Source organism: Clostridium sp. UBA7503 (genome assembly GCF_002477055.1).
Lineage (GTDB): Bacteria > Bacillota > Clostridia > Clostridiales > Clostridiaceae > Clostridium_J > Clostridium_J sulfidigenes.
In genome coordinates this window covers 230,687-277,576 of record NZ_DLNT01000021.1, presented here as the reverse complement: position 1 = coordinate 277,576, position 46,890 = coordinate 230,687, and the positions used below count along the sequence as shown (strand labels likewise).

Here is a 46,890-nt window from a genome sequence, read left to right as displayed (position 1 = left end):
TTTAATTTTCAAAGACCATTTAATTTATCGCTTACTATTAACGACTTTTTTAGTTTACTACATAAACTTTATATTGTCAACAACTTTTCAAAAACTTTTAATTTTGATTTGATGTTTAACTGTCATTGTATCGCTCAGCGACAAAACATATCTTATCATGATTATTTAGTAAATTATTTATAATTAAATATCATTAATTAAATTTATAACTATTTTTCTTTAAAATTCATTATTTTCCTTAACTATTCATGTATTGATACACTTGGATATGTGTTTGTATTATTTGAATAGATAATAATATACATATGATATCTTACCTATATTTAAATTAACAATATATATGAATTTACATATTGCAAAACAAAATAAAAGAAAAGGACTTTCTTAAAATAGATAATTCCATTTTAAGAAAATCCTTTTCTATTTGATAATAAATTAATCAATTTACTCTAAAGTCTTATCATTACTTTCTTCAAGTTCATCACTCTCTTCTAAGTCATCACTTTCATCTAAGTTTTCTGATAAGTTATTTTCATTGTCTACAATTCCATCTATAGACATTTGTTTATCCTCATTCTTTTCTTCTTCACTATTATAGTTAATTTTTGCAACAGCTACTATATTTACATCTTCTCCGGTTTTCATAAGAGTAACTCCCATAGCATTTCTACTAGTTGTAGATATATCACTAACGTTAATTCTTATTATTATACCATTACTGTTAATTAACATAATTTCATCTACATCTCTAACTACCCTAGCACTAACCACGTTACCTGTCTTTTCTGATATCTTATAAGTCTTGATTCCTTTTCCACCTCTTCTTTGAAGTGTGTAGTTTTCTATAGCTGTTCGTTTACCAAATCCTTTTTCGCTAATTACAAGAAGTTCTTCGTCTGGTTTTGCTATTATCATTGATACAGCTATATCATCATCTCTTAATGTTATAGCCTTAACCCCTGTAGTAGTTCTTCCCATGTTTCTAACTTCTTTTTCACTAAATCTTATAGAGTATCCATACTTAGTGACAAATAATACTTCATCATCACCTTTAGTTATTCTAACTCCAACAATTTCGTCATCTTCTTTTAAGTTAATAGCATTAAGTCCATTCTTCCTAATGTTTTCAAACTTATCTAATGATGTCTTTTTAACCATTCCTGATTTAGTACCCATTAAGAGATAATTATCACTATCAAAGGTTCTTATAGACATAACTGCTTGTATATTTTCATCTGGATCTAGAGGTAGCATATTAACAATATTGGTTCCCTTAGCAGTTCTGCCACCTTCAGGGATTTCATATCCCTTTAATTTATATACCTTTCCTTTGTTTGTAAAGAATAGTATATTATTTAAAGTTGGTGTTATTAAAATATGCTCTACAAAATCATCTTCCTTAGTAGTAATCCCTTGGATACCTCTTCCACCTCTTTTTTGAGCATTATAGGTATCAGCTGGTAGACGCTTGATATATCCTCCATGGGTTAATGTTATTACTATATCATCATCATCAATTAAATCTTCATCCTCAAAGCTATAAGGATTTTTTTCTATAAGAGTTCTTCTATCATCGCCATACTTTGTCTTTATTTCAACTAATTCATCTTTTATGATGTTAAGTAGAATCTCTTCACTATTAAGTATTGATTGTAGATAAGCTATTGTTTTCATTAATTCATTATACTCATCTTCAATCTTATCTCTCTCCAGACCTGTTAATCTTTGCAATTTTAAATCTAAAATAGCTTGTGCTTGCTTTTCTGAAAGATTAAACTTCTCAATTAATCCATCTTTAGCTTCTTGTGTTGTTTTAGATGCTCTAATTAGAGATATAACTGCATCAATATTATCAAGTGCAATTTTTAATCCTTCAAGTATATGGTCTCTCGCATTAGCTTTATCTAAATCAAAGATAGTCCTTCTTTTTACTACATCCTTTTGATGATTCAAGTAATGAGTTAAAATTTGTTTTAAATTAAGTACTTTAGGTTCATTATTAACCAATGCAATCATGATAACTCCAAAAGTATCTTGCATTTTTGTATGCTTATAAAGTCTATTTAAAACAACATTTGCATTTGCATCTCTTTTTAATTCTATAACAATTCTCATACCATCTCTATCTGATTCATCTCTTAAATCAGATATACCATCTATTTTCTTTTCCTTAACTAGATTTGCTATAGATTCTATAAGGTTTGCTTTGTTAACCATATATGGTATCTCTGAAACTATTATTCTATTTCTACCATTATGTTCTTCTATTTCAGCTTTTGATCTAACTAGAATCCTTCCTCTACCAGTTTCATAAGCACTTCTAATACCACTTCTACCTAAAATTATTCCACCTGTTGGGAAGTCTGGTCCTTTAATCTCAGTCATGAAATCCTCAGTTGTAGCTTCTGAATTATCTATAAGCATGATTACAGCATTTATGACTTCTGTAAGATTGTGTGGTGGTATGTTAGTTGCCATACCAACTGCTATCCCTGAAGATCCATTTACTAGTAGCGTTGGAAATCTTGCTGGTAAAACTACAGGTTCTCTTTCTTCACCATCAAAGTTTGGAGTAAAATCTACAGTTTCTTTGTTAATATCTCGAAGCATTTGACTAGTAATCTTACTCATCTTAGCTTCTGTATATCTCATAGCTGCAGCTCCATCCCCGTCAACGGATCCAAAGTTTCCATGACCATCTACTAGCATATATCTTATTGAAAAATCCTGTGCCATTCTAACTAGTGCATCATATACTGAACTGTCACCATGTGGGTGATATTTACCTAGTACATCTCCAACTATTCTGGCACATTTTCTATAACCTTTTTCGTAAGTCATCCCTAATTCATGCATAGAGTATAAAATTCTTCTATGAACTGGTTTTAATCCATCCCTCACATCGGGTAACGCTCTTCCAACAATAACAATCATAGCGTAGTCTATATAGGATTTTTTCATTTCTTTTTCTATATCTATTGGTATTATTTTATCCATAGTGTCCATATTTACACCTACCTTCACTATAGCATAAAGCTATATATCTAAGTTGCTAACTTTTTTAGCATTCTCTTGTATAAATTCTCTACGTGGCTCTACCTTGTCACCCATTAAAATAGTAAATATCTCATCTGCTGCCATCGCATCTTCAACAGTTAATTGTAATAGAGTTCTATTTGATGGATCCATTGTAGTACTCCATAATTGCTCTGGATTCATCTCTCCAAGACCTTTATATCTTTGAATGTCTGTACTATTGTCTTTTCCACCTAATTCTTCTATTACCATATCTAATTCATTATCACTATATGTGTATTTCTCAAATTTACCCTTTTTAATTTTATAAAGAGGAGGTTGAGCAATAAATACATGCCCATTATCTACTAGCTCTCTCATGTATCTATAGAAGAATGTAAGTAGAAGCGTTCTTATATGTGCTCCATCTACATCAGCATCTGTCATTATTATTATTTTATTATATCTAATCTTAGATACATCAAAATCTTTACCAACTCCAGCTCCAAAAGCTGTTATCATAGATCTTATAGAATCTGATGCCAATATTTTATCAAGTCTTTGCTTTTCTATATTCATTATTTTCCCTCTAAGGGGAAGTATGGCTTGGAATCGCCTATCTCTTCCTTGCTTAGCAGAACCACCCGCAGAATCTCCCTCAACTATATAAATTTCACATTCAGATGGATCTTTAGAAGAACAATCAGCAAGTTTTCCTGGCAAAGTTGTACTCTCAAGCACTGATTTTCTTCTAGTAAGTTCACGCGCCTTTTTAGCTGCTTCCCTAGCTCTAGCTGCATTTAAACCCTTTTCTATAATACTTTTACCTACAGTAGGATTTTCTTCTAAAAATGAACCTACAACATCTCCTACTATCGATTCTACTATTCCTCTTACTTCACTATTACCAAGCTTAGTCTTAGTTTGACCTTCAAACTGAGGATCTGTAAGCTTAACAGATATAACTGCAGTTAACCCTTCTCTAACATCTTCTCCACTTAGATTTTTATCATTTTCTTTTAAAAGTCCAAACTTTTTAGCATAATCATTAAGAACTCTAGTTAATGCTGTCTTAAATCCAACTAAGTGAGTTCCACCTTCAACTGTATCTATATTATTTGCAAAGGAAAATAAATTCTCGTTATATGTGTCATTGTACTGAAATGCTAATTCTACTGAAGTTGTATTTTTTATTCCTTCTATATAGACTGGTTCATTATGAATTTTTCCTTTATTTCTATTTAAGTATTCTACAAAGGATTTTATCCCACCTTCATAATGAAACTTATTTTCTTTCTCATATCTTTCATCTGTAATTTTGATATTTATACCTTTATTCAGAAATGCTAACTCTCTTAACCTTTGAGACAATGTATCATATTCGAATTCAATACTTTCAAATATTTCTTCGTCCGGCATAAAGTGAATTATTGTTCCATGATCATCAGTATTTCCTATTTTATCAAAAGGTGTAACAGTCTTACCTCTTGAAAAACTTTGATACCATATATGTCCATCTCTTTTTACTGTAACTTCGCAAATCTCTGATAATGCATTAACAACAGAAGCTCCAACCCCGTGAAGTCCTCCTGATACCTTGTATCCTCCGCCACCAAATTTTCCACCAGCGTGAAGTACTGTCATTATAACTTCAATTGTAGGTATATGCATTTTGGGGTGTATGCCTACTGGCATTCCTCTTCCATCATCTATTACTGTAACTGAGTTATCTTTATGAATAATAACTTGTATACTTTCACAAAAGCCCGCTAATGCTTCATCTATACTATTATCAACAATCTCATAAACTAAATGGTGTAGGCCTCTGATGCTAGTACTTCCAATATACATTCCAGGCCTTTTTCTAACTGCCTCAAGTCCTTCAAGGACTTGTATCTGATTTTCATCATATTTTTCATTATTAACCATAGCTATCCTCCTAACTTAACCTAAAGTTCACAGTATGACATATTAGTCCTTTTACACAAAGTAGATGATGATATAGGTGACAAATAAATCTTACTCTTCTTGTTTACTTCAGCTATAATAAATGATTTAGGTTTGTCACTAGTTATACGTTCTACAAACCCATCTTCTTCTGCTAACCTTATGAACTGGCTAGTGTCTGGACTATACATAGTAGATTCTATGTCAAAAATACCTATTATATCTTTAATTGGCACAACTATACTTTCTCCTAAGTGTAAAAACATAGTATTTCCCCCTAACTCCATCACATTATTTCTTGTACGCTTCCTTTTTCAACATTGAATATTTTCATGTTATTACCTTTTAAATATTTTTTTATTCCTGTAATTCCTGTACATGTTATTAAGGTTTGAATTCCATTTATAGATCTCAATATATATTCTTGCCTTTTTGTATCTAGTTCAGACAATACGTCATCAAGTAATAACAATGGATATTCTCCTATTAATTCTTTTATTATTCGCAATGATGCAAATTTTATCGTCAGAACAGAAGTTCTTTGCTGACCTTGCGATCCAAATATCTTCACGTCTATATCATTTATAAATATAGAAAAATCATCTCTATGTGGTCCTACAGATGTAATTTTTTTCTCTAGGTCTTTTTTTCTATTACTTTTAAGTAGGTTATATAACTCTTCTTGCAGATTATCAACACCCTTAAGCTGCATTATATAATTAAATTTAATAAACTCACTTCCCTGAGTTATATCGCTGTGAATTTTTTTAGAGAATTCATTTAATTTTTCTATATACTTAATTCTTTGAGCTATTATGTAACTCCCAAATTCAGCTAATTTAATATCATATATGTCTATCATATCTATGTCAGAGCTAAATTTCTTTAATATAATGTTTCTTTCATTTAAAACTTTTTTATATGAAGATAGATAATGATAGTATTTTTTGTCCAGTTTGCAAAGTTCAATATCTAAAAATCGCCTTCTGAATGATGGCGAATTCTTAACAACATCTAAATCTTCTGGCGAAAATATAACTACATTAACAACACCTACCATATCTTGTAACTTAGTTATTTTTATTGAGTTTATATTTATAGCTTTTTTCCCATCTTTAAAAAGTTTTATATTGATTTTTTTATCTAAACGTTCTTTTACCACATAAGCACTAATATAAGCCTCGTTACTGTTCCAATATATAAGTTCTTTGTCTTTATTTGTTCTATGTGATTTTCCAACACTCGAATAGTATAGCGACTCAAGTATATTAGTTTTTCCTTGAGCATTATCACCTTGAAAAACATTAGTTCCATCACATAATTCTAAGGTCACATTTTTATAATTTCTAAAATTTATTAAATTCAAATATCTAACATACATAAAAACACCCACCTAAAATTATATCATAATATACATTCTAAGTGTGAAAATTACTGTAAAAATATAAATATAGCTAAATCTCTTAATTATAATAACTATAAAACTCAAAAGGCTGAAATACTTATCAGCCTAATGTTTTATACAATAATATATTCTTCTTCTTGAAATTTTATTTTATCCCCTCTATATAGCTTTTTTCCTCTTCTTACTTCCACTTCACCATTAACCTTAACATCTTCATTTTGTATATAAAATTTAGCCTCTGACCCTAAGGTAGTAGCTCCAGTAAACTTCAAAAATGAGTCTAGCTTTATAAATTCTGTATCTATTTTTATTTCTACCATATATTTCTCACATCCTAATTATTATTGGCAACTCTTACTGGAAGTAATAAATAAACACTGTTATCGTTATCTTGATTTCTTATTACACAAGGAGAAACCGTAGATGTAAATTCCATAATTATATTTTCATCTTCCATTATTTTAAATACATCAATTAAATATTTAGAGTTAAATGCAATTTTTATCCCCTCTCCTTGCAATATTATTTGAACTTCCTCTCTAGCCTTTCCCAATTGAGAATTCGATGTTACAACTAGGGTATCATCAGAAATATCAAATTTTACAAGATTAGTGTTTCCATCCTTTGCCATAAGTGAAGCTCTTTCTATACAACCTAAAATTTCATTTCTGTTAACCGTAACTTTTAAATTATGCTCCTTAGGAATGATAGATTCATATTTAATAAAATCCCCCTCTAATAATCTAGAGATGACTTTAGTATTTCCAAAATTAAATAATATGTGATTCTTTGTAAATGTAATTTGTACAACATCATCAGTATCTTTAAGAATTTTAGAAACTTCATTAAGTGTTTTTCCTGGTATAACTGATTCCTTATTAGATTTACAATCCATGGATTCACTCTTTAAGGCTACTCTAAATCCATCTAATGCAACCATATTTAGTTTATTTTCTTTAACTTGAAGTAATATCCCTGTCAATATAGGTCTTGTATCATCTTGAGCAATAGCAAAAATAGTTGATTTTATCATGTTTTTTAAAGTTTTTTGAGATACAGATAGCACCACATCTTCTTCTATGCTCGGTACCGTTGGATATTCTCTTGGATTTAAGTATACTAATTGAACATTAGATTTTTGGCACTTTAGTTCTACCTCATTACTATTGATTTCAGTTATTTCAACTATATCATTAGGTAGTTTCCTTATAATCTCGCCAAATATTTTAGAGTCAAGAACCACTTCACCTTCTTCTATAATATTTGCTGGTATTTTTGTTTCTATGCTAACTTCTATATCAGATCCAATTAAGGTTAGTAATCCATCTTTTGCAGAGAGATAAATACCTTGAAGTATAGGCAATGTTGATTTACCTGTAATAGCTTTTTGAACATCTGAAATTGCTTCTTGTAATAAGCTTTTTTCTATTAAGAATTTCATATAAAAATCCTCCTCCTTATACACATATAAAATTACTATAAATAGCTTAGATAATTAAATAATATTTAGTAGTAGTAGTAGTAGGGGCTGTTGATTTGTTGATAAGTACTTCTAGGCTAATGATATCAACAATTTCTGTGTAAAATAAATTGTGGATAAACTAATTTTGAAATTAAGTAGTTATCCACAGTATTAAGAATATATTTTTTTTGAAAAGTAATCCACAATAAATCTTTTAATTATTAATAACAAATGTTATTAATTACTTCTGATTAATTCTTTTACTTAATTCAGCTATAGCTGATTGAAGGCTTTCATCTTTCTTTAGGTTCTGAGAAATTTTTTCATATGCATGAATTACTGTAGTATGATCTCTACCGCCAAATTCTTCACCTATCTTGGGAAGAGAAGTATCTGTAAGCTTTCTTGAAAGGTACATAGCAATTTGTCTTGGAAAAGCAACATTTCTAGTTCTTCTTGCAGATTTGAAGTCATCTACCTTTAAGTTATAGTAACTAGAAACTATATCTTGAATTAACTCAATAGTAACTTGCCTTGAATTCCTGTTTGATATTATATCTTTTAGAGCTTCAGATGCTAAATCTACACTTATATCTTTATTTGTTAAAGAAGAATAGGCAACTATTCTTATAAGAGCACCCTCTAGTTCTCTTATGTTAGACTTAATTTGTGTAGCTATATATACCATAACTTCATTAGGAATATTTAAATTTTCTACATCAGCCTTCTTTTTTAGTATAGCAATTCTAGTTTCAAAGTCAGGCGGTTGTATATCAGCTATAAGTCCCCATTCAAATCTAGATCTTAACCTGTCTTCTAATGTAGGAATTTCCTTAGGAGGTCTATCACTTGATAGTATTATTTGTTTATTAGCATCATGCAGAGCATTAAAGGTATGAAAGAACTCTTCTTGAGTAGATTCCTTACCTGCTATAAATTGAATATCGTCAATAAGAAGTACATCTACATTTCTGTATTTATTCCTAAATTCAACATTTTTATCATCTTTGATAGAATTAATAAGCTCATTTGTAAATTTTTCTGATGAAACATAAACCACTTTAGACTTTGAATTAACTGTCTGTATGTAACTCCCAATAGCATGCATTAAGTGTGTTTTTCCAAGTCCAACTCCTCCATAAATAAATAGTGGGTTATAAGCCTTAGCTGGAGACTCTGCTACAGCTAAAGAAGCTGCATGAGCAAACCTATTACTATTTCCTATGACGAAAGAATCAAAGGTATATTTAGGATTCAGGATTGCTGACATTTCATCATTTACAATTAAATTATGTTTATTATTTGTATGCTTAGAGGTTGATGTATCCAAATCAGAAGCTTCCTCAGAGCTTATAACAAAGTTTATTGAATATGATTTATTGCATGCTGCTTGAATAGAATTTTTTATTAGGTCTTTATACCTATTCTCTAGGATATCCTTAGTGAAGTCATTACGAACACCAAGAGTTATAGTTGAATCAGTCATTTTTAGTGGGTCAATACTTTTTATCCAAGTATTAAAACTTACTTCGGTCAGTTCAGCTTTAAGTATTTCTAAGGCTTTTTCCCAAATTTCATTTACATAGGTGTTCATTTTATATCCTCCTCTTAAAATAGTTATATCTATAAGTTAATAATAGAAAAGAGATAAAAATCCACAAGAGTATCAACAGAATAATAGATACATATAAAGTTGTTTACCATTGTCAAAATTTTTATTCACATGTTTATAATTTGTGTTTTAATAAATAGTAAATTATACTTACTAACAATATATAATTATAAGTTATACACAGGCAAAAGTGTTGAAAAACATTAAAATTTCATGTAAAAACACAAAAAAAAGAGAAAAAATAAGAGTTATTCACAGAATAATCAACAGATTGTGTATAACTTGTTCGAAAAATAACTTATCAACATCCATACATAATGATATCAAAAGATTGCATGCTATTCAATAAGTTATCCACAAAAAAAATAGTTTTGTGGAATTTTTATTAACAAGGGTGTTTAAAAACACAAAAAAATGACATATTAATAATGTTAAAAAATGTTCTAAATAGTTATCTTGACATAAGAGATACTTACATTTATAATCTAATAGTGAAACTTATAAAGTAGTGATAATTTAATTACTATAAATGACATATAAGATGAAGGGGGTGCAAGCACATGTTCATGACTTACCAACCTAAAAAAAGACACAGAAAGAAAGAGCATGGATTCAGAAAAAGAATGAGTACTGCTTCTGGAAGAAATGTTCTTAAGAGAAGAAGACAAAAAGGAAGAAAAAAATTGACAGCATAAGGGCCGCTAATGTGGCCTTTTTCTGTAATTAAGAAAGAGAGCAACATAGAACTATGAAAGAAGAAAGGCTAAGAAAAAATCCTGAGTTTAGATTAGTATATAGAAGAGGGAAATCTTTATCTACATCTTTATTGGTATTATACGTATTCAAAAACAATAAAGGAATTAATAGGGTAGGAATATCTGTAAGTAAAAAAGTAGGAAAGAGTGTAGTTCGTAGCAGAGTAAAGAGACTTATAAGTGAAAGTGTTAGATTAAATAAACAAGGATTAAAGCAGGGGCATGATCTAGTCTTTGTTGCAAGAAGTGCTTCAAAGGATAAGAGTTATAAAGAAATTGAAAACTCGGTTAAATATTTATTTAAGAAATCAGGGCTTAATAATGTTGAAAAAAATATTACTATTAGTAATTAAATGTTATAGAAAATATATATCTCCTATGAAAGCGCCATGTTGCATATTTGAACCAAGCTGTTCCTTATATGCAATTCAAGCTATCGAAAAATATGGCGCAATCAAAGGAGGTTTTATGGCTATTAAGAGAATTTTACGGTGTCATCCTTATCATAAGGGAGGATATGATCCTGTTAAATAGAAAGTATTAGGAGGGGTTAATTTGAATTACTTATCTGGTATATTTGTAGAAGTATTTGAATCGGTTCATAAATTTGTTCAGTTAATTACAACAAATCCAGACATATCATTCGGTATTGCAATAATAATATTTACATTGATTGCAAGAATATGTTTATTACCATTATCGCTAAAACAAACTAAATCTACGGCTAAAATGAGTGCAATTCAGCCTGAAATTAAAAAGGTTCAAGAAAAGTATAAAAACGATCCTCAAAGACAACAGACTGAAATAATGAAAGTATATAAAGAAAATAATGTGTCCATGTTTGGTGGATGTTTACCAATGCTTATTCAGTTTCCAATTATGATAGCATTGTTTTATGTGTTTAAATCAATAGATTATCAAGGAGCTGGATTTTTATGGATGCCAGATTTAGCGCAAAAAGATCCAACAATGATATTACCAATAGTTTCAGGTTTAACAACATATTTTTCTAGTAAGGCTATGCAACCTGCTACTGGAGATGCAGCTAAGCAAACTAATATGATGAATATTGGTATGTCAATTTTCTTTGGATTTATGTCATTACAATTTCCTGGAGCATTAGTACTTTACTGGACAGTAGGAAACTTAATCCAAATGGCACAATCTTTAATATTAAATAAAATTTATAAAAAGCCTAGTACTAAATCGGCATAATAAAATCATTTTATTATTGGAAGGGCGGTATCTAAAGCATGAAAAGTATTGAAATAATTGGTAGGACTGCTGAAGAAGCTATACAGAATGCCTTAAAAGAATTAAATGTTACAGAAGAAAAAGTTACTATAGAAGTATTAGAAGAAGGTAGTAAAGGATTTTTAAATATAATAGGGGTTAAGCCAGCAAAAGTTAAGGTGAGACTAAAGAGAGATTATATAGGTGATGCTAAAAAGTTTTTAAGAGAGATTCTTAATGCTATGAATGTAAAAGCTGAGATTCATATAAAAGAAGAAAATAATGAAATAAATATTAATTTAGTAGGGCATAATATGGGAGTATTAATAGGGTATAGAGGAGAAACTTTAGACTCTCTTCAATACTTACTGAGCTTAGTAGTTAATAAGAATCATGATGAAACATACAAGAGAGTAATTCTTGATACTGTTAATTATAGACAAAACAGACAGGAAACACTTAAAAAATTGGCACTTAAAATGGGAGATAAGGTAAGAATTAATGGAAAGACTTTAAAATTAGAACCTATGAACCCATATGAAAGAAGAGTTATTCATTCAACTTTGCAAAACAATGCATATGTAACTACCCATAGTGAGGGTGATGAGCCTTATAGAAGAGTAGTTATTGAATTAAAGAAAGCCTAGCGGCTTTCTTTTTATATTTTCAAGTAGTGTGATACAATAGTGATTTGTGGATACAATTTATATTAAGTTATGTTGTAATATAAAAAAGGAGGGACTAACATGAAGGATTTTGATACAATAGGTGCTATATCAACAAGTATAGGAGAAGGAGGCATTGCCATTGTAAGAATTTCTGGAGACAGTGCTAAAGATATTGTTGAGAAAATATTTCAAGCTAAAAATGGTCAATCAATTAAAGATATGAAAAGTTATACCATGAAATATGGGTATATAATAGATGAAAATAATAATCACATTGATGAGGTTATAGTTTCTTTTATGAAGGGACCTAGAAGTTTTACATCAGAGGATACTATAGAAATAAATTGTCATGGTGGGGTAGTTGCTACAAACAAGGTTTTAGAACAGGTTATAAAGCAAGGGGTTAGGATTGCTGAACCAGGAGAATTTACTAAAAGAGCTTTTTTAAATGGGAGAATAGATTTATCGCAGGCTGAAGCTGTGATTGATATAATTAATGCTAAAACTGATTTAAGTATGAAGTCAGCATTAATGCAAAGTGAAGGATTAATTTCCAAGGAAATCCGAGGATTAAGAGAAAAGTTATTATCAACAATTGCACATATAGAGGCTACTGTAGATTATCCAGAAGATGATTTAGAAGAAGTAACATCTGAAATGGCCATAAGGGATTTAGATATAATAAAAAAAGAAGTAAAAGAGTTTATAGAAACTGCTGAAGAAGGAAAAATATTAAGAGAAGGATTAAGTACCGTAATTGTAGGTAAGCCTAATGTAGGAAAATCATCGCTTTTAAATGCATTAACTAAAGAAAATAGAGCTATAGTTACAGATATACCTGGCACTACAAGAGATGTTATAGAGGAATATATAAATATTTCTGGAATTCCAATAAAGATTATTGATACTGCAGGAATAAGAGAAACAGATGATGTAGTAGAGAAAATAGGTGTAGAAAGATCAAGAGCTAAAATTAATGATGCGGATTTAATTATTCTTATATTAGATTCTAGCAATGAGTTAACTGAGGAAGATAAGGAAATTATTAATCATATAAGTAATAAAAAATATATGATATTATTAAACAAAAGTGATTTAGATAGCAAAATTACTCAAAAGGATTTAGAAAATATTAATTGTACCAATATATATAGTATTTCAGCTAAAACAGGTAAAGGTATAGATGAGGTTAGGACAGCTATTAAAGATATGTTCTTCAAAGGAGAAATTAGTACTAACAATGTTATAATAACTAATACAAGGCATAAAGAAGCTCTTTTAAGAGCTTATGAATGCATTGAGAGTGCTATAAATACTTTAAATTATACTTTTGCTATTGACCTTGCATCTATTGATATTAGAAATGCTTGGACATTTTTAGGTGAGATTACAGGAGATTCATTAGAAGAAAATATTATAGATAAAATATTTAAAGATTTTTGTCTAGGTAAATAGAGGTGAAATAATGAAATACTTAGCAGGAGATTATGATGTAGTTGTAGTAGGAGCTGGTCATGCTGGTTGTGAGGCCGCTTTAGCTACGGCTAGAATGGGATTAAAAACTTTAATGTGTACACTTAATCTTGATAGTTTAGCGCTTATGCCATGCAACCCTAATATTGGGGGTACCGCAAAGGGTCATTTAGTTAGAGAGGTTGATGCATTAGGTGGAGAGATGGGAAGAAATATAGATGATACTTACATTCAGTCTAGAATGCTTAACATATCTAAAGGTCCAGCAGTTCATTCACTTAGAGCTCAAGCAGATAAAAAGAGATACTCTGAAAGAATGAAACATGTGATAGAAACAGAGCCTAATTTAGATTTAAAACAACTTGAGGTTGTAAGTATTGATGCACCAAACAACGTAGTTAAAGGTATTCTAACTAAGTATGGAGCTTACTTTAATTGTAAATCAGTTATTTTAACAAGCGGTACTTATTTGAAATCGCAGGTAATAATAGGTGAAGTAGTGGTAAATGAAGGACCTAGTGGATTATTTCCGGCTAATGAGTTATCTAAATCATTAATAGATTTAGGGATTACATTAAGAAGGTTTAAGACAGGAACACCAGCAAGAATTAATGCTAGATCAGTAGATTTTTCTAAAATGGAAGAGCAAAAGGGTGATAAAGATATAGTTCCATTTTCATTTATGAGTGGAAATATACAAAGATCACAGGTATCTTGTTATCTAACTTATACCAATAGTAAAACCCATGATGTAATATTAAAAAATATAGATAGATCACCACTTTATAATGGATCGATAAAAAGTACAGGACCAAGATATTGTCCATCCATTGAAGATAAAGTAATGAGATTTAGAGATAAAGAAAGACATCAATTGTTTATAGAGCCAGAAGGAGAAAGTACTGAAGAAATGTATGTTCAAGGAATGAGTAGTTCTCTTCCGGAAGATGTACAATTAGAGTTTTTAAGAACAATAGAAGGACTTGAAAATGTAGAGGTAATGAGAACTGGATATGCAATAGAATATGATTGCATAGATCCTACACAATTGAAATTATCATTAGAGTTTAAGAATATAGATGGATTATTTTCAGCAGGACAGGTAAATGGAAGTTCTGGTTATGAAGAAGCAGCAGGGCAAGGAATTCTTGCAGGAATAAATGCATCTCTTAAAATTAAAGGAAAGGAGCCTTTAATTTTAAAAAGATCTGATGCTTATATAGGAGTTTTAGTAGATGATTTAGTTACAAAAGGAACCAATGAACCTTATAGAATGATGACTTCAAGGTCTGAATATAGACTTTTACTAAGACAAGATAATGCTGATTTAAGATTAACGGAAATTGGTTATCAAGTTGGGTTAGTTAAAGGTGAAAGATATAAGGAATTCATTAAGAAAAAAGAAGATATAGATGCAGAAATAAAAAGATTGAAAAATCTTCAAATAACGGGTAAAAAAGAAGTAAATGAATTTTTATTAAAAATGGGTTCTGCAGAACTTAAAAAACCAACTTCATTATATGAATTAATTAAACGTTCAGAATTAGATTATTATAATATTAAGGACCTAGATCCGGAAAGAAAAGAACTTAGTAGACAAGTTACGGAGCAAGTTAATATAGTATCTAAATATGAAGGCTATATAATAAAACAATTAGAACAAATTAGTCAATTTACTAAATATGAAAATAAATTTATACCAGAAGATTTAGACTATACTAAAATTAAAGGATTAAGGACAGAGGCTATTCAAAAATTAGATTCAATAAAACCAGTAAATATAGGTCAAGCATCTAGAATTTCTGGAGTATCTCCAGCAGATATAAATGTTCTATTAATATTTCTTGAGCAAAGAAGAAGAAGTTTAAAAATATACAATTAATATATACAATATTTAAGAATAAAAGAAATAAGTATTTATTAATACCTACTAATTATTTAGGTTTATAATTAGTAGGTATTAGTTTAAAATAGAAATATATACATAAAAGTTTATTAAAACATATAAAAATTAATTAATTATACGGAGGATTAAAATGGAGTATTTTGATATATTGAAAGAAGCTTGTGAGAATGAAGGATTAATCTTTGATGAAACAATGTATAATAACTTTATTCAATATAAGGCATTAATTAAAGAGTGGAATGAAAAAATTAATTTAACAGCAATAACAGAAGATGAGGAAATTATAAAAAAGCACTTTATTGATTCTATTAAAATATTTGAATATCCATATGTAAGAAAAGCTAAGAAAATTATAGATATAGGAACAGGAGGAGGATTTCCAGGAATTCCTATGAAAATAGTAAAGTCCGAGTCTTCTATGGTGCTTTTAGATTCTTTAAATAAAAGAATAAATTTTTTAAATGAAGTTATTGATAAATTAGAGTTAAAAGATATAAAAACCATTCATGGTAGAGCAGAGGACTTTGCACAAAAGGCAGAGTACAGAGAAGAATTCGATTTAGCTGTATCTAGAGCTGTTGCAAATTTAACGGTTTTATTAGAGCTGTGTTTACCATTCGTAAAGGTTGGTGGATATTTTGTAGCATTAAAAGGACCAGCTATAGAAGATGAAATAAAAGATTCTAAAGTAGCACTTAAAGTATTAGGTGGGCATATTCAAGAAATAATAGAGGTTAATATTGCAGGTAGCGATCTTAAACATAATTTGTTAGTTATAAAAAAGATTAAAGATACACCTAAAAAGTATCCAAGAAAAGCTGGAACAGCAAATAAAAATCCTATAAAATAAATTTCTAGAAATATTTATATTAATTGTTAAATATAAAGAGGAATTTTGAGATTAATATAGAATTTTAATTAAAGATAAGGAATTTCACAAAAGGATGGTATAAAATGGAAAATACTATTAATTATATAGCGGTTGATTCAATAAGTCCTAACCTTTATCAGCCAAGAAAAGTATTTGATGAAGAATCAATACAAGAGCTTGCACAATCAATAAAGGTTTATGGAATAATTCAACCTTTATCAGTTAGGAAAATAGATGAGAATAATTATGAGCTAATCGCAGGTGAAAGAAGATTAAGAGCAGCTAAAGAAGCTGGATTATCAAAAGTCCCAGCTATAATAGCTAATATTAATGATAAGGATTCTGCTGCGATTGCATTATTAGAAAATTTACAAAGAGAAGATTTAAATTTCTATGAAGAAGCGTTAGCATATCATAATTTAATTAAAGTACATTCTTACACTCAGGAGCAATTATCTGAAGTTATAGGTAAGAAACAATCTACAATAGCAAATAAGCTTAGAATTTTAAAGTTAGATGAAAAAATAATTAGTACAATAATCGACAATAAATTGACAGAGAGACATGCTAGAGCATTATTAAAAATACCAACTAATGAGTTGCGTAATGAAGTATTAGAAATTGTAATAAAAAATGGGCTAAATGTAAAAAAAACAGAAGAACTTATAGATAGGGAATTACTTAAATTAGCTCATACTGAAGTTGCATCAGATGGTAAAAAGAGAATAAAAGGATCATTTAGTCCAGCTATATATATTAACACTGTAAAGCAAGTTTTTGATAAATATGGGGTAGAAGCTAAATATAGATCCAAGGAATTAGATGATAGTATACAAGTTACTATAACAATAAAAAAGAAATAATACTTTTATAAAAGACTACAAAATGTTTCACGTGAAACATTTTGTAGTCTTTTATTGAACAATTAATTTTACATAATCAAAGTTAGTTTAAATAGATAAAATTTCAATAAATATATGAATTAAAGTATTTATATAAAAATTGCACAATAAATTTATACAATATTATTATTAATAGTATCTAAAATAGTAAATTTATCTAAATATGTTGAAAAAAAAATAAATACTTATTAATTTATGTAATAATTACTTTAAATAAAATCTGTATCAATATATAATATAAATACATAAGTAAATTAATTTATAATGATTAAAATTATTAGTAATATAAAGTTTCTAATATAAAGTAATTTAAAACTAAATCTACTATAGATAAGGGGGGAGAATATGAAGGTAATATGTATTTTCAATCAAAAAGGGGGAGTTGGAAAAACAACTACTAATATAAATTTATGTTCGTACTTAGCTATGAATGGATATAAAGTTCTGTCTATAGACATAGATCCTCAAGGAAATACAACTAGTGGTATAGGATTAGATAAAAGAAAAATACATTGTTCTATGTATGACGTTTTAACAAGTAATGTTTCATTAAAAGAAATTATCAAAAAAAGTGAAATAGTAGATAATTTCTATATTGCACCTTCAACTATGACTCTAGCAGCAGCTGAAGTTGAAGTTATAAGTCAGGATCAAAGAGAAAAAGTTTTAAAAAATAAAATTGATGAAATAAAAGATGACTATGACTATATATTTATAGACTGTCCACCATCGTTAGGTGTATTAACTATTAATGCGTTAACGGCATCTGACTCAGTTTTAATACCAATCCAATGTGAGTTTTATGCTCTTGAAGGTGTAGGACAATTGATGAGCACTATACAATTAATTAAGAGATATTTAAATACTGGTCTTGAAATTGAAGGTGTAATCATGAGTATGTATGATAGTAGAACTAGATTATGTAATGAAGTAGTTGAAGAAATTAAAAAGTACTTTAATGATAAGGTATATGATACTTTCATACCAAGAAATGTTAAATTAGCAGAGTCACCTAGTTTTGGACTTCCTATCATGCTATATGATGATAAATGTAAGGGATCAGAAGCATTTGAAGCTTTAACGGAGGAGTTTATTAGTAGACAAGGAGGAAAATAGCATGAAGAAAGCAGGAGTTTTAGGAAAAGGATTATCTTCATTAATTCCTGAAAATGACTTTCAGGACAGTAATAATGAACAGGTTATAAGTATAGACATAAATTTAATTAAGCCTAATAAGGATCAGCCGCGAAAGCATTTCGATAATGAAAAGTTAATAGAATTAGCGAATTCTATTAAGGAACATGGTATAATACAACCTATTGTAGTAAGAAAAGAAAATCAGTTTTATTTAATAATTGCAGGTGAACGTAGATGGAGAGCAGCAAAATTATTAAATTTAAAAGAAGTACCAATAATTATTAAGGAATTGTCTGATGTAGAGGTTGTGCAAATTTCTTTAATAGAAAATATAATTAGGGAAGATTTAAATCCTATAGAGGAAGCTACAGCATATAATAAGTTATTAAATGATTTTAATTTGACTCAAGAAGAAATAAGTAAACGGGTTTCAAAATCTAGAAGTGCTATTGCCAATTCATTAAGATTACTAAATCTTGATGAAAGAATACAGGGGTATTTAATTGAAGGTGTTTTATCAGAAGGACATGGGAGAGCAATATTAGCATTAGAAAATAAAGAAGATCAATATGTAGTTGCCCAGAAAGTTATTGATGAAAACCTAAATGTTAGACAAACTGAATTTCTAGTTAGAAATTATTATAAAGATGAAAATAATAAGTATAAAAAAATAAATAATAAATCAGAAAATGATATATATTACAAAGACATAAGAACAAAATTAGAAAATCATTTTAATACAAAAGTATGTATAAGTAATAATTCTAAAAATAAAGGAAAAATAGAAATAGAATATTATTCTCCAGAAGATTTACAAAGAATAATAGAAATTTTGAATATATAATGTTTCACGTGAAACATTTTTAGAGAGGATGAATGCTTTTGGAACAAATTATAGAGTTTCTCAATGAATATAATGTATTTATAACTATAGGGTTAATAATATTAGTATTCATATTAATCATTATTTTAATAATATCATTAGTATCAACAAGTAAGATGAAAGACAAATATAGAAAAATTATGAAGGGGACTAATAATAAAAATTTAGAAGAATTATTAGTAAGCTCATTAGATAAAATTGACAATATGGAAGAAATAACAAATGAAGTTAAAGATATGTGTAATAAAACATCTAATAAAGTTTTATCTTGTGTTCAAAAGGTTGCAATGCAAAGATATAAAGCTTTTGAGGATATTGGAAGTGATTTAAGCTACTCCATTGCTCTGTTAGATGGAAGAAATAACGGTGTAATAATAACTAGTATTTATTCAAGAAATGAAAGTATTACATATGCAAAACCTATTGATGATGGTATATCTAGATATGATTTATCGCAGGAAGAAAACAATGTTCTGCATCAAGCTATCAATACTAATAAGGAATAAATGTAACAAAATAGATGAGCTATATTAATATAGCTCATCTATTTTGTTACATTTATATTTAGTATTAAGTATAGGATATTGTGGTAATTGGATATAAAAAATAAAGTGACAAGATTATAACTTATGTTTTTTAAATTTATATAAAGTAATGCAAATAAGAATAATTCATTTTAGGTAGAACAATTAATTAAATCGAAGTGTAAAATAAAGTTTAGCATAAAATGAAGTATTTATATATTAAACAAGTAAGAAGAGATAATAAATGTTTCACGTGAAACATTTATTATCTCTTCTTACTTGTTTTAGTCTGCATCTAAAACTTTAGGAATATATTTATTGTTAACCTTGGAGGAAGATTTACGTCCACCTATAGTTTTTATTATAGAATGGTATATCCCTGAGGAGATTACTTCAGCTAATTTCATTACAATATATAATCGAGTATTTTGAAGTACCATAAATTCTAAAGAGCCAGATATATTAACAACTCCAACAATACTTAAATCACCAACAGAAGGTAAATTTTTATTTAGAGCAGCTCCAGGATACAGAGGTTTAGATTCAATTATAACTTTACCTACATTTTGAAGACCTCCAAGAGAAGCATCTATAGCTATTATATATGGATCATTATGACTCTTAAGTATTAAATCATTGGTTTCAGAAATGTTTTTTGCATGCACAGGGTTTTCTAGACTTCCATAGATAAACACCGTATCTCTAACTAAAAATTTGAGTTTATAACCTACAAGTGGACCTAAACTATCACCTGTAGATCTGTCTGTACCTATGCATAAAATAACAATATCTCTATTATCTTTAATTACTTTTGTTAGTTCTGCTGAAAGAATTTCTCTTATGTCATATATAGAATTATCAGATAAAGCATCGAAAATAACTTTTTCAACCATGAGTAACACCCTCCTATGTTAGAAAGTATTACCATATAGATAAATTTAATACATCTATTATTAATTGATTACAATTTTTTAATAGAAGAATTTATACTACACAAGATATAATCTACATCTTTATCATCGTTAAAATATCCAAAACTAAAACGTAAAGTTCCATTAGGATATGTTCCAATAGTTTTATGAGCTAATGGAGCACAATGGAGACCAGTTCTAGTTATAATATTATATTCAGAGTCAAGAATAAATCCAAGTTCGCTGTTATCAATTTTAGAAGAGTTTACAGATATAGTTGAAGTTCTATTTTCAGTATTCAGATGTCCATAAACTTTCATTGTAGAGATATTTAATATACCATCAATGAACTTTTGTGTTAGATAATCTTCATGATCTTTAATTGTAGACAATCCTTCGCTTTCGATAAAGGTTATTCCAGATAGAAGACCTGCAATACCAGGTGCATTAATAGTACCACTTTCAAATTTATCAGGTAAGAAGTTGGGTTGAATTATGTCTGAGGAAACACTTCCTGTACCACCAACAATTAATGAAGAACAAATATCATTCATTTCATCATCTATGATAAAGCCACCTATACCTTGAGGACCTAATAAACTTTTATGTCCAGTAAAGGCTAAAGCATTGCAGTTTAATTTTTTAAAGTTTAAATCAAGAACCCCAGCTGTTTGAGCAGTATCTATGATGAAAAATATATTACTTCGCTTGCAAATTTGTCCAATTTTTTCTAGAGGTTGAATAGTACCAATTATATTAGAACTATGAGAAAGGGTCACAAGTTTAGTATTATGCTTGATTTTACTTTGAAAATCATCAATATTAATTTCACCTAATTTATTACATTGAATTATGTCTAATTCAATTACTCCTTTAGATTTTAATTCATTTAATGTTCTAAGAGTACTGTTATGATCCATAGAAGATGTTATAACATGCCATCCAGGTTTAACTATACCTTTAATTAAAATATTTAAGGACATAGTAATATTAGATGTAAATATTACATTTTTAGTATTAGGAAAATTAAAAAAATCACATAAAGCATTTCTACATTGGAATATAACTTTATTTCCTTTTAGAGATGAAGTAGATGCGCCTCTTCCAGGATTACCGCCTATATTTCTCATATAATTTAGTATATCATTATAAACACAATCTGGTTTAGGAAAAGATGTAGCTGCATTATCTGCATAAATTTGCATAGTATTACCTCCTAGGTTGAATTTATCATATTTAGATATATAATAGGTAAAATTTATATATTATAAATTTAGATATGACATATTGTATAGATTTGATATAATTAGTATGTTAATAAAGGTTGTATTATAGTAAGTTGTTATAACACAATAATACAACATTATAATAAATATATACAATATCATATTATTATATTAAATAAAACATATTAATTAATAGATATTAACTAAATATTATTATCAAATAATATTTAATAGGGGGAGAAATTATGGAAAATATTAGAAATGAAATTGACTGCAGAGGATTAAATTGCCCAATTCCCGTAGTAAATACAAAAAAATATTTTGATGCTTTAGAAAGTGGTGTAGGAGTAACTGTTGTAGATAATGAGGTTGCCAAAAATAATGTGGTTAAATTTGCTCAAGGAAATGGATTTAACTATGAAATAGAAGAAAGAGAAGGGAATATATACTATATAACAATTACAAAGGGAGAAGTTACAGTAGAAGAATTAAATCTAAAAAATTCTAAAGAAAAAGAAGAGGCTTTTACTATTGTTGTAGGTTCAGATAAATTGGGAAATGGAGATGATAAACTTGGAACAGCTCTTATAAAGAGTTATTTATTTGCGCTTTCAGAGGCAGAAGTTATACCAACCAATTTAGTATTTTTAAATGCAGGAGTAAAGTTAGTGGTTGAAGGAGCACTTACCCTTGATAGTTTAAAAAGATTAGTAGAAAGAGGTGTAAATGTACAAAGTTGTGGTCTTTGTTTAGATTTTTATGGATTAAAGGAAAATCTTGCAGTTGGAGAAATTAGTAATATGTATGCAATAATTGAAATGATGAATAAAGGAAAAACTATAAAGCTATAAGAAATAGCGCTAGGAGATATACGAAATGAAAGAATTTTTAATTGTAACTTTTAATAATACTCATGAAGCTATGAAAGCTGAATCAATATGTATTAACAGAAAGCTTAAGGTTACTATGATGCCAACACCCACATATATAACAAAAAGTTGTGGAATAAGCTTAAAAGTGGATATTGGTATTGTAGATAGCTTGAAAGAGATAATAAAAGATAAAAAGATGGAGTTCAAAACTATTTATCAATTTACTGATAGTAAGTTAATAGAATTAAATATTGACTAATATAATATGAAATGGCAAAAAATAAGTATAAAATAATATAGTTTATTGATATAAATATTTGGAAACAATGATATAGGAGAAGAATATGAAAGAATTTGAATTAAATGATATTGTAGAAACTAAAAAAACACATCCATGTGGTAGTAATAAGTGGGAAATAATTAGAATGGGTGCAGATATAAAAATTAGATGTACCGGATGTGATAGAATTGTTATGATTCCTAGAAGTAAATTTGAAAAGAGTGTAAAGAAAGTTGTTAAGGATTAGGAAAGATAAGATAACAATATTGACTTGATAGTTTTACTATGATATAATTTGATGATGTAATCCCTGCTGTGAAAATCACAGCCGTTAGTCCGGGGGGAGGAGGTGAAACTAATGAGAGCATATGAAACTATATTCATATTACACCCATCATTAGACGAGGAGGCTGTTAAAGCTAACGTTGAAAAATTTAAAGGTGTAATAGAGAACAATGGTGGAGAAGTTGAAAGCGTTGACGTTTGGGGTAGAAGAAAGCTAGCTTATGAAATCGCTAAAGTTAACGAAGGTGTATACACATTAATCAACTTTAAAGCTGACGCTGAATTACCTAAAGAATTAGACAGAGTATTCAGAATTACAGATGGTGTTATAAGACATATTATAATCAATCCAGAAAGCAAGTAGGTGGTATTAATGAATAAGGTTGTTTTAATCGGAAGATTAACCAAAGACCCAGAGTTAAAATTTACTCCAGGTACAGGTACAGCTGTAGCCACATTTACAATTGCTGTTAATAGAAGATTTAAGAAGGAAGGTCAACCGGATGCTGATTTTATACCTGTAGTAGTATGGGGTAAACAGGCTGAAAGTACTGCTAATTACATGAGTAAAGGTAAACTTTTAAGTGTAGCTGGTAGAATTGAAACTCGTTCTTATGAAGCTAAAGACGGTGGAAGAAGATATGTTACTGAAGTAGTAGCTGATGAAGTAAGTTTCCTTGAATGGGGTGGCAATAAAACATCAGGAATGAATACTGGAGCTGCTTCTCACAATGATTCATCAATACCAACAGATTACTTTGGTGGAGGAGATATGACTCCGATTGATGATGGTGAGGATATGCCATTTTAATAATTAGGTAAGGAGGTAAAGAGCGATGGCTTATGATAGAAACGATAAGAATGATAGAAGAAAAGGCGGAAATAGAAAAAGAGCTAAGAGAAAAGTTTGTGCTTTTTGTATGGATAAAGCAACTTCTATAGATTATAAAGATATCAATAAATTAAGAAAGTACGTTACAGAAAAGGGTAAAATTTTACCAAGAAGAATTTCTGGAAACTGTGCTAAACACCAAAGAATGCTAACTGTAGCTATTAAGAGAGCTAGAAACATAGCATTATTACCATTCACAACTGAATAGTAATAATTTATTTGGTAAAACAAACATATAATTAATAAAAAACTAGTGAATCGTTGTTATTCACTAGTTTTTTATTTTAATCTTAGAATAACTGTGAAATAAAGGTAAATATACCTATAATCATGTTGCATAAATATTAAAAAAAATTTACAATAGACTTATAGCCTAAAGAAAGGATGATTCTTATGAGACGAGAAGAATTTAATATTATGTCCAATATAAAGATAATAGAAGGACTAAAGGCAGAATTAATTTGTATTGTAGGTGATTTCTTTAAATTATTAAGTAAAGGGAGTAATATAGCGCAAGATGCAATTTTAGATTGTATATCAGGAGCAATAATAATATTATATATTTTAGCAGAAAAATTAGGATATTCTCATTTAGCAATTGATGAAACTATGAAGAAAAAATTAAAGGTTGGTATAGTAGAAGGTGATCCTCTTGAGAAAAATGGAAAAGAGCTTAGTAAGCTTTATGACCATATAAGAGAAAGGAATTAGAAGGAGGATGTTATGGAACAAAAGATTAATACAAAAAGTTTGATAGAAGCTGCGTTGGTGGCAAGTATTATAACTATAATAAGCATTAGTGCATCATACATTTTGTTATTTTATATAATAGGTTTAATATTGTTGCCGATTTTAGTAGCTCTTATTTATTATAGGAATGGAATGAAGTATTCAATAGGAGCTGCATTAATAAGCACAATATTAGTAGCTATATTTCTGAATCCTATTTTGGCTACAACTTCAGGTATGTCTTATGGGATAATAGGTGTGGTCTTAGGTTACTGCTTAAAAAATCAAAAGAAACCATATAATATATTAATAGCCTTGATTATAGCATGTATAATATCAATGCTGGTTGAGCTATGGTTAACTAGTAGGCTTATTAGCAATATAAGTATAATTCAATTTATTAATGAGGAATTGAATACATATATACATGAATTTAAGGTATATATAACTCAAACTAAAGAAATTTATAGCAACATGGGTATGAATGCTACTCAACTACAAATGTTTGAACATATAGAATCTATCTTTACAGTTGAGCTCTTAGCTATGTTGATACCAACTGTATTATTTATAGCTTCCTTTATACAAGCATATACAACAATGTTATTTACACATTTAGTATTTAGAAAACTTAAATATAAAGAAATAAAATACTTAAGGTTTTCAGAGTTTTATGTATCTAATCTAGTTGGAGCTACATTAATTGCTATTATTAGCATATGTGCAATAGTAGGAAGTAGGGGGATTACAGGTGGCTTATTTTTATATAATGCTATTTTAATGTTAACAATTATGATATTAGCTGTGAACGGAGCAGCTGTAACTGATTATTATTTTAGAAAGAAACTAGGAATGCCTAAGGTAATGAGAATACTTTTAGTAGTTCTCTTGTTTATAATAGGATCATCTAAAATTTTAGGAATAGTAGGTTTTGTAGAAATGATGTTAGATTTTAGAAAGCTGGATCCATATAGAATCAGAAAGGCGTAATATATGAGTAAAGAGAATTTTAAAGAAATGCTATTTAATTTTATAAAAAGTAAAATAGTTATAACTATTTTAGTTATATTATTATTAGTGTTTTTTATAAAGGATATGTTAATTGTTTCAAATATACTACTTCTAATATATGCAGCCGCTCTTTTGTATATTATATTTGATAATAGCAAGAAAGATAATTTTTCTAACAAAATCGAAAATATAATACACAAGGTTGATACTGCTAAATCTACAGCATTTTCTAAGGTGCATTTTCCAACTATGTTTTTATTAGAAAATGGAGAGGTAATATGGTATAACGAAAGTTTAGCTTTAAGATTAGAAAATAATGATATAGTAGGTAAAAATATAAAAGAAATAATTAAAGAGTTCAATATAAAATTAGCATTAGAAGGAAAAAGATCAGAGTATAAAAATGTTGTTTTTAAGGATAGAATTTATGATATTTATATAAGTATTATTCAAGATTATGAAATTAATGAAGATAATAATCTTATAGTAATCTCTTTTGATGATATTACAGATAATATTAATTTGATAAATCAAATTAATAATGCTAAAGAAAGTGTAATGCTTATAGAGGTAGATAATCTTGATGAGGTTATTAAGACTACAGAAGAAGATTTAAGACCACAGCTTATAGCAGACATAGATAGAACTATAAATAACTATGCTAATAGCCTAAAAGCGTTAATAAGAAAATATTCATCAAATAAATATGTATTAACTACTAAAGATGCTAATATAGAAAATGAGATGAATAAAAAATTTGATATACTAGATACAATTAGAGAAGTAAGCAGTGGAAATAAACTTACAGTTACTCTAAGCATTGGAGTGGGTAGAGGTGGAGATAATCCAGCTCAAAATCATGAGTTTGCTACTATAGCAAAGGATTTAGCTCTTGGAAGAGGTGGAGATCAATGTGTAGTCAAGAGCTTTGAAAAAGTATCTTTTTATGGTGGAAAAACTAAAGAAGTTGAAAAAAGGACTAAGGTTAGAGCTAGGGTAATTGGTCATGCACTTTTAGAATTGATAAATGAAAGTAGCAATGTAATTATAATGGGACATCACAATCCAGATATGGATTGCTTGGGAGCAGCAATAGGAATGTATAGTACCATACGTTCTTTAAATAAGGAATGTTATATAGTTATGGATGAGCCTCATGATGCTGTGCAGTATATGTTGGACAGATTAGATGATGATGATAACTATAAAGATACATTTATAAATATAAATGCAGTTAAAAATATTAAAAATGATAAAAGTTTATTAATATTAGTTGATGTTCATAATGAAAGTTACGTACTTTCTATGGAGGTAGTAGATTACTTCAGTAGAATAGTGATTATAGATCATCACAGAAAAACAAAAGACTTTATACAGGGTACAATGTTAAGTTATGTGGAAACCTATGCATCATCAACATCAGAATTAATAACAGAATTAATTCAGTATATGGTTGAAAAACCAAAATTGAGAGAAGTAGAAGCCGTAGCTCTATTAGCAGGTATTTGTCTAGATACTAAGAATTTCTGTTTTAAAACTGGAGTTAGAACCTTTGAAGCAGCAGCATTTTTACGAAGGCTAGGTGCTGATACTGTAGATGTAAAAAGAATTTTTAGTGAAGCTTTAGATATTTACATAACAAGGGCAGATATAATAAAAACTGCAAAGGTTAAAAGTGGAATAGCTGTAGCGAAATGTCCACCAGAAATATCAAATTCTGTATTACCAGCACAAGCAGCGGATGAATTGCTAAATATTACAGGTATTCAAGCATCATTTGTTATTGCTAAAATAGAAGAGGGCACTTATATAAGTGGAAGATCCTTAGGTGAAATAAATGTTCAGGTAATATTGGAATATTTAGGTGGTGGAGGACATTTAACAATGGCAGCTGCTAGAGTTAAAGATTCTAATCAAGATGAGGCAGAAGAATTATTAAATGATGCTATAGAAAAATACTTAAGGAAGGGTGAATAATAATGAAAGTTATTTTATTACAGGATGTAAAATCAGTTGGAAAAAAAGGAGAGGTTGTTAATGCTTCCGATGGATATGCAAGAAATTTCTTATTTCCTAAGAAGTTAGCACAAGAGGCAAATGATGTTAATATGCATGTTTTAAATAAGAAAAATGAAGCTGATAGAAAGAAGAAATTAGCTGAAATAGAGGAAGCTCAAAAAGTTGCAAATGAACTTAAGGATAAAGAGGTAATTATCTATGCTAAGTCAGGAGACAATGGTAGATTATTTGGAGCTATAACCACGAAAGATATTTCCCAGGAAATGGAAAAACAATTAAATATAACAATAGATAAGAAAAAAATAGTAGTTAATACTATTAAAACTATGGGATTATATGATGTAGAGGTAAAACTATATCCTGAGATATCAACTAAAATAAAGGTTATTATAAAAGAACAACAATAAATTTTAAAAACCGAGGGGAGGAAAGCATAGAAGGTATAAAAATCCTTCTATGCTAATAATTTTGAATATAAATTCAGTTGATAAAATAAATAATTTTAGCTTAGAAGAAGAATTAACTATGGAAGTAGAAATAGAAGTTTTAGAAGAAGTTATGTACAAGATTTTAGATGAAGGCACTATTCGAGGCAGAGCAGTAAAGTTTAAGGTTCAAAAGCACTTAAATAGTAAAGATATGTATAAAAAACTTTATGCCATAAATAAAATAGTTACTAATGGAAAAGGAATTAGTGTTCCACCAAGTGAAAATAACATAGAAGAAGTTTTAAAAGAAACTAGCCTAGAAATAAGTGAACTTTTAGCAAAAAGATATGTACAAAATAAATTAGATGCAGAAGTGGAAAAGCAAATTATAGAAAAGCAGGACAAGTATATTGATGAGGTAAGACTAGGGATCATAAAGAAACAAAGAGGACCAGAGAATAGTAAGACATTAAAAAAATATGCAGAGTTTGAATGTTTAGATTCAAAGCATTTAACTCAAAATATTTTGAGTATGCTTAGACCTGATAGTTTTTCAGAAATAATTGGGCAAGAGAGAGCTATTAAATCTTTAATATCTAAGATGGCATCTCCATATCCACAACATATAATTTTATACGGACCACCAGGAGTGGGTAAGACTACAGCAGCTAGGATTGCTCTTGAAGAAGTTAAGAAATTAAAACATACGCCATATGATAAGGATGCAAAGTTTGTAGAAGTAGATGGAACCACATTAAGATGGGATCCAAGAGAGATATCAAATCCTTTATTAGGTTCAGTACATGATCCTATATATCAAGGTTCAAAGAGAGATTTAGCTGAAAGTGGTACTCCAGAACCAAAGACGGGATTAGTTACAGAAGCACATGGAGGAGTTTTATTTATAGACGAAATAGGTGAATTAGATTATACTCTTCAAAATAAATTATTAAAAGTTTTAGAAGATAAAAGAGTTGAGTTTTCATCATCATATTATGATCCAGATGATGAAAGTACGCCTAAATATATTAAGTATTTATTTGACAATGGTGCTCCAGCTGATTTCGTTCTAATAGGTGCTACCACTAGAGAGCCAAGTGAGATTAACCCAGCATTAAGATCAAGGTGTACAGAAGTTTATTTTGAACCGCTATCTTCTGTAGATATAGAAAAAGTTGTATTAAATGCAGCCAAAAAGTTAAATATTAAATTAGAGGATGGTTTAGCAAAAGAAATAAGCAGATATACTATGGAAGGTAGAAAAGCTGTAAATATACTTGCAGATGTATATGGATATGTATTATTAAACAATGAAGAGAGAAATGATGTGGTTATAACTATTTCTGATTTTAATGAAGTAGCATCTAATAATAGATTAAGACCATATGAAGATATTAGTGATTTAGATTCTAAGGAAGTTGGACAGATTTTTGGTCTTGGAGTATCTGGATTCTTGGGATCAACTATAGAAATAGAATGTTCAAGTTTTGAGGCTAGGGAAAAAGGTAAAGGAACTATTAGATTTAATGATACTGCTGGATCTATGGCAAAAGACTCTGTTTTTAATGCAGCTTCTGTTATAAGAAAGATTACTGATAAGGAAATCAGAGACTATGATGTTCATGTAAATGTTATTGGTGGTGGAAAAATTGATGGACCATCAGCAGGTGCAGCTATAACAACATGTATTATAAGTGCCATTTTAGAAAAACCAATAAGACAGGATATTGCAATTACTGGTGAAATATCAATAAGAGGTAAGATAAAACCAGTAGGAGGAGTGTTTGAAAAAATATATGGAGCAAAAAGAAGAGGAATAAGGCAGGTAATAGTACCAAAAGATAACTTGAAGGATGTTCCAGCTAATATTAAAAATATAGAAGTTACAGCTGTATCAACAATAGAAGAACTACTAGAGTTAGTATTTTAGATACTTTGATTATTAAAACCCTGTAATATGATTATACAGGGTTTTAATTTAATTTTATAAATAAATGTTTGGATTTTTTTATAACTACATTATAATTAAAGAGAAGGATTTTATAATAAATAATGTTTTCTACATTATTTATTCCTTGAGAGTACATAGAGGAGTTTTCTTTTAATATATCGCAGGAGGTAATAATATGAGTGACTCACTTAGAACTATGCCACAAAATATAGAAGCTGAGCAGTCAGTAGTAGGGTCTATGTTAATAGATAAGAATGCTATTGCACAAGCTGCAGAGGTTCTTTCAGCTGAAGATTTCTATAAAGATGCTCATAAGACTATTTTTAAGGCTATTAGAGATTTATACAATAAAGATATACCTGTAGATATGATAACCTTGGTAGACTATCTAAAATCTAATGATATGCTTGAGCAAGCTGGAGGGGTAACATATATTATGGAAATAAGCACCTCAGTACCTTCTACAGTTAATTTATCTTCTTATATAAAAATTGTTGAAGATAAATCAACCCTTAGAAGGTTAATTAGAAGCTCAACGGAAATAATTGAAAATAGCTATAATAAACAAGATGATGTAGAATCAGTAATAGACTTGGCAGAAAAAAATATATTTAATATATCTGAAAAACGAAGTACTAGTGATTTTGAACCTATGAGTACTGTATTAGAAAGAGGTTTTTTAGAGATAGAAAAGATTTTTAATAATAAAGGTCAAGTAAATGGAGTAGCTAGTGGATTTAAAGATTTAGATGCAAAAACTTCAGGGTTTCAGAGCGGAGATATGGTTCTAATAGCAGCTAGACCATCTATGGGAAAAACTACATTTTGTCTTAATATAGCTCAAAATGCAGCTATTAGAGATGGTAGGAAAGTTGCAATATTCTCATTAGAAATGAGTAAGGAGCAATTAGCATATAAGCTCCTTTGTGCAGAGGCTAATGTAGATATGGTTAAGCTTAGAAATGGAGATTTAGACGATAGAGATTGGGAGAATATAGCAAGGGCTTCAGGACCACTTGCATCTGCCGGAATATATATAGATGATACTGCAGGTATTTCTGTCATGGAGATGAGGTCTAAATGTAGAAGACTTAAAATAGAGCATGGAATAGATTTAATTATCATAGACTATCTTCAATTAATGTCAGGAAGCAATTCTGATAATAGACAACAGGAAGTATCAGAAATATCAAGAAGTATAAAAGCTTTAGCTAAAGAAATGAAATGTCCAGTAATTGCATTATCTCAATTATCCCGTGCACCAGAACAAAGGGCAGATCATCGTCCTATGCTATCAGATTTAAGAGAATCAGGTTCTATTGAGCAGGATGCAGATATAGTTATGTTCTTATATAGAGAATTTTATTATAGCAAAGAAAAAGAAGATGAGAACATAGCGGAATGTATATTAGCTAAACATAGAAATGGTGAAGTTGGAACTGTAAATTTAGCATGGATAGGTAAATTTAGTAAATTTGGAAACTTAGACTTAGTTCATCCAGAATAATTTAAAGAGATTTCGTAGAAAGTAGTAATAAAGTATAATTAAATATCATTTATTTTTATTGCATATACTAAAGCCTTATTACATAAAGATATATTAGCTATATTTTATGTGAGGTGAGATCACTCATGGTAAATGAGATGAATAAGAATAAATTAATAGATGATAAGGTTAACAATGGAAAAGAGACATATTTTCACAAGCATTCGAAATTAGATGACATTACTATAACAGAAGAACAAGAAGATGATATTATAAGCTTGTATAATAACGGAATTATGAAAGATATAAGAGATATTAGTAACAACAATGAAGAAGTAACAATAATTAAGTCTAAAGAATTTTATTGTGACAAAGATAAAGGGTCTATATTAGAATCTAAGGATAAAAACTGTAGCGAAAAAAGTTGGGGAGCAACATTAGTGTTTTGTATACTTTTAGGTTTTATAGGGTTCCATAGATTTTATGTTGGAAAAGCAGGAACTGCAATATTAATGTTACTTACACTAGGTGGTTTTGGCATATGGATTATAGTAGATTTAGTATCTATAGTAATAAATAGTTTTACAGATGAATATGGTAGAATTGTTAAAAGAAAAAAGTCCATAGATCAAAATTAAAAAGATGTGGTAAAACATATCTTTTTTAAGTATTATTGAATAATTTTAATAGATTTGATAATATTCATCTTAATATAGTATACGAAGTAAAGATTAAGGAGAACAGTTATGGAAAATAAGAAAATTGGTGAGTTTAACAAAGGGGATAGAATTGAAAGTTTTTTCTTAGTAAAAAATGTAGAATGTAAAATAACTAATAATAGTACTACGAATAAATATTTAGATCTTATGCTAATAGATTCAACTGGGGAAATAAATGCAAAGTTATGGGAATGTAATGAAAACATTGAAGCTTCAATAAAGGATAATATACTTGTAAAAGTAAGAGCTGTAGTAAATGAATATAGAGGGAAATTACAGTTAAAGATAGAGAAAATTAGACCAGCTACAGAAGAAGATAATGTTAATATAGATGAATTTATACTAGTTGCTCCTTATAAGTCTGAAGATATGTTTGAAACTCTATTAGATTATATAGAAAAAATAGAAAATAAAGATATAAAACATATTACAGAAAATATTATAGGTAAATTAAGTTACAAGTTAATGCATTATCCAGCTGCTAAATCCAATCATCACGCAATTAAAGGTGGTCTTTTATATCATATAACTACTATGTTAAATGTAGCAGAAAAATTATTAGATATATATAATTATCTAAATAAAGATTTATTGTATTCAGGTATAATTCTTCATGATATAGCTAAAATAATGGAGATGGAATCTAGTGAGCTAGGAATAGTATCTAAATATAGTACGGAAGGCCAGTTACTCGGACACATAATACAAGGAATTGGTTTAATTGAGGATGCTGCAATGGAAGTTAGTGCAGATAAAGAAGTAGTTATGTTATTACAACATATGATATTAACGCATCACTATGAGCCGGAGTATGGAAGTCCTAAGAAACCTATGATACCTGAAGCAGAAATGTTACATCATTTAGATGTATTAGATGCTAGAATGTATGATATGCGTAAAGCTACTAAGGATTTAAATCCAGGTGAATTCTCTGAAAAAGTATATAGTTTAGATGGAATAAGTATATACAAATCATTCATATAAATACGAATAATATAAATATAAAAAGTGTAATATATTCTTATAGGATGTGTTACACTTTTTAGGGTTTAAGATAATATTATAATAAATTTAATTATAATAAAAAGCTAATTATACATATTAGATTAACAAAATATATTGTATAAAGCCATTTATATAATATATTTTAGGAGATGTAAAGTTTGTTATTAAGAAATAATAAAAGCATTCTATGTTAGGATAGAGTAAATAAATATTGGGAAAAATAAATTTCTAAAGAAATATATTTACGAAGAATTTTGAATGCATTATATAAAATATTCGTATTTTTTATTGAAAATACTACATCTCTTTGTTAATATATTTATGGGGTGATTAACATGTATAAAAATTATGATATTATAATTGTTGGTGCAGGAGCTAGTGGTGTTTTCGCGGCCTATGAATTAACAGCTTTAGGCTCAAAGGCTAAAGTATTAATGATAGAAAAAGGAAATAGCCTAGAAAAAAGAAAATGTCCTATAGATGGGAAAAAAATAAAAACTTGCATTCATTGTAAATCTTGCGACATTATGAATGGTTATGGTGGTGCTGGAAGTCTTTCAGATGGTAAGTATAATATAACTAATAACTTTGGTGGAGATTTATATAAATATGTCGGTAGGCAAGAAGCTTTAGATCTTATGTATTATGTAGATAAGGTTTTATGTGATCATGGTGGAAGTGATGCGAAGTTATATTCAACTGCGGATAGTACACTAAAGACTGAGGCACTAAAACATGATTTACATCTTTTAGATGCTAAAGTTAGACATCTTGGTACAGATAGAAATGTAAAAATACTAGGTAATTTATATAATAAGATAAAAGATAATATAGAGATGAAGTTTAATACTGAAGTTATGAATATAGAAAAGTACGGTAAAGAATTTATAGTGAAAACTGAGGATGAAGAATTTAGATGCAAAGATATAATAGTTGCCACAGGAAGGTCGGGATCTAAATGGATATCTAAGGTTTGTACTAAGCTAGGTATAGAAAGTAGAAGTAATAGAGTAGATATAGGTGTTAGAGTTGAACTACCTGCAGCTATTTTTGAACACATAACAGATAAAGTATATGAAAGTAAAGTTGTATATAGAACTAAAAAGTATGGAGATTTAGTCAGAACATTTTGCATGAACCCACATGGTGAGGTAGTTAGTGAAAATACAAATGGAATAGTAACAGTAAATGGACATAGCTATTCAAATCCAGAACTTCATACAGAAAACACAAACTTTGCATTATTAGTTACTAATAATTTTACAGAGCCATTTAAAAATAGTAATGAATATGGTGAATCTATAGCAAGACTTAGTAATATGTTAGGTGGCGGAGTATTAGTTCAAAGATTTGGAGATTTAGTACAGGGGAGAAGAACTAATGATCATAGAATGAGTAAAAGCTTTACTATTTCAACTTTAAAAGCTACACCGGGAGATTTAAGCTTAGTTATACCAAAGCGTCAATTAGATGCTATAATAGAAATGATATATGCTCTAGATAATATAGCACCCGGAACAGCTAATGAAGATACATTGTTATATGGTGTAGAAGTTAAGTTTTATAATTCTAATATAGAAGTGGATAATAACTTAGAAACAAAAGTAAAAAGCCTTTATGTATTAGGAGATGGGTCTGGAGTTACACATTCACTATCACAAGCATCTGCTAGTGGTGTTTATGTTGCTAGAATATTAGATGAGAAATATAGTAAGCTAGTTTAATTTATAGTAAGTTTTACTAATGAGTAAAAAAAAGGAGATGTAAAATATGTCATCATTTGTGGTATTAGGAGCTCAATGGGGAGACGAAGGAAAGGGTAAAATGACTGATTATCTTGCAGAAAGTGCAGATGTAGTTGTTAGATTCCAAGGGGGAAATAATGCAGGTCATACTGTAGTAGTGGGAGAAAAGGAGTATAAGCTACATTTAATTCCATCAGGAATACTTTATAAAGACAAACTTAATGTAATAGGCAATGGAGTGGTTGTAGATCCAGAAGCTCTATTTACAGAAATGGATTATTTAAAAGGATTAGGAGAAAACATAACTCCGGAGAGATTAATAATAAGTGACAGAGCTCAAGTTATAATGCCTTATCATAAGGTATTAGATGCTCTTAAGGAAGAAGCTAGAGGAAAGAACGATATAGGTACTACTAAAAAAGGAATAGGACCTTGTTATACTGACAAAGTTGAGAGATGTGGAATAAGGGTTTGTGATCTTATTAAACCAGAAGTTTTAAGAGAAAAATTACAAGAATATCTTCCAGCTAAAAATGATTTAATAGTTAAAATTTATGGTGGAGAGGCCCTAAGCTTTGATGAGGTTTTTGAGGCCTATTTAGAATATGGTAAGAGAATGAAGCCATTTGTAGATGATGCATCAGTTAGAGTTTTTAATAGCATAAAAGCAAATAAAAATGTGTTATTTGAAGGAGCTCAAGGAACACTTCTTGATATAGATTTTGGTTCATATCCATATGTAACATCTTCTAATACAGTAGCAGGTGGTATATGTACAGGTGCTGGTATAGGACCAACTATGATAGATAGTGCTGTAGGAATTGTAAAAGGATATACAACTAGAGTTGGAAAAGGACCTTTTCCAACGGAACAAGAAAATGAAGTTGGAGATTGGATAAGAGAAAAAGGATTTGAATATGGAGTTACTACAGGAAGAAGTAGAAGATGTGGTTGGCTTGATCTCGTTATACTAAAAAGTGCTGCTAGAGTTTCTGGATTAACTAGTTTTGGAGTAACAAAGATTGACACACTAGCTGGACTTGATAAAATAAAAGTTTGTGTAGGATATAAGTTAGATGGAAAAGTAATAGACTACTTCCCAGCTAGCCTTGAAGATTTAGCAAAATGTGAACCTGTATATGAAGAATTTGATGGATGGGATGAAAGTATAAAAGATGCTAGAAAATATGAAGACCTTCCAGAAAATGCAAAGATATACTTAAGAAAAATAGAAGAATTCACTGGTGTTAGGATATCTATAATATCAGTAGGTCCTAAAAGAGATCAAACTATGAGAATCTCAGATCTTTAAAAGTACGTCATTGTAAGAAAGATTAGAAAAAAATTAATTCAAAGTTTAAAACTGACAAGAAATACATTTATTTCTTATCAGTTTTATTTTTTAAAAATATTAAATTAAGTGGTATATAAAATCACACAAATCACCTTGAATAACAGCTTTTATGTTAATATGTAATCTAATCCTTTAATGAATTATAAATGGCGTTCACAGCAGCACTAGAGGAGCTCCAGCACCACTGCAAATTAAAACCACCACAATCACCATCAACATCTAAAATTTCGCCACCAAAGTATAGACCCAGAGTTAGTTTAGATTCTAAAGTTATAGGGTTTACCTCCGTAGTATCTATTCCACCTATGGTAACTTGAGCATTTTCAAAAGAGTTGGTATCAATAACTTGAAACTTCCAATCACATAAAATCTTATAAAGTTTAAATCTATATTCATATTCTAGGGAATATGTAAGCATGTGAATGTCAGTAATTCCACACTCTTTTAATATAATAGGAATAAGTTTTTTATTTATAATTCCTACTAGATTGTCTGAAATACTTCTATATGAAAACACTGCAAAGTGTGTTTCAAAAAAATCTACTATATGGTCATAATCTGAATTAAGTAAATTTACATGTATAAAAACTGATGACTTACTTAGAATTCCTTTAGAAGCAATTCTACTAAGCTGTAGAATTGGAGGCCCTGATATACCATAGTCTGTGAATAAGATTTCACCAAATTCTTGTTTTTTAGTTTCACCATTTACTTCTATATTACAAGAGCTTTCAAATTTCACCCCAGAAATAGCCTTAAGTCTATCATAGTTTAGTTTTAATTGAACTATACCAGGTGTTAAGTTTATTAATCTATGGCCAAAGTTTTTAGCTAGTTTATGACCAGAGCCATCAGATCCCGTTCTAGTATAACTTTTTCCTCCAGTACATAAGAGAACTTTTTTACATGTATATGTAGTTGAAGAAGTAATAATTTCGAAGTATCCCTTCTTTGTGTTAATGATATTTAAAACTTTTTCATTCATGTAAGTAGGTATATTTCTTTCAGATAAATTCATTCTAAGAATATCTAACACGGAGGATGCTTGAAGAGATAATGGGTATATCTTTCCAGAATCTAAGGTACATGTATATATTCCTATGGATTTAAAAAAGTTAAGAGTATATTCTAAATCATAGGTATTAATAATATCTTTAAAAAAATTATTATTATCACTATGAAATCTTGATAAGGATAATTTTTCGTTTGTTAAATTACAACGTCCATTACCAGTAATTAACAATTTTTTGCCTACTCTATCGCTACTATCTATTATAGCTACGTCTATACTTAAATCTTTTGATTTAATTGCAGATACTATGCCACAAGATCCACCACCAACAATAATTAAGTCATGATACAAAATAAGATCACCTCAAGCCTTTAAATATATTTTATAACATATTAACTAATATATTAACTATAGTATATAGAATTATACTACATATTAAAACTATAATATAAGTTTATTATTAAATTATAATATATTTAATAAATAACATATTTTCTGTATATAATTTTGGAGAAAAAAATAAAAAAAAATATTTTTAAAAATTTGTTGACAAAAGTTTAAAATTTTTGTATTATAATAAATGTCGGATGACCCGGCAAACACAAAACAAAAGCAAAATGACATATGGCTCCTTGGTCAAGCGGTCAAGACACCACCCTTTCACGGTGGTAACAGGGGTTCGATTCCCCTAGGAGTCACCATACTAGGTCGCATAGCTCAGCTGGGAGAGCACCTGCCTTACAAGCAGGGGGTCACAGGTTCGATCCCTGTTGCGACCACCACATAATTTAATGTGGCCCAGTGGCTCAGTTGGTTAGAGTGCCGGCCTGTCACGCCGGAGGTCGAGGGTTCGAGTCCCTTCTGGGTCGCCATTTATGCTGGCATGGCTCAACGGTAGAGCAGCTGATTTGTAATCAGCAGGTTGTAGGTTCGATTCCTATTGCCAGCTCCAAAGATTCTGAATTAATTCAGAATCTTTTTTATTTTTTGAATTAATATATAAGTAAAAAATAATTAAATACATAAAAATTAAGGGCATATTTTAATTTAAAATAAATTATTGTCATAAAGGTGTATAATTATATCTTTACAAACGAATATTTGTTCGTTAAAATAAGAATGTAAGTTAATTTTGAGGATGTGATATTTGTGGAGAATAAGTCCGAGAGAATAATATTTCACATAGATGTTAACTCTGCATTTCTATCATGGACAGCTATAAATTTATTAAGAAGTGGAGAAAGTGAAATAGATATAAGAAAAATTCCTTCTATAATAGGTGGAAGTATAGAAGATAGAAGAGGAGTAGTTTTAGCAAAATCAATTCCAGCTAAGAAATTTAATATAATAACAGGAGAACCTATAGTAGCCGCGTTGAAAAAGTACCCTCAATTAAAAGTTTATCCACCAGAACATAAACTATATACAAGGTTCAGTAATGATATGTATAAATTGTTAGAGCCATATTCTGATTTTATTGAAAGATATTCTATAGATGAAGTTTTTATGGAAGTAAGTCATTTTAAATATGACTACATGGAAAAGGCTAAGGATATTAAAAAAAAAATAGAAGAAGACTTAGGTTTTACAGTAAATATAGGAATAGGAAATAATAAGTTGTTAGCTAAGATGGCTAGTGATTTTTCTAAGAAGAATTCTATCCATACATTATTTAAAGAAGAAATAAAAATAAAGATGTGGCCACTTAAAGTAGGCGATTTATTTATGGTTGGAAAAGCAGCAGAAAAAAAGCTTATAGATTTAAATATATTTACAATTGGAGATTTAGCAAATTATAATTTGAGCATTTTAAGAAATATATTTAAGAGCTATGCAAATATAATTTATGAATATGCCAATGGAATAGATAATTCACCCATTAACTGTGATAATTATGTGGATGTAAAAGGCATAGGAAATTCAACTACTACAAGCAAGGATATATTAAGTATAGATGAAGCTCTAAAAGTATTATTGTCACTTACTGAAAGCGTAGCTAAAAGACTTAGAGATAATAAATCTTTATGTGGTATTGTAGCTGTATCAATAAAGTCGAATATATTTACAACTTATTCTCATCAGAAAAAATTTTTAACCTCAACAGATTCGACTGAGGAGATTTTTAAATTAGTGAAAGTAATATTTAAGGAGATGTGGCGTAAAGAACCTATAAGATTATTAGGAGTCAGAGTAACTAAGTTGAGTGATAATAGTATATATCAAAAATCTTTATTTGATGATGAAAAAATAGATAAACAAAGAAGCTTAGATAGTACCATAGATAAAATAAGAGAAAAGTATGGAGATTCATCCATAATAAGATCTACCTTTATACACTCAAATAATAAAAAGGGCTTAGAAGATGAAAAGGCAGAAGATTTTTTAATGATGGGAGGCCTTTATGATTATTCTAAATAAAAAAACATCCTAACTTAATATAAGTATAAGTTAGGATGCTTTAATCAAATAAAATTATTTAGAGGATGCTTTACTATTTAAATTTTTTTGAAGTCTTATATCATCACCATAAAACTTAAACAAGGAAAAGTTACCAAAAAGTCTAGATGTAATACGTTCTGAATAGATAGATAATAATTCATCTAAAGAAAAGTTACTAGATATTAACATTTTTTTATTTCTTAGAAGCTTTGTATTCAGTAGGTTAAATAACTCAGATATAGCAAATTCTGATGATACTTCTGTACCTAAGTCATCTATTATAAGCAAATCACAATTAATTAGGTGATCTTCTAGAGCTGAATTGTTATTAAATCTTATATCTTTTAAGTTTTTAATTAATTCTTCAGAAGTCTTATATACTATAAAATATCCATTATCTATTAATTCTTTCGCGATACAGCGAGATAAAAAGGTTTTTCCAGTGCCTGGATTACCATAAAAAAGAAGATTTTCTGATGTTAACTCAAAATTTGCTATATATCTAAAACATTGATTTACAATACTTTTCATATTTTCCTTTGGACTATATTTTTCACGGCCAATTCTTTTATCACTATAGAAGTCCATATTAAAATTAGCAAAATTATGATCATCAGAAACTATGAATAAATCAGTATTTCTATAATAAATACTATTAAGTTTTTGTTTATAGCAACTACATTTTTGTAATCCTATAAATCCAGTATCTTTACACTTATTACAATTATAATGAATATCTAAATAATCTAAAGGATAACCGTTTGATACCAGTAATTCAGTCTTTTTAACTCTTAAATTAGTTATATTTTCCCTTAATTCTTTTAAATGTTGTTCTCTATTAGGCGCATCCTGAAAGGCTGCTAGGGAAACCTTAATACATAGCTTACCAATATGATTTTCAATATCGTCTATTTCAGGAACACGTTTTTTTACTTCTGATTTTCTTAATTCTAAAGCATTTTTTTGATTTTCCTTTATTTTATCATAAAATTTCATAATTTCTAAATGATGTTTATTAATCATTATTATCCCATCCTAAAAGTTTTCTTTCTAAATCATCAAAATCATAGGTCCTTTGATCGTAACTATGAAATTTACCTTTACCTTTTTTTGTATTGGTATTTGAAACTTCATTAACAATAGGTTTAAAATTAATTTTTTTCTTATCTTTTAACTCAATATCTTGAAGAGTTTTAATTTTGTCTTTAAACCAACTATTAAGTATACCATCAATATATTTAAAGTCAGCTCTACTTAGTCTTTCAAAGCATATGTCACAAGCTTTATATATAATTTCTAAAGAAAAATTATATACATTTAACCATTTTTCCAAAAGCTCTTCTTGAGGTTTCATAACATCACCATTTTTCAGACCTAAATAAGTTAAGATTTTTCTTATATTAATCCATTTATCCTCATGTTTTTTTATATAGTCTTGTGCTTCATCTATACTAGTTATATTGTTATCACTCCAAGATACAGCTATTTTCTCAATATATCTATAGTCAGATTTTCCTTTAGAAACACAATATTCTATAAGTAAAAGTATAATTTCAGGAGAAAAATTAAAGTCGTTTTGCCATCCGAGATAAGTAGTCATTTCTTTGGGCGAAAGTGGACGTGCTAATAATCTTTCTATATCTTGCAACATATCTTTAACCATAGAATTATCTAGTTCTTTTAATAAATTCACAGATTTTCCGTTATTGGGAGCTTTAGTTAGTTCTAAGAATTCTATATTATAATTTCCCATGTTATCTATGGGAACTAATCTTATAACACCTTCGTCATTCCAATAATTCCAAGCATTTATTACGTCAGTTTCTAATAAGGATAGAGCTGAAGCTATAAGAGTTGAGTTTACACCTATTTCTCCACTAACACAATATTTAAGACCAAGTAAATAAACTTTTATATACTCGCCTCTAGCCTTTACCATGAAGTTATCTATAAACACATTGCTTACGGGAGTATAATCTAAATTTTTGGTTTTAAACATAAAAGTACTCATAGAATCTCAACCTTTCCATGTTATCGTAATGTAATAGCATTACATTAAACTCTTGTTGAAAACTAAGGTTATAATTATATATAAGTAAATAAATTATTTATTTGTTATATAAGTTATATCTTATTGCTCTATTTTTATAACCTTTTAGAATAAGTTTCAATTAAGAATTATATTATAACCTTAGTATATCATATAGTAAACCTATTAAAAGTAAAATTTAATAATTAATAAATGTATATATATTAGTATATAAAATTAATATTTTATTAATAATAAAATTAACTATTGTTTTATACATTATGTTTAAAATAATTTCAATGGGGTATATTATCATTGTAGTAGGGAGGTAATACAATGATGAAAAATATACTACGAGAATTAGTCATAGTATGTGTATCACTCTTATGTATTTTAATTATGATTACCATGAATCCGGTAGAAGCAAAGGAAAATATAAAAGCGAATGAAAAAATAAAGGCAGTAGTTATGAAATCAGATGGTGTAGAAATTGGCATAGTTGCTGATGAAGCTACAGGTAACGATGCTCTTAATAAAGTAAGAGATATCTATATAGATACATGTAATATAGATAATGTTAAAGATATTGCTGTAAATAATAAAATAGTATATAAAAAAATAACATGTAATAAAGAAGATGTTTTAAGTGAAAGTGAAATTTCTAATAAAATAATAGGATACAATGATACAAATGATAACAGTTTAATTAACTTTACAGTTACAAAAGAAAATCAGGTTAAATATATACAAAAGACTAATAATTCGCAAGTTGCTTTTACGCCTCTTAGTAGGGGGAGTACCCAAATAAATAGAGAGGTTTTTTTACACAATTCAATAACAACACCTATAAAGGGTATACTAACGTCTACTTTTGGTGAGAAGAGAGAAGGATATTATCATAAGGGAATTGATTTGGCTGCTAATACAGGTACTGAAATTCAAGCTGCATTAGATGGAACAGTGAGCTTTTCAGGGGTAGCGGATGGATATGGTAAAGTAGTAATAATCGATCATAGTGATAACTTGCAGACTGTATATGCACATTGTAGCAAATTAAATGTGTCTGAAGGGGAACAGATTCTAAGAGGGCAAGTTATAGCAGAAGTTGGAAATACTGGAGATAGCACAGGTCCACATCTACATTTTGAAATAAGAGTAGATGGAGTTCCAATAGATCCTTTGGGATATAATGGTATAATTGGATATTAAATTTTTAATAAAGTCTAGATTTATCTAGACTTTATTTTTGGTAAAAATGAATAAATTGTGACAAGTTAAATTATTTGTAAAAATAAAAGTAAAAAAAAATATTGACTTTATTTTTCTTTAGTAATATACTTTGATTATCAAAATATTTGAAAGTCAAACAAAAGGGGAATAAAGTAGAATGAAATCCTTAAATTCAAATAAATACGTATTAAATGAATTATTAGTAACTATATTTAATGATATTTTAGAGATCGAACAAACTGCACTACAAGAAGGAGTGCTTAAAGATTTATCGGTTACAGAGATACATACTATTGAAGCTATAGGAATGTATCATCCAAGAACTATGACGGAAGTAGCAAATGATTTAAATATTACAGTAGGTACTTTAACGACAGCCATAACGAAACTCGTGAAAAAAGGATATGTAGAACGTACAAGAGGAGAAGAAGATAGAAGATCTGTAATGATAGCTCTTACCAGAAAAGGAAAGTTAGCATACAGAGTTCATGAAAAATTTCATCAGGACATGATTAGTGAAACTATAAAAGGTTTAACAGATGAAGAGGAAGAAGTACTAATAAGATCTCTAGAGAAAGTAAATAGCTTCTTTAAGTCAAAATACAATCTTAAAAAATAAGTAAAGGAGAATAAATGTGATTGGTTCAAGAATACTAGGAACAGGTTCTTATACACCATCTAATATAGTTTACAATAAAGATATAGAGAATATTGTAGATACTTCAGATAGCTGGATTAGAGAGAGAACTGGAATTGCGGAAAGAAGAATTTCTACTGGAGAAGATACTTCAGAATTAGCAATAAAGTCAGCTTTAAAGGCTTTAGAAGATAGTAATGTAGATGGTAAAGAAATTGATTTAATTTTAGTGGCCACAGTTTCACCAGATAGTTTAATTCCATCAGTTGCATGTAATGTACAAAAGGAAATAGGTGCTGTAAATGCTATGGCTTTTGATATAAATGCTGCATGTAGTGGTTTTATATTTGCGCTAGATATAGCTAAGGGATATATAGAAACAGGTAGGGCTACAAAAGCTTTAATAATTGGAGCAGAAGTATTATCTAAAATCGTCAATTGGGAAGATAGAAATACTTGTGTATTATTTGGAGATGGAGCAGGAGCTGTAGTTATAGGAAAAGATTCTGAAGAGTATATAAGTTATATCAACTGTAAAAGTGTAGGATCTAAAGGTGAATCCCTTACTTGTGACATACTTCCTATGGAGAATATATGTACCAAGGAAGTTATAAATAATAATAAGATTCAGATGAATGGAAAAGATATTTATAAGTTTGCCGTTAAGGTTATGGAAGAGGAATTTAATAGAATTACTGAAAAAAGTAATATAAAAAAGGAAGATGTAGATTTTATACTTCCACATCAAGCTAATATAAGAATGATAGAAAGTGTTAGTAAGAAAATTGATATACCTTTATCTAAATTCATTATAAATTTAGATAAAAAGGGGAATACATCTAGTGCAAGTATTCCAATAGCTTTAGATGAAGCAAATAAAAATGGTCAAATTAAACAAGGAAGTAACATAGTAATTATAGGATTTGGTGGTGGACTAACCTATGGTAGTGCACTGTTAAAATGGAATAAATAATTAAAAGTATATAGGAGGAATAAAAAATGGTATTAGAAAGAGTAAAAAAAGTTATAGCAAAAGAACTAGGTGTAGAGGTAGAGGAATTAAATATACAAGCAAGTTTTACAGATGATTTAGGAATAGATTCTCTAGAAATATTTGAAATTGTTATGAGTTTAGAAGAAGAGTTTGATATTGAAATTCCAAATGAGGATATAGAAAACATAAAAAATGTTCAAGATATTTCAAGCTATATAGAAAGCAAAGTTAATTAAAACAAAGGTCAGATAGCTATCTATCTGACCTTAACCATAGGAGGTATATATGTTCAAATCAGATATATGTGAAGCTTTAGGAATAAAATACCCAATAATTCAAGGGGCTATGGCTTGGATTGCAGATAGCATATTAGCAAGTAGCGTATCAAATGCGGGAGGACTTGGAATTATAGCGGCAGGAAATAACTCTCCAGAAAATGTTAGATTAGAAATAAGAAAAGCTAAAGAACTTACAGATAAACCTTTTGGAGTAAATATAATGCTTCTTAGTGATAATGCTGATGAGGTTGCTAAGATTGTTTGTGAAGAGGGAGTAAAGGTTGTTACAACAGGTGCAGGAAACCCAGGTAAATACATGAATATGTGGAAAGATCATAATATTAAGGTTATTCCAGTAGTAGCTTCAACAGGGCTTGCAAAACGAATGGAGCGAAGTGGAGCAGATATGGTAATTGCTGAAGGTTGTGAAGCTGGTGGACACATAGGAGAACTTACAACTATGGCACTTCTTCCTCAGGTTATAGATGCTGTAAATATACCTGTTATATCAGCTGGTGGTATAGGAGATTCTAGAGGAATGTTAGCCGCATTAGCATTAGGTGCTAATGGATTTCAAGTAGGAACTAGATTTCTAGCAGCTAATGAGTGCACTATTCATGAAAATTATAAAAAGAAGGTAATAGAATCAAAGGATATAGATTCAGTAGTTACAGGTAGAAGTACTGGGCATCCTGTAAGAGTTCTTAGAAATAGATTATCTAGAGAATATTTAAGACTTGAAAAGTCAGGTATATCAGCTGAAGAGCTAGAACAATTAGGGGTTGGTGGACTTAAAAAGGCTGTTATAGACGGTGATGTAGATAATGGTTCTATTATGGCAGGTCAAATTGCAGCTTTAATAAAAAAAGAAGAAAGTTGTGAAGAAATAATTAAAGATTTTGTAGAAGGTACTGAAACTTTACTAAAATCCATGATAAATAAATTTTAAAATTGAGAGGTAACTATGAAAAGTATAGCATTTATTTTCCCAGGCCAAGGAAGTCAGTACGTAGGTATGGGAAAGGAAATATATGAAGAATTCTTAGAAGCTAAGAAAGTATTTGAAAAGGCTAACAAAATTTTAAATAAAGATATAAGTGAGTTATGCTTCAATGGATCGATAGAAGAACTAACCTCTACTGAAAATAATCAAGTAGCTATAGTAACTCTTTCAATAGCATTATTTGAAATTTTGAAATCTTATGGAATAAATCCTAAAGTTGTTGCAGGATTGAGCCTTGGAGAATATTCTGCTTTAATCTCAAGTGGAATTATGAATTTTGAAGAAGGATTAAGAGTAGTAAGAGAAAGAGGAATATTCATGAAGGAAGATAGTGATAAAACTAACGGCTCCATGGCGGCTATCATTGGTGGGAAAATAGAAATTATAGAAGAAGTCTGTAATGAACTGAGTGATAAAGGAATAATAGGTATAGCAAATTATAATTGTAGTTCTCAAATTGTAATTTCAGGAGAGGATTTCTTAGTAGAAGAAGCTATGAGAAGTTTAAAAATTAAAGGCGCTAAGAAAATTGTTAAGTTACCAGTAAGTGGAGGATTTCATA

47 protein-coding genes and 4 tRNA genes (1 of these 51 running past the window's edge) are annotated in these 46,890 nt (G+C 28.9%); 39 read left to right on the top strand and 12 right to left on the bottom strand.

Annotated features, from left to right (window positions below; all coding sequences use genetic code 11):
• Nucleotides 1-444: 444 nt before the first annotated feature.
• From gyrA to dnaA, 7 genes are all read right to left on the bottom strand, one after another.
• On the bottom strand, nt 445-3,006 hold the full coding sequence (gene gyrA / locus B3630_RS06865) for a DNA gyrase subunit A (protein WP_346896696.1): 2,562 nt from the start codon (nt 3,004-3,006) through the stop codon (nt 445-447).
• Between the two features lie 30 nt (nt 3,007-3,036).
• Nucleotides 3,037-4,944 carry a DNA topoisomerase (ATP-hydrolyzing) subunit B gene (gene gyrB / locus B3630_RS06860; protein ID WP_346896694.1) on the bottom strand — a complete coding sequence of 636 codons (1,908 nt, stop codon included), beginning with the start codon at nt 4,942-4,944 and terminating at the stop codon, nt 3,037-3,039.
• Between the two features lie 20 nt (nt 4,945-4,964).
• Nucleotides 4,965-5,228: an extracellular matrix regulator RemB gene (gene remB, locus B3630_RS06855; protein WP_035135503.1), complete on the bottom strand. Its 264-nt coding sequence runs from the start codon at nt 5,226-5,228 to the stop codon at nt 4,965-4,967.
• A 20-nt stretch (nt 5,229-5,248) separates the two neighbouring features.
• Nucleotides 5,249-6,343, bottom strand: a complete 1,095-nt coding sequence (gene recF / locus B3630_RS06850) for a DNA replication/repair protein RecF (RefSeq protein WP_346896692.1) — start codon at nt 6,341-6,343, stop codon at nt 5,249-5,251.
• 137 nt (nt 6,344-6,480) lie between these two features.
• Nucleotides 6,481-6,687 (bottom strand): S4 domain-containing protein YaaA, encoded by a 207-nt coding sequence (yaaA, locus tag B3630_RS06845; RefSeq protein WP_346896690.1) that lies wholly within the window; start codon nt 6,685-6,687, stop codon nt 6,481-6,483.
• A 14-nt stretch (nt 6,688-6,701) separates the two neighbouring features.
• The gene (gene dnaN / locus B3630_RS06840) at nt 6,702-7,808 is read right to left on the bottom strand and encodes a DNA polymerase III subunit beta (RefSeq protein ID WP_346896688.1); all 1,107 of its coding nucleotides are present in this window, start codon (nt 7,806-7,808) and stop codon (nt 6,702-6,704) included.
• A 262-nt stretch (nt 7,809-8,070) separates the two neighbouring features.
• Nucleotides 8,071-9,423, bottom strand: coding sequence for a chromosomal replication initiator protein DnaA (gene dnaA / locus B3630_RS06835; RefSeq protein ID WP_035135511.1), 1,353 nt, complete (start codon nt 9,421-9,423; stop codon nt 8,071-8,073).
• Nucleotides 9,424-10,001: 578 nt separating this feature from the next.
• On the opposite strand from dnaA, the gene rpmH reads away from it, so the two are divergent.
• The 12 genes from rpmH (at nt 10,002) to B3630_RS06775 (ending at nt 19,775) form a co-directional block, all read left to right on the top strand.
• The gene (gene rpmH, locus B3630_RS06830; RefSeq protein ID WP_150844914.1) at nt 10,002-10,136 is read left to right on the top strand and encodes a 50S ribosomal protein L34; all 135 of its coding nucleotides are present in this window, start codon (nt 10,002-10,004) and stop codon (nt 10,134-10,136) included.
• 53 nt (nt 10,137-10,189) lie between these two features.
• Nucleotides 10,190-10,549 carry a ribonuclease P protein component gene (rnpA, locus tag B3630_RS06825; protein WP_346870210.1) on the top strand — a complete coding sequence of 120 codons (360 nt, stop codon included), beginning with the start codon at nt 10,190-10,192 and terminating at the stop codon, nt 10,547-10,549.
• Nucleotides 10,518-10,730, top strand: a complete 213-nt coding sequence (gene yidD / locus B3630_RS06820) for a membrane protein insertion efficiency factor YidD (RefSeq protein WP_414632068.1) — start codon at nt 10,518-10,520, stop codon at nt 10,728-10,730. The genes rnpA and yidD overlap by 32 nt, the downstream gene beginning before the upstream one ends.
• A gap of 21 nt (nt 10,731-10,751) precedes the next feature.
• Complete coding sequence (yidC, locus tag B3630_RS06815; RefSeq protein WP_346896686.1) at nt 10,752-11,411, top strand: membrane protein insertase YidC; 660 nt, start codon at nt 10,752-10,754, stop codon at nt 11,409-11,411.
• 38 nt (nt 11,412-11,449) lie between these two features.
• Nucleotides 11,450-12,076 (top strand): RNA-binding cell elongation regulator Jag/EloR, encoded by a 627-nt coding sequence (gene jag / locus B3630_RS06810; protein WP_346896684.1) that lies wholly within the window; start codon nt 11,450-11,452, stop codon nt 12,074-12,076.
• A gap of 99 nt (nt 12,077-12,175) precedes the next feature.
• On the top strand, nt 12,176-13,552 hold the full coding sequence (gene mnmE, locus B3630_RS06805) for a tRNA uridine-5-carboxymethylaminomethyl(34) synthesis GTPase MnmE (RefSeq protein WP_346896682.1): 1,377 nt from the start codon (nt 12,176-12,178) through the stop codon (nt 13,550-13,552).
• A 10-nt stretch (nt 13,553-13,562) separates the two neighbouring features.
• Nucleotides 13,563-15,452, top strand: a complete 1,890-nt coding sequence (gene mnmG, locus B3630_RS06800; protein WP_346896680.1) for a tRNA uridine-5-carboxymethylaminomethyl(34) synthesis enzyme MnmG — start codon at nt 13,563-13,565, stop codon at nt 15,450-15,452.
• A 154-nt stretch (nt 15,453-15,606) separates the two neighbouring features.
• A complete protein-coding gene (rsmG, locus tag B3630_RS06795) occupies nt 15,607-16,326 on the top strand; it encodes a 16S rRNA (guanine(527)-N(7))-methyltransferase RsmG (RefSeq protein ID WP_346896678.1) in 720 nt (239 codons plus the stop codon).
• 104 nt (nt 16,327-16,430) lie between these two features.
• Nucleotides 16,431-17,210 (top strand): ParB/RepB/Spo0J family partition protein, encoded by a 780-nt coding sequence (locus tag B3630_RS06790; protein WP_346896676.1) that lies wholly within the window; start codon nt 16,431-16,433, stop codon nt 17,208-17,210.
• A 384-nt stretch (nt 17,211-17,594) separates the two neighbouring features.
• On the top strand, nt 17,595-18,365 hold the full coding sequence (locus B3630_RS06785) for a ParA family protein (protein WP_035135527.1): 771 nt from the start codon (nt 17,595-17,597) through the stop codon (nt 18,363-18,365).
• Between the two features lies 1 nt (nt 18,366).
• Complete coding sequence (locus tag B3630_RS06780) at nt 18,367-19,230, top strand: ParB/RepB/Spo0J family partition protein (RefSeq protein WP_346896674.1); 864 nt, start codon at nt 18,367-18,369, stop codon at nt 19,228-19,230.
• A gap of 38 nt (nt 19,231-19,268) precedes the next feature.
• The gene (locus B3630_RS06775) at nt 19,269-19,775 is read left to right on the top strand and encodes a DUF4446 family protein (RefSeq protein ID WP_346896672.1); all 507 of its coding nucleotides are present in this window, start codon (nt 19,269-19,271) and stop codon (nt 19,773-19,775) included.
• 302 nt (nt 19,776-20,077) lie between these two features.
• Here the strand turns inward: B3630_RS06775 and yyaC are convergent, their stop codons facing one another.
• Nucleotides 20,078-20,686: a spore protease YyaC gene (gene yyaC / locus B3630_RS06770; RefSeq protein WP_346896670.1), complete on the bottom strand. Its 609-nt coding sequence runs from the start codon at nt 20,684-20,686 to the stop codon at nt 20,078-20,080.
• Between the two features lie 68 nt (nt 20,687-20,754).
• Nucleotides 20,755-21,909 (bottom strand): aminotransferase class V-fold PLP-dependent enzyme, encoded by a 1,155-nt coding sequence (locus B3630_RS06765; protein ID WP_346896668.1) that lies wholly within the window; start codon nt 21,907-21,909, stop codon nt 20,755-20,757.
• 266 nt (nt 21,910-22,175) lie between these two features.
• On the opposite strand from B3630_RS06765, the gene yedF reads away from it, so the two are divergent.
• The 16 genes from yedF (at nt 22,176) to B3630_RS06685 (ending at nt 36,664) form a co-directional block, all read left to right on the top strand.
• Entirely contained in the window at nt 22,176-22,781 is a 606-nt protein-coding gene (yedF, locus tag B3630_RS06760; protein ID WP_346896666.1) for a sulfurtransferase-like selenium metabolism protein YedF, read from the top strand.
• Between the two features lie 25 nt (nt 22,782-22,806).
• Nucleotides 22,807-23,061, top strand: a complete 255-nt coding sequence (locus B3630_RS06755) for a DUF3343 domain-containing protein (RefSeq protein WP_346896664.1) — start codon at nt 22,807-22,809, stop codon at nt 23,059-23,061.
• Between the two features lie 85 nt (nt 23,062-23,146).
• On the top strand, nt 23,147-23,329 hold the full coding sequence (locus B3630_RS06750; RefSeq protein WP_346896662.1) for a DUF951 domain-containing protein: 183 nt from the start codon (nt 23,147-23,149) through the stop codon (nt 23,327-23,329).
• Nucleotides 23,330-23,440: 111 nt separating this feature from the next.
• Nucleotides 23,441-23,731, top strand: coding sequence for a 30S ribosomal protein S6 (gene rpsF, locus B3630_RS06745; protein WP_035132009.1), 291 nt, complete (start codon nt 23,441-23,443; stop codon nt 23,729-23,731).
• A 9-nt stretch (nt 23,732-23,740) separates the two neighbouring features.
• Nucleotides 23,741-24,178: a single-stranded DNA-binding protein gene (locus B3630_RS06740; protein WP_343825207.1), complete on the top strand. Its 438-nt coding sequence runs from the start codon at nt 23,741-23,743 to the stop codon at nt 24,176-24,178.
• A 25-nt stretch (nt 24,179-24,203) separates the two neighbouring features.
• Complete coding sequence (gene rpsR / locus B3630_RS06735) at nt 24,204-24,467, top strand: 30S ribosomal protein S18 (RefSeq protein ID WP_035132005.1); 264 nt, start codon at nt 24,204-24,206, stop codon at nt 24,465-24,467.
• Between the two features lie 185 nt (nt 24,468-24,652).
• Nucleotides 24,653-24,970 carry a MazG-like family protein gene (locus B3630_RS06730; protein WP_346870223.1) on the top strand — a complete coding sequence of 106 codons (318 nt, stop codon included), beginning with the start codon at nt 24,653-24,655 and terminating at the stop codon, nt 24,968-24,970.
• 12 nt (nt 24,971-24,982) lie between these two features.
• Nucleotides 24,983-25,978, top strand: a complete 996-nt coding sequence (locus tag B3630_RS06725; RefSeq protein ID WP_346896660.1) for a DUF2232 domain-containing protein — start codon at nt 24,983-24,985, stop codon at nt 25,976-25,978.
• Between the two features lie 3 nt (nt 25,979-25,981).
• Nucleotides 25,982-27,976, top strand: a complete 1,995-nt coding sequence (locus tag B3630_RS06720) for a DHH family phosphoesterase (RefSeq protein WP_346896658.1) — start codon at nt 25,982-25,984, stop codon at nt 27,974-27,976.
• A gap of 2 nt (nt 27,977-27,978) precedes the next feature.
• Nucleotides 27,979-28,425 carry a 50S ribosomal protein L9 gene (rplI, locus tag B3630_RS06715; protein ID WP_346896656.1) on the top strand — a complete coding sequence of 149 codons (447 nt, stop codon included), beginning with the start codon at nt 27,979-27,981 and terminating at the stop codon, nt 28,423-28,425.
• A gap of 49 nt (nt 28,426-28,474) precedes the next feature.
• Nucleotides 28,475-30,376 (top strand): Lon family ATP-dependent protease, encoded by a 1,902-nt coding sequence (gene lonC, locus B3630_RS06710; RefSeq protein WP_346896654.1) that lies wholly within the window; start codon nt 28,475-28,477, stop codon nt 30,374-30,376.
• A gap of 196 nt (nt 30,377-30,572) precedes the next feature.
• A complete protein-coding gene (locus B3630_RS06705; RefSeq protein WP_346896652.1) occupies nt 30,573-31,904 on the top strand; it encodes a replicative DNA helicase in 1,332 nt (443 codons plus the stop codon).
• A gap of 125 nt (nt 31,905-32,029) precedes the next feature.
• Complete coding sequence (locus tag B3630_RS06700; protein ID WP_346896650.1) at nt 32,030-32,521, top strand: TM2 domain-containing protein; 492 nt, start codon at nt 32,030-32,032, stop codon at nt 32,519-32,521.
• Between the two features lie 108 nt (nt 32,522-32,629).
• A complete protein-coding gene (locus tag B3630_RS06695; RefSeq protein ID WP_346896648.1) occupies nt 32,630-33,586 on the top strand; it encodes a 3'-5' exoribonuclease YhaM family protein in 957 nt (318 codons plus the stop codon).
• Between the two features lie 356 nt (nt 33,587-33,942).
• Nucleotides 33,943-35,331, top strand: coding sequence for an NAD(P)/FAD-dependent oxidoreductase (locus B3630_RS06690; RefSeq protein ID WP_346896646.1), 1,389 nt, complete (start codon nt 33,943-33,945; stop codon nt 35,329-35,331).
• A gap of 46 nt (nt 35,332-35,377) precedes the next feature.
• Nucleotides 35,378-36,664 carry an adenylosuccinate synthase gene (locus tag B3630_RS06685; protein WP_346896644.1) on the top strand — a complete coding sequence of 429 codons (1,287 nt, stop codon included), beginning with the start codon at nt 35,378-35,380 and terminating at the stop codon, nt 36,662-36,664.
• A 166-nt stretch (nt 36,665-36,830) separates the two neighbouring features.
• Here B3630_RS06685 and B3630_RS06680 read toward each other — a convergent pair whose 3' ends face one another.
• Nucleotides 36,831-38,069 (bottom strand): NAD(P)/FAD-dependent oxidoreductase, encoded by a 1,239-nt coding sequence (locus B3630_RS06680; RefSeq protein ID WP_346896642.1) that lies wholly within the window; start codon nt 38,067-38,069, stop codon nt 36,831-36,833.
• Nucleotides 38,070-38,344: 275 nt separating this feature from the next.
• On the opposite strand from B3630_RS06680, the gene B3630_RS06675 reads away from it, so the two are divergent.
• The 5 genes from B3630_RS06675 (at nt 38,345) to B3630_RS06655 (ending at nt 40,136) form a co-directional block, all read left to right on the top strand.
• Nucleotides 38,345-38,419: transfer RNA gene (locus B3630_RS06675), tRNA-Glu, on the top strand.
• A gap of 5 nt (nt 38,420-38,424) precedes the next feature.
• Nucleotides 38,425-38,500: transfer RNA gene (locus tag B3630_RS06670), tRNA-Val, on the top strand.
• Between the two features lie 13 nt (nt 38,501-38,513).
• Nucleotides 38,514-38,590, top strand: a tRNA-Asp gene (locus B3630_RS06665).
• Nucleotides 38,591-38,595: 5 nt separating this feature from the next.
• Nucleotides 38,596-38,670 (top strand) — tRNA-Thr (locus tag B3630_RS06660).
• Between the two features lie 197 nt (nt 38,671-38,867).
• A complete protein-coding gene (locus tag B3630_RS06655; protein ID WP_346896640.1) occupies nt 38,868-40,136 on the top strand; it encodes a DNA polymerase IV in 1,269 nt (422 codons plus the stop codon).
• A gap of 54 nt (nt 40,137-40,190) precedes the next feature.
• On the opposite strand, the gene B3630_RS06650 is transcribed toward B3630_RS06655, so the two are convergent.
• Both B3630_RS06650 and B3630_RS06645 read right to left on the bottom strand, forming a co-directional pair.
• Complete coding sequence (locus B3630_RS06650; RefSeq protein WP_346896638.1) at nt 40,191-41,180, bottom strand: ATP-binding protein; 990 nt, start codon at nt 41,178-41,180, stop codon at nt 40,191-40,193.
• Entirely contained in the window at nt 41,173-42,168 is a 996-nt protein-coding gene (locus B3630_RS06645) for a DnaD domain protein (RefSeq protein WP_346896636.1), read from the bottom strand. Before B3630_RS06645 ends, B3630_RS06650 begins: the two co-directional genes overlap by 8 nt.
• A gap of 354 nt (nt 42,169-42,522) precedes the next feature.
• On the opposite strand from B3630_RS06645, the gene B3630_RS06640 reads away from it, so the two are divergent.
• The 6 genes from B3630_RS06640 to fabD all read left to right on the top strand — a co-directional run.
• Nucleotides 42,523-43,395 carry a M23 family metallopeptidase gene (locus B3630_RS06640; protein WP_346896634.1) on the top strand — a complete coding sequence of 291 codons (873 nt, stop codon included), beginning with the start codon at nt 42,523-42,525 and terminating at the stop codon, nt 43,393-43,395.
• Nucleotides 43,396-43,573: 178 nt separating this feature from the next.
• A complete protein-coding gene (locus B3630_RS06635) occupies nt 43,574-44,035 on the top strand; it encodes a MarR family winged helix-turn-helix transcriptional regulator (protein ID WP_035134559.1) in 462 nt (153 codons plus the stop codon).
• Between the two features lie 16 nt (nt 44,036-44,051).
• A complete protein-coding gene (locus B3630_RS06630; RefSeq protein ID WP_346896632.1) occupies nt 44,052-45,026 on the top strand; it encodes a beta-ketoacyl-ACP synthase III in 975 nt (324 codons plus the stop codon).
• Between the two features lie 26 nt (nt 45,027-45,052).
• Nucleotides 45,053-45,283 carry an acyl carrier protein gene (gene acpP, locus B3630_RS06625; RefSeq protein ID WP_035134562.1) on the top strand — a complete coding sequence of 77 codons (231 nt, stop codon included), beginning with the start codon at nt 45,053-45,055 and terminating at the stop codon, nt 45,281-45,283.
• Nucleotides 45,284-45,332: 49 nt separating this feature from the next.
• Nucleotides 45,333-46,274 (top strand): enoyl-[acyl-carrier-protein] reductase FabK, encoded by a 942-nt coding sequence (gene fabK / locus B3630_RS06620; protein WP_346896630.1) that lies wholly within the window; start codon nt 45,333-45,335, stop codon nt 46,272-46,274.
• A 15-nt stretch (nt 46,275-46,289) separates the two neighbouring features.
• Nucleotides 46,290-46,890, top strand: the 5' portion of a protein-coding gene (fabD, locus tag B3630_RS06615; RefSeq protein ID WP_346896628.1) for an ACP S-malonyltransferase. The gene runs 344 nt beyond the window's last position; the window shows 601 of its 945 coding nt (coding positions 1-601); the start codon lies at nt 46,290-46,292; its stop codon lies beyond the right edge, outside the window.

What these genes read in the sequence shown, in the direction of transcription:
- gyrA (WP_346896696.1), bottom strand. Translation starts at nt 3,006, where the DNA reads ATGGACACTATGGATAAAATAATACCAATAGATATAGAAAAAGAAATG.
- gyrB (WP_346896694.1), bottom strand. Translation starts at nt 4,944, where the DNA reads ATGGTTAATAATGAAAAATATGATGAAAATCAGATACAAGTCCTTGAA.
- remB (WP_035135503.1), bottom strand. Translation starts at nt 5,228, where the DNA reads ATGTTTTTACACTTAGGAGAAAGTATAGTTGTGCCAATTAAAGATATA.
- recF (WP_346896692.1), bottom strand. Translation starts at nt 6,343, where the DNA reads ATGTATGTTAGATATTTGAATTTAATAAATTTTAGAAATTATAAAAAT.
- yaaA (WP_346896690.1), bottom strand. Translation starts at nt 6,687, where the DNA reads ATGGTAGAAATAAAAATAGATACAGAATTTATAAAGCTAGACTCATTT.
- dnaN (WP_346896688.1), bottom strand. Translation starts at nt 7,808, where the DNA reads ATGAAATTCTTAATAGAAAAAAGCTTATTACAAGAAGCAATTTCAGAT.
- dnaA (WP_035135511.1), bottom strand. Translation starts at nt 9,423, where the DNA reads ATGAACACCTATGTAAATGAAATTTGGGAAAAAGCCTTAGAAATACTT.
- rpmH (WP_150844914.1), top strand. Translation starts at nt 10,002, where the DNA reads ATGTTCATGACTTACCAACCTAAAAAAAGACACAGAAAGAAAGAGCAT.
- rnpA (WP_346870210.1), top strand. Translation starts at nt 10,190, where the DNA reads ATGAAAGAAGAAAGGCTAAGAAAAAATCCTGAGTTTAGATTAGTATAT.
- yidD (WP_414632068.1), top strand. Translation starts at nt 10,518, where the DNA reads ATGTTGAAAAAAATATTACTATTAGTAATTAAATGTTATAGAAAATAT.
- jag (WP_346896684.1), top strand. Translation starts at nt 11,450, where the DNA reads ATGAAAAGTATTGAAATAATTGGTAGGACTGCTGAAGAAGCTATACAG.
- mnmE (WP_346896682.1), top strand. Translation starts at nt 12,176, where the DNA reads ATGAAGGATTTTGATACAATAGGTGCTATATCAACAAGTATAGGAGAA.
- mnmG (WP_346896680.1), top strand. Translation starts at nt 13,563, where the DNA reads ATGAAATACTTAGCAGGAGATTATGATGTAGTTGTAGTAGGAGCTGGT.
- rsmG (WP_346896678.1), top strand. Translation starts at nt 15,607, where the DNA reads ATGGAGTATTTTGATATATTGAAAGAAGCTTGTGAGAATGAAGGATTA.
- B3630_RS06790 (WP_346896676.1), top strand. Translation starts at nt 16,431, where the DNA reads ATGGAAAATACTATTAATTATATAGCGGTTGATTCAATAAGTCCTAAC.
- B3630_RS06785 (WP_035135527.1), top strand. Translation starts at nt 17,595, where the DNA reads ATGAAGGTAATATGTATTTTCAATCAAAAAGGGGGAGTTGGAAAAACA.
- B3630_RS06780 (WP_346896674.1), top strand. Translation starts at nt 18,367, where the DNA reads ATGAAGAAAGCAGGAGTTTTAGGAAAAGGATTATCTTCATTAATTCCT.
- yyaC (WP_346896670.1), bottom strand. Translation starts at nt 20,686, where the DNA reads ATGGTTGAAAAAGTTATTTTCGATGCTTTATCTGATAATTCTATATAT.
- B3630_RS06765 (WP_346896668.1), bottom strand. Translation starts at nt 21,909, where the DNA reads ATGCAAATTTATGCAGATAATGCAGCTACATCTTTTCCTAAACCAGAT.
- yedF (WP_346896666.1), top strand. Translation starts at nt 22,176, where the DNA reads ATGGAAAATATTAGAAATGAAATTGACTGCAGAGGATTAAATTGCCCA.
- B3630_RS06755 (WP_346896664.1), top strand. Translation starts at nt 22,807, where the DNA reads ATGAAAGAATTTTTAATTGTAACTTTTAATAATACTCATGAAGCTATG.
- B3630_RS06750 (WP_346896662.1), top strand. Translation starts at nt 23,147, where the DNA reads ATGAAAGAATTTGAATTAAATGATATTGTAGAAACTAAAAAAACACAT.
- rpsF (WP_035132009.1), top strand. Translation starts at nt 23,441, where the DNA reads ATGAGAGCATATGAAACTATATTCATATTACACCCATCATTAGACGAG.
- B3630_RS06740 (WP_343825207.1), top strand. Translation starts at nt 23,741, where the DNA reads ATGAATAAGGTTGTTTTAATCGGAAGATTAACCAAAGACCCAGAGTTA.
- rpsR (WP_035132005.1), top strand. Translation starts at nt 24,204, where the DNA reads ATGGCTTATGATAGAAACGATAAGAATGATAGAAGAAAAGGCGGAAAT.
- B3630_RS06730 (WP_346870223.1), top strand. Translation starts at nt 24,653, where the DNA reads ATGAGACGAGAAGAATTTAATATTATGTCCAATATAAAGATAATAGAA.
- B3630_RS06725 (WP_346896660.1), top strand. Translation starts at nt 24,983, where the DNA reads ATGGAACAAAAGATTAATACAAAAAGTTTGATAGAAGCTGCGTTGGTG.
- B3630_RS06720 (WP_346896658.1), top strand. Translation starts at nt 25,982, where the DNA reads ATGAGTAAAGAGAATTTTAAAGAAATGCTATTTAATTTTATAAAAAGT.
- rplI (WP_346896656.1), top strand. Translation starts at nt 27,979, where the DNA reads ATGAAAGTTATTTTATTACAGGATGTAAAATCAGTTGGAAAAAAAGGA.
- lonC (WP_346896654.1), top strand. Translation starts at nt 28,475, where the DNA reads ATGCTAATAATTTTGAATATAAATTCAGTTGATAAAATAAATAATTTT.
- B3630_RS06705 (WP_346896652.1), top strand. Translation starts at nt 30,573, where the DNA reads ATGAGTGACTCACTTAGAACTATGCCACAAAATATAGAAGCTGAGCAG.
- B3630_RS06700 (WP_346896650.1), top strand. Translation starts at nt 32,030, where the DNA reads ATGGTAAATGAGATGAATAAGAATAAATTAATAGATGATAAGGTTAAC.
- B3630_RS06695 (WP_346896648.1), top strand. Translation starts at nt 32,630, where the DNA reads ATGGAAAATAAGAAAATTGGTGAGTTTAACAAAGGGGATAGAATTGAA.
- B3630_RS06690 (WP_346896646.1), top strand. Translation starts at nt 33,943, where the DNA reads ATGTATAAAAATTATGATATTATAATTGTTGGTGCAGGAGCTAGTGGT.
- B3630_RS06685 (WP_346896644.1), top strand. Translation starts at nt 35,378, where the DNA reads ATGTCATCATTTGTGGTATTAGGAGCTCAATGGGGAGACGAAGGAAAG.
- B3630_RS06650 (WP_346896638.1), bottom strand. Translation starts at nt 41,180, where the DNA reads ATGATTAATAAACATCATTTAGAAATTATGAAATTTTATGATAAAATA.
- B3630_RS06645 (WP_346896636.1), bottom strand. Translation starts at nt 42,168, where the DNA reads ATGAGTACTTTTATGTTTAAAACCAAAAATTTAGATTATACTCCCGTA.
- B3630_RS06640 (WP_346896634.1), top strand. Translation starts at nt 42,523, where the DNA reads ATGATGAAAAATATACTACGAGAATTAGTCATAGTATGTGTATCACTC.
- B3630_RS06635 (WP_035134559.1), top strand. Translation starts at nt 43,574, where the DNA reads ATGAAATCCTTAAATTCAAATAAATACGTATTAAATGAATTATTAGTA.
- acpP (WP_035134562.1), top strand. Translation starts at nt 45,053, where the DNA reads ATGGTATTAGAAAGAGTAAAAAAAGTTATAGCAAAAGAACTAGGTGTA.
- fabK (WP_346896630.1), top strand. Translation starts at nt 45,333, where the DNA reads ATGTTCAAATCAGATATATGTGAAGCTTTAGGAATAAAATACCCAATA.